At 65.4% G+C, this 56,760-nt stretch carries 48 protein-coding genes and 1 pseudogene (2 of these 49 only partly in view); 26 read left to right on the top strand and 23 right to left on the bottom strand.

Going from position 1 to position 56,760, the window contains the following annotated elements; genetic code table 11:
* Nucleotides 1–222: the end of a caspase family protein gene (locus U5A65_RS24285; RefSeq protein ID WP_321947833.1), read on the top strand. Its footprint begins 1,299 nt before the window's first position; only the last 222 of its 1,521 coding nucleotides appear in the window; its start codon lies off the left edge, out of view; it ends in the stop codon at nucleotides 220–222.
* 205 nt (nucleotides 223–427) lie between these two features.
* Here U5A65_RS24285 and U5A65_RS24280 read toward each other — a convergent pair whose 3' ends face one another.
* The 5 genes from U5A65_RS24280 to U5A65_RS24265 all read right to left on the bottom strand — a co-directional run bounded on the left by U5A65_RS24280 (nucleotide 428) and on the right by U5A65_RS24265 (nucleotide 2,987).
* Nucleotides 428–811 (bottom strand): hypothetical protein, encoded by a 384-nt coding sequence (locus tag U5A65_RS24280; RefSeq protein ID WP_321947831.1) that lies wholly within the window; start codon nucleotides 809–811, stop codon nucleotides 428–430.
* A gap of 111 nt (nucleotides 812–922) precedes the next feature.
* The gene (locus tag U5A65_RS40980) at nucleotides 923–1,174 is read right to left on the bottom strand and encodes a type II toxin-antitoxin system ParD family antitoxin (protein ID WP_415765571.1); all 252 of its coding nucleotides are present in this window, start codon (nucleotides 1,172–1,174) and stop codon (nucleotides 923–925) included.
* 269 nt (nucleotides 1,175–1,443) lie between these two features.
* Nucleotides 1,444–1,842: a hypothetical protein gene (locus tag U5A65_RS24275; RefSeq protein WP_321947829.1), complete on the bottom strand. Its 399-nt coding sequence runs from the start codon at nucleotides 1,840–1,842 to the stop codon at nucleotides 1,444–1,446.
* Nucleotides 1,843–1,985: 143 nt separating this feature from the next.
* Entirely contained in the window at nucleotides 1,986–2,447 is a 462-nt protein-coding gene (locus tag U5A65_RS24270; protein WP_321947828.1) for a hypothetical protein, read from the bottom strand.
* Nucleotides 2,448–2,516: 69 nt separating this feature from the next.
* The gene (locus tag U5A65_RS24265) at nucleotides 2,517–2,987 is read right to left on the bottom strand and encodes a hypothetical protein (RefSeq protein WP_321947826.1); all 471 of its coding nucleotides are present in this window, start codon (nucleotides 2,985–2,987) and stop codon (nucleotides 2,517–2,519) included.
* 197 nt (nucleotides 2,988–3,184) lie between these two features.
* On the opposite strand from U5A65_RS24265, the gene U5A65_RS40975 reads away from it, so the two are divergent.
* The 4 genes from U5A65_RS40975 to U5A65_RS24250 all read left to right on the top strand — a co-directional run bounded on the left by U5A65_RS40975 (nucleotide 3,185) and on the right by U5A65_RS24250 (nucleotide 7,717).
* Complete coding sequence (locus U5A65_RS40975) at nucleotides 3,185–3,637, top strand: helix-turn-helix domain-containing protein (protein WP_415765502.1); 453 nt, start codon at nucleotides 3,185–3,187, stop codon at nucleotides 3,635–3,637.
* Nucleotides 3,638–4,057: 420 nt separating this feature from the next.
* Complete coding sequence (locus tag U5A65_RS24260; protein ID WP_321947824.1) at nucleotides 4,058–5,266, top strand: ABC-three component system protein; 1,209 nt, start codon at nucleotides 4,058–4,060, stop codon at nucleotides 5,264–5,266.
* Entirely contained in the window at nucleotides 5,256–5,741 is a 486-nt protein-coding gene (locus U5A65_RS24255) for a three component ABC system middle component (RefSeq protein ID WP_321947822.1), read from the top strand. Before U5A65_RS24260 ends, U5A65_RS24255 begins: the two co-directional genes overlap by 11 nt.
* Nucleotides 5,742–5,743: 2 nt before the next feature.
* Nucleotides 5,744–7,717 carry a DUF3732 domain-containing protein gene (locus tag U5A65_RS24250; RefSeq protein ID WP_321947820.1) on the top strand — a complete coding sequence of 658 codons (1,974 nt, stop codon included), beginning with the start codon at nucleotides 5,744–5,746 and terminating at the stop codon, nucleotides 7,715–7,717.
* A gap of 49 nt (nucleotides 7,718–7,766) precedes the next feature.
* Here the strand turns inward: U5A65_RS24250 and U5A65_RS24245 are convergent, their stop codons facing one another.
* A complete protein-coding gene (locus U5A65_RS24245; protein WP_321947818.1) occupies nucleotides 7,767–8,051 on the bottom strand; it encodes a hypothetical protein in 285 nt (94 codons plus the stop codon).
* Between the two features lie 247 nt (nucleotides 8,052–8,298).
* Here U5A65_RS24245 and U5A65_RS24240 point away from each other — a divergent pair.
* From U5A65_RS24240 to U5A65_RS24230, 3 genes and pseudogenes are all read left to right on the top strand, one after another.
* Nucleotides 8,299–9,207: pseudogene (locus U5A65_RS24240) on the top strand (GNAT family N-acetyltransferase); the annotation flags it as partial.
* A gap of 89 nt (nucleotides 9,208–9,296) precedes the next feature.
* Complete coding sequence (locus tag U5A65_RS24235) at nucleotides 9,297–9,614, top strand: GIY-YIG nuclease family protein (RefSeq protein WP_321936484.1); 318 nt, start codon at nucleotides 9,297–9,299, stop codon at nucleotides 9,612–9,614.
* Between the two features lie 163 nt (nucleotides 9,615–9,777).
* Complete coding sequence (locus U5A65_RS24230; protein WP_321947816.1) at nucleotides 9,778–12,642, top strand: EAL domain-containing protein; 2,865 nt, start codon at nucleotides 9,778–9,780, stop codon at nucleotides 12,640–12,642.
* 72 nt (nucleotides 12,643–12,714) lie between these two features.
* Here U5A65_RS24230 and ppa read toward each other — a convergent pair whose 3' ends face one another.
* Entirely contained in the window at nucleotides 12,715–13,242 is a 528-nt protein-coding gene (gene ppa, locus U5A65_RS24225) for an inorganic diphosphatase (protein ID WP_116611852.1), read from the bottom strand.
* A gap of 307 nt (nucleotides 13,243–13,549) precedes the next feature.
* Here ppa and U5A65_RS24220 point away from each other — a divergent pair, with 307 nt between their 5' ends.
* From U5A65_RS24220 to U5A65_RS24210, 3 genes are all read left to right on the top strand, one after another.
* Nucleotides 13,550–14,989, top strand: coding sequence for an aldehyde dehydrogenase family protein (locus U5A65_RS24220; RefSeq protein WP_321912694.1), 1,440 nt, complete (start codon nucleotides 13,550–13,552; stop codon nucleotides 14,987–14,989).
* Between the two features lie 42 nt (nucleotides 14,990–15,031).
* Entirely contained in the window at nucleotides 15,032–15,790 is a 759-nt protein-coding gene (locus tag U5A65_RS24215) for an SDR family oxidoreductase (protein ID WP_321912696.1), read from the top strand.
* Between the two features lie 198 nt (nucleotides 15,791–15,988).
* The gene (locus tag U5A65_RS24210) at nucleotides 15,989–17,308 is read left to right on the top strand and encodes an MFS transporter (RefSeq protein WP_321912698.1); all 1,320 of its coding nucleotides are present in this window, start codon (nucleotides 15,989–15,991) and stop codon (nucleotides 17,306–17,308) included.
* A gap of 87 nt (nucleotides 17,309–17,395) precedes the next feature.
* Here U5A65_RS24210 and U5A65_RS24205 read toward each other — a convergent pair whose 3' ends face one another.
* The 3 genes from U5A65_RS24205 to hemC are packed head-to-tail and all read right to left on the bottom strand — an operon-like array spanning nucleotide 17,396 to nucleotide 21,819.
* Nucleotides 17,396–18,595, bottom strand: a complete 1,200-nt coding sequence (locus tag U5A65_RS24205) for a heme biosynthesis protein HemY (protein WP_321912700.1) — start codon at nucleotides 18,593–18,595, stop codon at nucleotides 17,396–17,398.
* Between the two features lie 3 nt (nucleotides 18,596–18,598).
* Nucleotides 18,599–20,770, bottom strand: coding sequence for a fused uroporphyrinogen-III synthase HemD/membrane protein HemX (hemDX, locus tag U5A65_RS24200; protein ID WP_321947815.1), 2,172 nt, complete (start codon nucleotides 20,768–20,770; stop codon nucleotides 18,599–18,601).
* A complete protein-coding gene (hemC, locus tag U5A65_RS24195) occupies nucleotides 20,767–21,819 on the bottom strand; it encodes a hydroxymethylbilane synthase (RefSeq protein WP_321947813.1) in 1,053 nt (350 codons plus the stop codon). The genes hemDX and hemC overlap by 4 nt, the downstream gene beginning before the upstream one ends.
* 545 nt (nucleotides 21,820–22,364) lie before the next feature.
* Between hemC and ppc the strand changes: the two genes are divergently transcribed.
* Complete coding sequence (gene ppc / locus U5A65_RS24190; protein WP_321947811.1) at nucleotides 22,365–25,466, top strand: phosphoenolpyruvate carboxylase; 3,102 nt, start codon at nucleotides 22,365–22,367, stop codon at nucleotides 25,464–25,466.
* Between the two features lie 91 nt (nucleotides 25,467–25,557).
* Here the strand turns inward: ppc and U5A65_RS24185 are convergent, their stop codons facing one another.
* A complete protein-coding gene (locus U5A65_RS24185) occupies nucleotides 25,558–26,322 on the bottom strand; it encodes a class I SAM-dependent methyltransferase (protein WP_321936479.1) in 765 nt (254 codons plus the stop codon).
* Nucleotides 26,323–26,522: 200 nt separating this feature from the next.
* Between U5A65_RS24185 and U5A65_RS24180 the strand changes: the two genes are divergently transcribed.
* From U5A65_RS24180 to U5A65_RS24170, 3 genes are all read left to right on the top strand, one after another.
* Nucleotides 26,523–27,347, top strand: a complete 825-nt coding sequence (locus U5A65_RS24180; protein WP_321912710.1) for a helix-turn-helix transcriptional regulator — start codon at nucleotides 26,523–26,525, stop codon at nucleotides 27,345–27,347.
* A gap of 128 nt (nucleotides 27,348–27,475) precedes the next feature.
* Nucleotides 27,476–28,882: an argininosuccinate lyase gene (argH, locus tag U5A65_RS24175; RefSeq protein WP_321947809.1), complete on the top strand. Its 1,407-nt coding sequence runs from the start codon at nucleotides 27,476–27,478 to the stop codon at nucleotides 28,880–28,882.
* Nucleotides 28,883–29,138: 256 nt separating this feature from the next.
* On the top strand, nucleotides 29,139–30,068 hold the full coding sequence (locus U5A65_RS24170) for a bestrophin family protein (RefSeq protein ID WP_321912713.1): 930 nt from the start codon (nucleotides 29,139–29,141) through the stop codon (nucleotides 30,066–30,068).
* A 12-nt stretch (nucleotides 30,069–30,080) separates the two neighbouring features.
* Here U5A65_RS24170 and U5A65_RS24165 read toward each other — a convergent pair whose 3' ends face one another.
* The 5 genes from U5A65_RS24165 to apbC all read right to left on the bottom strand — a co-directional run bounded on the left by U5A65_RS24165 (nucleotide 30,081) and on the right by apbC (nucleotide 35,720).
* Nucleotides 30,081–30,806, bottom strand: a complete 726-nt coding sequence (locus U5A65_RS24165) for a lysozyme inhibitor LprI family protein (protein WP_321936477.1) — start codon at nucleotides 30,804–30,806, stop codon at nucleotides 30,081–30,083.
* A gap of 18 nt (nucleotides 30,807–30,824) precedes the next feature.
* A complete protein-coding gene (locus U5A65_RS24160) occupies nucleotides 30,825–33,104 on the bottom strand; it encodes an arginine/lysine/ornithine decarboxylase (RefSeq protein WP_321947807.1) in 2,280 nt (759 codons plus the stop codon).
* 81 nt (nucleotides 33,105–33,185) lie between these two features.
* Nucleotides 33,186–33,755 carry a dCTP deaminase gene (gene dcd / locus U5A65_RS24155; protein ID WP_028207739.1) on the bottom strand — a complete coding sequence of 190 codons (570 nt, stop codon included), beginning with the start codon at nucleotides 33,753–33,755 and terminating at the stop codon, nucleotides 33,186–33,188.
* A 172-nt stretch (nucleotides 33,756–33,927) separates the two neighbouring features.
* On the bottom strand, nucleotides 33,928–34,482 hold the full coding sequence (locus tag U5A65_RS24150; RefSeq protein ID WP_321912719.1) for a superoxide dismutase family protein: 555 nt from the start codon (nucleotides 34,480–34,482) through the stop codon (nucleotides 33,928–33,930).
* A gap of 149 nt (nucleotides 34,483–34,631) precedes the next feature.
* The gene (apbC, locus tag U5A65_RS24145; RefSeq protein WP_321947805.1) at nucleotides 34,632–35,720 is read right to left on the bottom strand and encodes an iron-sulfur cluster carrier protein ApbC; all 1,089 of its coding nucleotides are present in this window, start codon (nucleotides 35,718–35,720) and stop codon (nucleotides 34,632–34,634) included.
* A gap of 319 nt (nucleotides 35,721–36,039) precedes the next feature.
* Here apbC and U5A65_RS24140 point away from each other — a divergent pair, with 319 nt between their 5' ends.
* The gene (locus U5A65_RS24140; protein ID WP_321912722.1) at nucleotides 36,040–36,693 is read left to right on the top strand and encodes an OmpA family protein; all 654 of its coding nucleotides are present in this window, start codon (nucleotides 36,040–36,042) and stop codon (nucleotides 36,691–36,693) included.
* 453 nt (nucleotides 36,694–37,146) lie between these two features.
* A complete protein-coding gene (metG, locus tag U5A65_RS24135; protein WP_321936476.1) occupies nucleotides 37,147–39,300 on the top strand; it encodes a methionine--tRNA ligase in 2,154 nt (717 codons plus the stop codon).
* Nucleotides 39,301–39,398: 98 nt separating this feature from the next.
* Here the strand turns inward: metG and U5A65_RS24130 are convergent, their stop codons facing one another.
* Together U5A65_RS24130 and U5A65_RS24125 are read right to left on the bottom strand one after the other, a co-directional pair.
* Nucleotides 39,399–43,856: a translocation/assembly module TamB domain-containing protein gene (locus U5A65_RS24130; RefSeq protein WP_321947804.1), complete on the bottom strand. Its 4,458-nt coding sequence runs from the start codon at nucleotides 43,854–43,856 to the stop codon at nucleotides 39,399–39,401.
* 61 nt (nucleotides 43,857–43,917) lie between these two features.
* Entirely contained in the window at nucleotides 43,918–45,675 is a 1,758-nt protein-coding gene (locus U5A65_RS24125; protein ID WP_415765569.1) for an autotransporter assembly complex protein TamA, read from the bottom strand.
* A 363-nt stretch (nucleotides 45,676–46,038) separates the two neighbouring features.
* Here U5A65_RS24125 and U5A65_RS24120 point away from each other — a divergent pair, with 363 nt between their 5' ends.
* From U5A65_RS24120 to panD, 4 genes are all read left to right on the top strand, one after another.
* On the top strand, nucleotides 46,039–46,224 hold the full coding sequence (locus U5A65_RS24120; protein WP_069265440.1) for a DUF3460 family protein: 186 nt from the start codon (nucleotides 46,039–46,041) through the stop codon (nucleotides 46,222–46,224).
* Nucleotides 46,224–47,138: a ScpA family protein gene (locus U5A65_RS24115; protein ID WP_321912729.1), complete on the top strand. Its 915-nt coding sequence runs from the start codon at nucleotides 46,224–46,226 to the stop codon at nucleotides 47,136–47,138. Before U5A65_RS24120 ends, U5A65_RS24115 begins: the two co-directional genes overlap by 1 nt.
* 312 nt (nucleotides 47,139–47,450) lie before the next feature.
* Nucleotides 47,451–48,293: a pantoate--beta-alanine ligase gene (gene panC, locus U5A65_RS24110; RefSeq protein WP_321912730.1), complete on the top strand. Its 843-nt coding sequence runs from the start codon at nucleotides 47,451–47,453 to the stop codon at nucleotides 48,291–48,293.
* Between the two features lie 103 nt (nucleotides 48,294–48,396).
* Entirely contained in the window at nucleotides 48,397–48,783 is a 387-nt protein-coding gene (gene panD / locus U5A65_RS24105; RefSeq protein ID WP_028207747.1) for an aspartate 1-decarboxylase, read from the top strand.
* 66 nt (nucleotides 48,784–48,849) lie between these two features.
* Here the strand turns inward: panD and U5A65_RS24100 are convergent, their stop codons facing one another.
* Nucleotides 48,850–49,488, bottom strand: a complete 639-nt coding sequence (locus tag U5A65_RS24100; protein ID WP_321936474.1) for a ParA family protein — start codon at nucleotides 49,486–49,488, stop codon at nucleotides 48,850–48,852.
* Nucleotides 49,489–49,708: 220 nt separating this feature from the next.
* On the opposite strand from U5A65_RS24100, the gene U5A65_RS24095 reads away from it, so the two are divergent.
* Entirely contained in the window at nucleotides 49,709–50,128 is a 420-nt protein-coding gene (locus U5A65_RS24095) for a PaaI family thioesterase (RefSeq protein WP_321912735.1), read from the top strand.
* A gap of 44 nt (nucleotides 50,129–50,172) precedes the next feature.
* Here the strand turns inward: U5A65_RS24095 and U5A65_RS24090 are convergent, their stop codons facing one another.
* On the bottom strand, nucleotides 50,173–51,696 hold the full coding sequence (locus U5A65_RS24090; protein WP_321947802.1) for a cobyric acid synthase: 1,524 nt from the start codon (nucleotides 51,694–51,696) through the stop codon (nucleotides 50,173–50,175).
* A gap of 161 nt (nucleotides 51,697–51,857) precedes the next feature.
* On the opposite strand from U5A65_RS24090, the gene cobU reads away from it, so the two are divergent.
* The 4 genes from cobU to U5A65_RS24070 are packed head-to-tail and all read left to right on the top strand — an operon-like array spanning nucleotide 51,858 to nucleotide 55,273.
* Nucleotides 51,858–52,412 carry a bifunctional adenosylcobinamide kinase/adenosylcobinamide-phosphate guanylyltransferase gene (gene cobU, locus U5A65_RS24085; RefSeq protein WP_321947800.1) on the top strand — a complete coding sequence of 185 codons (555 nt, stop codon included), beginning with the start codon at nucleotides 51,858–51,860 and terminating at the stop codon, nucleotides 52,410–52,412.
* Complete coding sequence (cbiB, locus tag U5A65_RS24080; protein WP_321947985.1) at nucleotides 52,412–53,347, top strand: adenosylcobinamide-phosphate synthase CbiB; 936 nt, start codon at nucleotides 52,412–52,414, stop codon at nucleotides 53,345–53,347. Before cobU ends, cbiB begins: the two co-directional genes overlap by 1 nt.
* Nucleotides 53,340–54,365 (top strand): threonine-phosphate decarboxylase CobD, encoded by a 1,026-nt coding sequence (gene cobD, locus U5A65_RS24075; protein WP_321947798.1) that lies wholly within the window; start codon nucleotides 53,340–53,342, stop codon nucleotides 54,363–54,365. Before cbiB ends, cobD begins: the two co-directional genes overlap by 8 nt.
* The gene (locus U5A65_RS24070) at nucleotides 54,365–55,273 is read left to right on the top strand and encodes a cobalamin-binding protein (protein ID WP_321947796.1); all 909 of its coding nucleotides are present in this window, start codon (nucleotides 54,365–54,367) and stop codon (nucleotides 55,271–55,273) included. The genes cobD and U5A65_RS24070 overlap by 1 nt, the downstream gene beginning before the upstream one ends.
* A 21-nt stretch (nucleotides 55,274–55,294) precedes the next feature.
* On the opposite strand, the gene cobC is transcribed toward U5A65_RS24070, so the two are convergent.
* The 3 genes in view from cobC to cobT are tightly spaced (at most 10 nt apart) and all read right to left on the bottom strand, a layout consistent with a single transcriptional unit that may run on beyond the window.
* On the bottom strand, nucleotides 55,295–55,882 hold the full coding sequence (cobC, locus tag U5A65_RS24065) for an alpha-ribazole phosphatase (protein WP_321947795.1): 588 nt from the start codon (nucleotides 55,880–55,882) through the stop codon (nucleotides 55,295–55,297).
* A complete protein-coding gene (locus U5A65_RS24060) occupies nucleotides 55,867–56,643 on the bottom strand; it encodes an adenosylcobinamide-GDP ribazoletransferase (RefSeq protein ID WP_321947983.1) in 777 nt (258 codons plus the stop codon). The genes cobC and U5A65_RS24060 overlap by 16 nt, the downstream gene beginning before the upstream one ends.
* Before the next feature lie 10 nt (nucleotides 56,644–56,653).
* Nucleotides 56,654–56,760: the 3' portion of a nicotinate-nucleotide--dimethylbenzimidazole phosphoribosyltransferase gene (gene cobT, locus U5A65_RS24055; RefSeq protein WP_415765567.1), read on the bottom strand. 955 nt of this gene lie beyond the right edge of the window; 107 of the gene's 1,062 nt are visible here — the last part of the coding sequence; its start codon lies beyond the right edge, outside the window; the stop codon is at nucleotides 56,654–56,656.

Raw genomic sequence — 56,760 nt, 5'->3', positions numbered from 1 at the left:
AGAATGGAGGACGTCAGTATGGAGGCTATATATCGCACCTACGAAGAAAATCATAGTTCAATCATCACACGTATCACTATCTGGACCACGCCGGTTTTAGGCCCCTTGTATGGCTTTGTTCTCTACCGCCTTTGTCGAACAGCCTTCAAGCTTGTCAGGGCGGTTACGGCGAAGCTTGTTGCACGTGGTGCCAGCAAACGCAAGGGCACAGATATGAGATAGACGCTCGCGTAGCTTCTCAGGCCTGAATCCGCGCAGCCAGCACGCATCACACCGGCGAGCACTAACTGAAACTTAAGCTCCTATAACGGATGTGCGGGGCCGCATATGCTCGCATTCTTCTTGGGCCAGCGTCGCGCCCTGCTCGAGGCGACCGGCCAACTCTGTACGACTCGTTAGTCATTCCCGGTCTCTGTCTCATCGCTCGTTACCAGTCAAGCAAAACTCGCAAACGCTCTATCAGCCAATCCGTTTCCAGCCCTTCCGTCCAACTCTTGGCTTCAATTGCCCGCCTCATCCTTGCCAGCGTGACGTCGTGCGAATGCTGAGGGAACTTGGTTGCATCTTGCAAGACTTTGGGTATCAGTTGCCGTGCCAAATCCTCACACATGTCCCATCTCTCAAACCTTTCCGCCGCAGTCAAGCCGACAACAAACTTGCCGCCAATCATCCTGCCAGCAAGCTTTGGCTGGAAGCCTGATAGAGAGGCGGGTGTCGGATGCCAGGGAAAATCGGCTGGTACACTGCTTAGGCGTTCTTCCCGATGCTGAGCGTCCTCGCCTTCTTTCAGGACTACGTCGCTACTGGTCATACATTTCATTTTGGTACAAGTCCTCGAGGCTGGCGCTACATCAATATTGCATTCTCTCGGCAGGCAGTTTCGTCGAAGCAATTCGCGGAACTCGTGACGCGCAGGTAACATTCACCGCGAAGAACAAACCACAGTGGTAGCCTGCTTGCGCCGCAAAAATGCTTTGCCGTCGAAAGGTGAAGCCGGTCCGGATAGTTCCCCGGCTCTTAACGCCTTCGAGAGTCGAACTTCAGCCGCCTCGCTGTCGGCAAGTCGTAGCGCGACACGAAAGCGCTTCCCGCGCCGCACCGCTTGCACCGGCGATTTGTCTCCGAGCGAACCCCTGCGACCAATCAAAAGAAGATATTTTGCTATCGGCGACATCGAGGACGGCAACCGGCGTAAGAACTTGCGTAGCCGATGACGGTCCAACGAATTGTCCGCAAGTACCGCAGGAAAATAGCGCCTTTTGCCAACATGCACTGAAAACAACTCGCCGTGCCGCACAAGGCACGACAAGCGCCCGCGCGAGATACCTGTCCGCTGACAAAACCGCTCCGGCAGTACAAGTTCCTTGCGATGCACGAGTCGACGTCGCCGCAGGCGTACTTGCACGTCAGAATGTCGCCAAGCGCCGCGGCCAGAGGAGGATGTCATTGCGGAACCATCGTCGTGAGAATCTTCCGCACAATCTCGACCACATCCTCATCGGGCGAGTACGTCACGGGCTCGGTATAACAAATCGGAGGTATTCCCACCACGCTCGCGCTGGCCCTGCCATTGTGAGCATAGCCGTCAAGCCGGAGCAGCGGCGTCACCTTGAACTCGATTTCGCGGCCGATAAAAACTGTAAAGCAACGTTGGCTCAGGTGCGGCGTCGCATACTTCTCTGAGCACATCTCCAGCAGACGAAGCGCTTCCTCCGGTGCTTCGAACGGAAGACGGTCGTCGGGTGTAACGCTGCCCTCGATGTCGAGCAGACGAGTCAGCTCTCCAAGGTCGCCAAAGTAGTCACCCGCAAAAATCGAGATTTTCAGCACTTTTTCCCTCACGTTGCGTGCATTTTGGCGACTTTACGTTGAGCTCTGCCAGCGTCGACTGCACTTATCCGGTAGTAGTCCACATGTTTCGAAGCAGGCGACAAGTATGGATTCACCCCATAATGGGTTCAGGCCACCCTATCGCTAGCCGCGCTCTAGTGAGTCACCGGCGAAGAGAGCAAAGACACAGTCTTTTGATGGATGCGGACTGCAAGCTTGCATGCATCCTTCATGCTTACTCCGGGCATCGTGGGGTTAGTATCGGCCGCCCATCTTGCAAGCAATGAGACCGACGTAGAGTCCTCTGATTTCGAATCGAGCGCGTCAAGCGCAACGCGCATGAGCTCGTCGCTCGGGTGTTCCTTCTCTTCGACCACAAACCCGCGCGTTTCGGCGACCTCGCAAAGGGAAAAATAAATCGCTTCGAAGGCGCAGCGATACCGGGTTAAGTTGGAAACTCTGTCGTTGTGTGCATCGCGAAGGAATACTGAACTGATAGCAAGACGCGGACGTTCAAGCTCGATGCGCGGACGAGGCCCGCGTATCAAGCGACCGATGAGCCAGCCGACCAATGCACATGCTGCAGGGAACCCCAACAAAAACGCGGCTTGTTCCAAGAATGACACCTCTGACATCGAGCCAACCCATCAACGATGTTCAAATGCGGCATCACCTGCCGCACGGTCTTAGGGAGCCGCGGACGGCGAAGCCGGCTCGCGGGCCTGGCAGTGCCGTGCGACCATCCTTTCAAAGCGCTTAATTAAGCGCTCACCCTCGCGTTTGGTGAGTGCGTCAAAGTAGACGCTCCCACGCGTGATGGCGGCCAGCTCCTGGTCCGTCAGGTCGCTAATAGAAACGAGCGCGCCTTCCGCTACAGCATGGGCTTCGATACTGTGAAGCCAAGTCCGGCGTATCAGGTCGTGCTCTACACGCAGCAGGCTTTGTATTCGGGCTTCTGGAGTCACCGATGCAAGGTAGAAAAAGACTTTGCGACCAAGCCACCGGAGCAACGCAAGACGCCACTCAACTTCCCCTGGCATCTCTTGCGGCGGCAGCTCATACAATCGGTCACCTATTTCCAACGTGGCCGACGCTCCAGCACGTGCCATCACTGCACGTGTTGTTGCTGGAACGTATCGCAACTGAAGTGCGTCCATGTCGATTTTCCAATCACTTCTTAGCGTGAACGCCGGGCGAGGAAGTGGCATGCGCCGCCAGCAGCGTCGAGATAACCGCAAGTGTAGACGCTTGCGTTGTATATGTAAACGACGACAACTCAAATGTAGACAACTCTGATGCCGTAGACATCTGCGTTGTCTACGGGAGAATTTAGTTTTCTTTTTAGATAACGCAGATGTCGCTGCAAGAGCGATTCATCAAAAATTTGAAGCGCCACCGGGAGGCGCGCGGCTGTTCTCAGGAAGAGCTCGGCAATCGCTTAGGCTCAGACAGGACGGCCATTAGCCGATACGAGCGCACATCTTCGCGAATGACGATTGAGCGCGCTGATGCTCTGGCTCGTGCCTTAGACGTCGACGTTCGAGTCCTCCTTGACACGCCAGAGGACCAACCCATCGCTGACAGACCGCCCGGCGACCCCGTTTCTAGCAGACTGGTGGGGCAGAACGTGCGCGACCGCCGTACTGCGCAACATATAAGCCAGAAGGAGTTTGGAGACCGCGTAGGGATGGACCGGAACCATGTTTCCCGCATCGAAGCGTCGACTAGTTCCGCGGCCGCCCTGCAGTTGGCGACACTGGAGAAGCTTGCAGTGGCGTTTGGCATCAAGCCGACAGACCTACTCTAAGTCCGGCGAGTTCAAACTCGTGAGCCATCGAGCGACTACGTCGCATCGCCAACGAAGCAATTTGTGGTCATATAGTTCCGCGCGTGGCGGCAGGAGCCACGGGCGATGTCTTGCTCGCAATCGAACCGTCCATACGCTTTCGCCTATGAGTTGCGCAAGCTCAAGTGGGTCGAGATATTCATGTGGCGCGTTGTTCGTCGGGGATGTCATTGCACCTATAGCGAACGCCCGTAGCTCAACCATGAGCTAAAATTTTCACGGCAAGTAGTAGCGAGAGGACTCTCGGATGCAACAGCCAATGAACTGCCCTCTCCGGCGCGGTTTGCCTAAAATTTGGTCAATGCTCCATAATTGACGACAAGAGAACCTCCCCAGCGCGCACTTCGCTCCTACAGCCCGCGCTGACAATCCGGGGATGACGTGACGAAAAAATCTAACGCTGGCTCAACCAGCGCTCCAGGCCAGTTTTACGGTTATGGCATACAGGAAGCGCGGTTCCTTCACCACCTGCTTCGCTCGCAACCAGGCGACACGGTTGCCTTGGAATGCATTGACGACGTCTCAGGAACCCTGAACGGCGAAAAGTATGCGGAACAGGTCAAAAGTGGGCTCGCTCACAACCCCATAAGCGACCGCTCGATTGATTTGTGGAAAACCTTCGCGAACTGGCTCAATGGACGCCGGTCCGGGAAAATCCCCGCGGGAACCAAATTTATCCTCTACGTGGCGCAGCCGTACAGGGGCAAGATTGCTCAACGACTTGGCGACTGCGAGAGCAAACAAGACGCGAAAGCAGCAATCGCGGAGATACGGAAAGAATTTTGGGGTGACGCGCCTGAGTTTGCAAAGCGCGCCTCGATACCCGAGAAGCTCGCCAAGCAAGTAAATGTCGTGCTTCGGGCGAGCGAGCGAGCGCTTGTTGACATCATCCAGGCCTTCTCGCTGGAGCGCGGTATCGGCGCTCCCTACGACGAAATTGCCGCAGAAGTCGCCGCTGCCCCGGTTGGTGCTGAAAACGTCGAGCAAATCCTGCATCAGCTCGCCGGATGGATTCATATCACCATCTTCGACCTTATTCAAAAGGGTCTACCAGCGGTAGTCAGTCGAGACGAGTTTCATACTGAGTATGTCGCCGTGGTTCGGAAATTTGACCGCAGCGACACGATACTGCCCACCTTTGCGACTCCGCCGAAGGCGCAAGACCTAGAGGCGGAACTCCTTCTCGACCAGATGTATCTGCGGCAACTGAGTCTTATCGGGGCAGAACAAGACACTATCTACGATGCGATGAACACGTTCTTGATGGCTGCGGTTGACCGGACCGAATGGGCCAAGCGTGGATATGTCCATCGCAGTAGCTTCACGGAGTATGAAGCGGCTCTCAAGCGCATCTGGAATTCAAAGAAGACGGCTGTCAGGGTCGAGATGCGCGGCAAGCCTCCGGAGGACTTCGGTACGGTCCTCCTTTCGTCGTGCCTTGAAGCTAACGTCTTGCTGCAAGGTAAAACCGTTTCGAGCCACTTCACCCCAGGCAGCTTCCACAAGCTAGCGAACACGCTTGACGTCGGATGGCATCCGGATTTCGCGAAGATTCTCAAGGTTTCAGGGGACATCGTCGATGCTGCTTGACGAGATTGATGCTATCCAGAATCCTGGGTTAGGCGCCGCGCTTATCTGGCGGGCCGTATGCGGCTATTATGGCTCGAGCGGCAAAACGGACGGGTGCCCGGCCGTTCTGGCGTTTCTCGTACTACCCGTTGTCTTCAATGAGGACCTTCGCGAGGTCGTCACATCCACCTTCAAGTCGTCGGGTATCCGCAAATTCGAAAGCAAGTTTGATAAGCAAATTGACCTCCTCTTTTCCATTCAGGAGCGCGCGGAGGCAATGCGCGACCTTTCACGGCGGTCGCTCGCATTGGGTTTGTCTACGGGCCTGCTGACACTTTCGACTGAATCCGCCCTGCTCTGGCCGCGCAGCACGACGTTCACTCGTGCACTGTCACCCGATGTGTTCACGTTGACTTCCGCCGCAGAGAAACTGGGAATTTGGGCCCAGCAGACTTCCCTACGTGAACTTTGCTATTCGCTTCGACTGGAGCTGTAACCGTGCAACTGCAAATACTTGAAGTCATTCTCTGGCCAAAGAATGTCAGATTCGAACCAAGACGCGTGCCTTTTGGACCCGGCGTAGTCAACGTCATCAGCGGTGCATCCAAGCGCGGCAAGTCTTCCGTGATTCCCATCATTGACTATTGTTTGGGCTCACGCCTCTGCGGTATCCCTGCCGGCACAATCCGCGAATCGTGCGCGTGGTTCGGCATCCTGGTGCGAACAAGCGAAGGAGAAAAGCTGCTGGCACGCCGGGAGCCTGGCAACCAACAAAGCACCGATGAAATGATGGTGCTGCAAGACTTTGGCGCGAATGTCCCTTTGGACGAGCCGAAGAAGAACACGACCCGTCAATCGGTCAAGCGTATGCTTGACCGCCTGGCAGGGTTGTCGAATCTCGGCTTCGACGCTGAAGAAACAGGTAAAGGCTTCCAAGGCCGCCCCAGCTTCCGCGACACGTTGGCATTCTGCTTTCAGCCTCAGAACATTGTCGCCAATCCAGATGTTCTGTACTTCCGGGCGGACACGATTGAGCACCGCGAGAAGGTCAGGACCATATTTCCATATGTGCTCGGTGCGACGACCGGCAAACGGCTTGCGCTCAAATGGGAATTGGAAAACCTCCAAAAAGAACTACGTCGTAAGCAACGTGAACAAGCAGCGTACGCCAAAGTGTCCGAAACATGGCTTGCCAATCTGCAGGTTTGGGTTACCGAGGCTCGCGAACTTGGTTTGATTGCAGGTGAATTGCCGGACGCGATGGAACAGACCTTGATTGGCGCACTGGAGCGTGTGGTGTCAGCAGGCGAGACCGGCGACGGCTTTTCACTCGCCGGGACCCAAGCGTCCGCATCGGAATACGCCGCGCTGCAGAATGAAGAGTCGACCGTCACTCGAGAACTCTCCGTTGCTCGTCATCGACTGAATCAGATAACTGCCGTCCGAGACACCGTAACTGACTATAAAGGCAGCCTTTCGGACCAAGCTAGTCGACTCGGTATTTCACGCTGGCTTAGGACACTACCGAACGACGGCACTCGCTGTCCGGTATGCGATAGCGCGATGGACGCGTCGCACAACGAACTCGACCAGCTGTGCGATGCGCTATCGGTCATCGAAGACGAAACCCACGCCGTCTCGAAGGCCCCACCTGTGCTCGACCGTGACCTGGTTGACGTCACCGAAAAGCTTCAGTTACTGGAAGACCAGCTAAAGGCAGTCCGTGTCCGGCGACGCGCTATCGAAGAACGCTCGAAAACTATTCGTGACCGTGAACTGGCCACAGCGCGCGTAGCTCGGTTTTTGGGCAGGGTTGAAGAAGCGCTGAAGCTGTTTTCTGCTCGAACGGAGCCGAACGGACTTGATGACGAAATTGAAAAACTGAATGCGCGCATCAGCGAGATTCACAGCTCGCTCTCCGAAGCGGAGTATGCCCGGCGACTCGAAACTGCCGTCAAGCGCGTATCCAGAAACCTGACGAAGATGGCCGCGAAGTTAGATGTTGAACGCAAGGATGCGCCTGCCAGACTTGACATCAAAGAACTGACCGTCGGCGTTACTGACTACGCTGGACGCGAAGACTTCCTATGGCAACTCGGCAGCGGCGCGAACTGGCTTTCGTACCACGTCGCCGCAGTACTGGCGCTTCAGGCCTTCTTTCTAAATCAAGACCACTCCCCAGTCCCCGCGTTGGTCATCTTCGACCAGCCGAGTCAGGTGTACTTTCCGCGCCGGCTCGCCCGACGTGAGCTCGACAAGGACGAAATTCTTGACGAAGACGTCCAGTCAATCCGCGGTTTTTTCGATGCAATGGGTAAGCTCGCTGTTCACTTTAAGGGGCGGCTGCAGATTATCGTGCTAGACCATGCTGGCTCGGACGTATGGGGGAAGCTGGATGGAGTTGAGCTCGCTGAAGAGTGGCGCGGCGAAAACTATCTCGTTCCGCCGGCATGGTTTGATTTGCCAGAGTAACGCAACGGGCCACGCAACTAGCGCGGCACAATTATGGCCAATGACACGGTCATCGGGATTTCCCGCCGCAGACCAGCTTTGACGACAGCATCTCCTTAATTTCCGCGATGTGCTTCTGCCCGTCAGCGCGGGGCGTGATAATCACGGAATCAGGTATCGCGACTCCGAGCTGCTTCGCGATGTTGGAAACATAGGGCCGTGTCCGCCCAGGAAGCGCTTGGCGGGCTTTGATGACTCGTTCGAGGCTGCAGGTATCGACGAGGTACGCGAACGTACGGCGGTCCCTCTGACTAGCCAAGATGACGTCGAGGCTGTCCGCAGTGATTGCTTCCATGGCGGGCTCCGTTGAGAGGGTTGGGCACAAAGGGGAATCTAGTCGAGAAAATGAAAAAAACAATATATTTTTCAACAACTTACCGTCGACATTCCGCGCCCCTCCCCCGGACCCCCACCCCGGTTTCGGGCATGCTTGCCCTCAACCTAAAGTCTCTCGGCTCCCTGCGGTCGCCTTCGAAAACATGAATAACCCCGTTCACGTAAACCCTACCTGGACACAAAACGCTCCATTCTGGGTTAGCACATATGTGTTCGACTGGGCCTGGGCCGACGCCTACAAGCGCAACGGCCTCGAGTACTACCCAAAGCTCCTGTGCGCCGTGCCGTTCACGCCGGTGCAGGGCACACGCCTGCTCGCCGCCGACGCGACCGCGCGCCGCCACCTGGCCGCCACGCTGCTCGCGTTCGCCGAGCAGGCCGACGTCTCGTCGCTGCACGTGCTCTTCCCGACCACCGAAGACGCCGAGGCGCTGACCGACCTCGGCATGATGCAGCGTGAAGGCGTGCAGTTTCACTGGCTCAACGACGGCTATCGCGACTTCGAGGACTTCCTCTCGACGCTCGAGCAGAAGAAGCGCAAGAACATTCGCGCGGAACGCCGCAAGGTGCGCGAAGCGGGCGTAACGATGCGGCGCGTGCGCGGCGAGGACATCAGCGACGCCGAGTGGCGCTTTTTTAGCCGCTGCTACCGGCAGACGTATCGCGAGCATTTTTCGTCGCCGTATCTGAATCTCGACTTCTTCCGCACGATCGGCGAGACGATGCCGGAGAATCTGCTGCTCGTGATCGCCGAGCGCGAAGGCAAGCCGATCGCGAGTTCGCTCGTGGTCTGGCAGCGCGGCGAGAATGGCCAGGGCGGCACGCTCTATGGCCGCTACTGGGGCGCGCTCGAACACGTGCCGTGCCTGCACTTCGAGACCGCGTACTATCAGCCGCTCGAATTCTGCATCGAGGAAAAGCTCGACGTGTTCGAAGGCGGCGCGCAAGGCGAGCACAAGATGGCGCGCGGTTTCCTGCCCACCGCCACGCGCTCGGCGCACTGGCTCGCCCACCCTGCGTTCTCGGACGCCGTTGCGCGCTTTCTCGAAAACGAGACCAACCATATTCACGCCTATATGCACGAGCTCAATGAGCGCAATCCTTTTCGTGCTTGATGCGCCTGATGCGCCTGATGCGTGCGAAAAGCTCGCGCGCAGCGTGTCCTGAAACGCCCTCGCCTAATACGATCATCGCTTCCAGAACTATGCCGTGGTTCCTCTACATGCTCGAATGCGCCGACGGCAGCGTCTACACGGGCATTGCCATCGACGTCGCAGCCCGCTTCTCGCAGCACGCAAGCGGCACGGGCGCGCGCTACACGCGCTCGCGCAAGCCGGTGCAGGTGCTCGCGCAGTTCGAGTTCGCCGACCGTGCGCGCGCATCGAGCGCCGAATACTGGGTCAAACGCCTCACCCCGCGCGAAAAGCGCGCGCTCGCGGCCGGCGCGCGCACGCTCGAATCGGTCCTGCCGCCGCCACCCCCGCCTCCGGATACGTCCCCGGACACCGAAGCATCAGAATGAGCAAACCGAGCAAACGTCTTGCCAAACGGGCGTTTGCTCTTTTCATCGAACACCCCGCGTAAAGCCTAAAGCCGCCCGCAGCCTCCGCCGTTATTGCGCACAAGACGCCGGTCTTAGCCCCCGGCGTGCGCGCTCATTTCACCTCGGACGGGGCCGGTGAGGCATGCAGAGACCTATTAAGGCGGAGACGAGCCGGCTTGCCCCCGGTTGGCACGGATTGCGGCGCACGACCGCGGTCCTGCTGCCGCTATGGCTGCTCGCGGCCGTCATGGCGGTGATCGCCGCGGCCAGTCTCTCGATCATGTCGATCCTGCTTGCCTATGTGGCAGGAGAAAGCAGCTGGTCGAAGGGACAGAAGGACGCCGTTCACGCCCTGGAGCGCTATGCGCGCACCGGCGACGAAACGGACTACCGCACGTTCCTCTCCGGCATTGCCGTGCCGCTCGGCGACCGGGCGGCCAAGCTGGAGATGAACCGCGCGCAACCGGACACCGCGGCAATCCGGCGCGGCTTCGAGCTGGGCCGGATCGCGCCCGACGATATGGACGGCATGACCTGGGGCTACCGCACGCTCAAGAACACGCCGTGGATGCGCCCGGCGGTGGCGTTCTGGGATATCGGCGACCACTTTATCTTGCGTCTCGCCGATACAGGCGAGCGCCTGCACGCACTCGTGCAGTCGGGCCGGCTGCACGCGCCGGAGTCCGCCAACCTCGTGCGCGAACTGCGCGAGATCGACAGCCAGCTCGCGCCCATCGAAAGCGGCTTCTCCCGCTCGCTCGAGGACGCGGCACGCGCCACGCGCTCGCTCCTGACACTCGCGCTCGCCGCCTCCGCCATCGGGCTGCTCGGCGTGTTCTCGCAATTCATCCGCCGTGCGCTCGCGCGCAGCGACCGCCTCGAAGCCGAGGTTCGCAAGAACGAGGAGCGCCTCACACTAGGCTTTGAAGGCATCAACGCCGGGCTCTGGGACTGGGAGGTCGGCAGCCGCCAATGCTACTTCTCGAACTGGCTGTATGAGCAGCTCGGCTATGACGTGGGCACGCGCTTCGAAAGCGATACCGGCCTCACTCAGCTCGTCCATCCCGACGACCTCACGCTCGTGCGCCACGCGTTGCGCCAACACCTCGCGCGCGCAACGCCATTCGATGTGGAATTTCGTCTGCGCACCCTCGCGGGCACTTACTGCTGGTGCCGCGCACGCGGCCAGGCGGTGCGCGACGCGCGCGGGCGCGCCGTGCGCATGGTCGGCTGCCTGTTCGATATCACCGAACTCAGGACGGCCGAAGCGAAGGCCTATACCGAACGCGAACTGGCGGAGGTCACGCTGGCCTCGATCGGCGAAGCGGTGATCCGCACCGACGAGAACGCGCGCGTGACCTACTGCAACGCCGTGGCCGAACGCATGCTCGGCCGCGCGGCCGCCGATATGCTCTCGCAGCCGTTCGACGCGATCTGCGATCTGCGCAACGACGCGCACGAACCACAACGATTCGATATCCTGATCAATTCACAAGTGACGGCTGCGACGGACGACACAGGCGGCGTGACGCTTCACGTGACGCGTCCGAACGGCTCGCGCCTCGCGGTCGATTACTCGGTGTCGAAGCTGCGCGACGTGCAGCGCCGGGTGATCGGCACGGTGATCGTGCTCTACGACGTGAGCGCACTGCGCGAACACGCGGCCCGCCTCGCCTACCAGGCGACCCACGACGAGCTCACCGACATCTACAACCGCCGCGAATTCGAGCGGCGGCTCGCCGCGCTGCTCGACGACGGTGGCAATGCACAGCCGGGGCAGTCAGGACAGCCAGGACACGGCCACGCGGTCATGTTTCTCGACCTCGACCAATTCAAGGTCGTCAACGACACGTGCGGCCACTCGACCGGCGACGAACTGATCCGCCAGGTCTGCCGCGTGCTCAAAAGCGAGCTGCGCGGCGAAGACATCATTGCGCGCCTGGGCGGCGACGAATTCGGCGTCGTGCTGCCGCACTGCACGGCCGCGCACGCGTCGCTGCTCGCGGAGAACCTGCGCGCGGGCATTGCCGCGATCCGCTTCACGGGCGCTGGGCGCATCGTGCAGACGAGCGTGAGCATCGGACTGGTCAGCGAGGCGGCAGGCCTCGTTTCCGTAAAGGAAGTGATGAAGGCCGCGGACGTGGCGTGCTACATGGCGAAGAAGAAAGGCCGCAACCGCGTGCACCGCTTTCGCTATGACGACGAAGAACTCTCGCAAACCCACGCCCAGATGGCATGGGTCTCCGACATCAAGGCCGCGCTCGAAAACGGCCAGTTCTGCCTGTTCGGCCAGAAGATTCTCTCGCTCGCGCAGGCATCGTCGGCCGACGACACGCACGTCGAACTGCTGCTGCGCATGCAGACCGCCTCGGGCGCACTCGTGGAGCCGTCGGCCTTTATCGGCGCTGCGGAGCGCTTCGACCTCATGCCGGCTATCGACCGCTGGGTGATCGCGAGCGCGTTCGCGATGATCGCCGAAGGCACGCACGATTACGGCACCTGGTCGATCAACCTCTCGGGCGCCTCGCTCGGCGACGAGCAGCTCGCCGACTATATCGAGGCGCAGCAGCGCGTCTGGTCCATCCCGTTCGAGCGCGTGTGCTTCGAGATCACCGAAACCGCCGCGATCACGAACATGGACGATGCGATCAAGCTCATCGAGCGCCTGCGCGCGCAGGGCTGCCGTTTCGCGCTCGACGACTTCGGCGCGGGCATGTCGTCGTTCAACTACCTCAAACATCTGCACGTCGACTATCTGAAGATCGACGGCAGCTTTATCCGCGGCATCATCGACAGTCCGCTGGACCAGGCCATCGTGCGTTCGATCAACCAGGTCGCGCACGCAGCGGGGAAGCTTACGATCGCCGAGTGCGTGGAGGACGCCGCCATCGTGGACTGGATGATCGCGATGGGCGTGGACTACGCGCAGGGCTACGGCGTGGGCAGGCCCGCACGGCTCGATATCCTGCGCGGGCCGGAACTGCGCGACGTCGCCGAGGTGGGCTAGTCGAGCGCCCATGAAAAAACCGCACGGCCTGTCGGCGCGTGCGGTCTTTCGATCAACCCAAAAGCGTGCGAATTACTTCTTGAAGTTCGCCACGCCGTCGGTGATTTCCTTGTGGGCGGCTTCGATGCCGACCCAGCCTTCGACCTTGACCCACTTGCCCTTTTCGAGCGACTTGTAGTTCTCGAAGAAGTGCTTGATCTGGTCCTTCAGGTACTCGGGCACGTCGTCGAGCGACTTGAGGTTGGCCGTCATCGGGCAGACCTTGTCGTGCGGGACCGCGATCAGCTTCGCGTCGACGCCCGATTCATCGGTCATCTGCAGCATGCCGAGCGCGCGCGAGCGCACGACGGAGCCTGCCAGCAGCGGGAACGGCGTGATCACGAGCACGTCGACCGGGTCGCCGTCGCCCGAGAGCGTCTGCGGAATGAAGCCGTAGTTCACGGGATAGCGCATGCCCGTGCCGACGAAACGGTCGACGACGAGCAGGCCCAGGTCCTTGTCGGCTTCGTATTTCACCGGATCGCTTTGCGCGGGAATCTCGATGATCACGTTGAAGTCTTGCGGCAGATCCTTGCCGGCGGGGACATTTGCAAAGCTCATGAGCGCTCTCTGTTGAGAAGGGAAAAAGCGACGGTTCGCGCGCAAAACCCGCGCGAACGGACGTTGGAAGATGGACGCCATTATAGCCAATCGGCCAGGGCGGGCCAGGGCAGCCGGCGCTTCGGCCCAGGGCTTTCCCGCACGCGGATGTAGTGCCTGCTGAATTCCCGCGCGTAGCGCCCGCGATTGGCGCGATAATGAAAGCGCCGGTGCGGCCCGCCATCGGGCCATCCGAGGCACGCTCCGGCGACGTTTCCCGTTTTGCGTTTCCCCTCCCTCGTTTCACCCCCATTTACGAGGCGCATGCATGGAAGAAGCGAAGCACTTCATCGGCGGCGAATGGCAAGCGAGCGCCAGCGGCGAAACGCTCGCCGCGATCGATCCCTCCACCGGCCAGCCGTTCGCGCAGCTCGCGCGCGGCAATGCCACCGACATCAACGACGCCGTCACGGCCGCACGCAAAGCCTTCGAGGGCGCATGGGGCGCATTGAGCGCCACCGAGCGCGGGCGGCTGCTGTTCGCGCTTTCGGGCCTTGTCCTCCAGCACAAGGAGGAACTCGCGCAGCTCGAAGCGCGCGACACGGGCAAGCCGCTCAAGCAGGCGCGCGCCGACGCCGCCGCGCTCGCGCGCTATTTCGAGTTCTACGCCGGCGCCGCCGACAAGCTGCACGGCGAAACCCTGCCCTACCAGACCGGCTATACGGTCCTCACGGTGCGCGAGCCGCACGGCGTGACGGGCCACATCGTGCCCTGGAACTACCCGATGCAGATCTTCGGCCGCAGCGTGGGCGCGGCGCTCGCCACCGGCAACGCGTGCGTGGTGAAGCCCGCCGAGGACGCCTGCGTGTCGCTCTTGCGCGTGGCCGAACTGGCGCGCGAAGCGGGCCTGCCCGCCGGGGCGCTCAACATCGTCACGGGCCTGGGGCATGAGGCGGGCGCGGCGCTCTCCTCGCACCCCGGCATCGACCACATCTCGTTCACCGGCTCGCCGCAAACGGGCAAGCTCGTCGCGCAGATGGCCGCCGAGCACCACGTGCCCGTCACGCTCGAGCTGGGCGGCAAGTCGCCGCAAATCGTCTTCGCCGATGCCGATCTCGACGCGGCGCTCCCCGTGCTCGTGGCCGCGATCGTGCAGAACGCGGGGCAGACCTGTTCCGCGGGCAGCCGCGTGCTGATCGAGCGTAGTGCGTACGAGCCGCTCATCGACCGGCTCGCTGCGTCGTTCGGCAAACTGCGCGTGGGCCCCGCCAGCGCCGACCTCGACTGCGGCCCGCTCATCAACGAGAAGCAGCGCCAGCGCGTGCGCGGCTTTCTCGACGAAGCCACCGCTTGCCGCATCGCCACGGCGGCGAGCGGCAGGCTCGAAGCGGATGCACCGAGCGGCGGCTTCTACGAAGTCCCGACCCTGCTGCGCGACGTGCCGCCGCACAGCCGTCTCGCACAGGAAGAAGTGTTCGGGCCGGTGCTCGCGGCCATGCCTTTCGAGAGCGAGGAGGAAGCGCTCGCGCTCGCCAACGGCACGCTTTATGGCCTCGTCGCCGGCATCTGGACGCGCGACGGCGCGCGCCAGATGCGTCTTGCCCGGCGCGTGCGCGCGGGCCAGGTGTTCGTCAACAACTACGGCGCGGGCGGCGGCGTCGAATTGCCGTTCGGCGGCACCCGGCATTCGGGACATGGGCGCGAAAAAGGCTTCGAGGCGCTCTATGGCTTCACGGTGCTGAAAACAATCGCGATCCGGCACGGCTGAACCCTTACGCAGTCAAGCAAGCACCATACAAACGGAGACACCATGCGACTCAAAGGCAAGACGGCTGTCGTGACAGGCGCCGGTTCGGGCTTCGGCGAAGGGATAGCCAAGACCTATGCGCGCGAAGGCGCGAACGTCGTCATCAACGATCTGAACGGCGATGCAGCAGAGCGCGTGGCGAGCGAGATCGCGCTCGCGGGCGGACGGGCCATCGCGGTGCAAGGCGACATTACGCGCGAAGCCGACTGGCACGCGCTGCGCGAAGCCGCCATCGAAGACTTCGGCAGCGTGCAGATCGTCGTCAACAACGCGGGCACCACGCATCGCAACAAGCCCGTGCTCGAAGTGAGCGAAGCGGAGTTCGACCGCGTCTACGCCGTCAACGTGAAGGGGCTCTACTGGAGCGTGCGCGCGTTCGTGCCGCATTTTCGCGAGCGCGGCGGCGGCGCGTTCGTCAACATCGCATCGACCGCGGGCATCCGGCCGCGGCCGGGCCTCGTCTGGTACAACGGCAGCAAGGGCGCGATGATCGTCGCCAGCAAGGCGCTTGCCGCCGAACTGGGCCCTGACCAGATTCGCGTGAACTGCGTGAATCCCGTGATCGGCGACACGGGCCTCACGGCGGAATTCATGGGCGTGCCCGACACGCCCGAGAACCGCCAGCGCTTTATCGCGACCATCCCGCTCGGACGGTTTTCCACGCCGCAGGACGTGGCCAACGCGTGCCTCTATCTCGCCTCGGACGAAGCGGCGTTCATCACCGGCACCTGCATCGAAGTCGATGGCGGCCGCTGCGTCTAGTGCGCGCCAAGTCGTTGACTAATCGGTGTTTTCCCCGAGCGTTACGCGCCGTCGCGCCACGGCGGCGCGTATAGAATGGTCGTGCTTTCGCGTCGAATACCCGCCATAACACGGCGGCAATACAACAAACACGCCAACGAGCAAGATCTTGCTCTGCATGGGACCGGAGCGCCATCTCCGGTCGACAAAGGAGACACCATGGCCAGTCCAGCGAATCACCTGCCGCAAGCGGGAGCGGGCGCACCGCCCTCCGCCTTCGAGGAAGCCACGTATCGCAAAGTCGCGTGGCGGCTCATTCCGCTTCTCATGCTGTGTTATGTGGTCGCGTATCTGGACCGCGTGAACGTGGGCTTCGCCAAGCTGCAGATGAGTTCGGCGCTCAATCTCTCCGATGCGGTTTATGGCTTCGGCGCGGGCATTTTCTTCGTCGGTTACTTTCTGTTCGAAGTGCCAAGCAATGTGATCCTGCATCGCGTGGGCGCGCGCGTATGGATCGCGCGCATCATGGTCACGTGGGGCCTCGTCTCGATCCTGACGATGTTCGTCACCACGCCCACCATGTTCTACGTGATGCGCTTTCTGCTCGGCCTGTGCGAGGCGGGCTTCTTCCCCGGCATCATCCTCTACCTCACCTACTGGTATCCGGCGCATCGGCGCGGGCGCATGACCACGTGGTTCATGACGGCCATTGCGCTTTCGGGCGTGATTGGCGGGCCGGTGTCGGGCTGGATTCTCAAGTCCTTCGACGGTGCGAATGGCTGGCAGGGCTGGCAGTGGCTCTTCCTGCTCGAAGGGCTGCCTTCGGTGATCGTCGGCGTGCTGGTGTTCTTCGTGCTCGATGACCGCATCGGCAAAGCCAAGTGGCTCACCGAAGAAGAGCGCGCGCTGCTCGAACGCAACATCGCCGCCGAAGATGCCACCAAGGAAGACCCGCCGCTCATGAGCGTACTCACGAGCCCGCGCGTACTGGTCATGAGCCTCACCTACTTCTCGTTCGTGATGGGCCTTTACGGCGTGAGCTTCTGGCTGCCCACCATCATCAAGGCGACGGGCGTGAAAGACGCGCTCACGATCGGCCTGCTTTCGGCGATTCCGTTCGCGGCGGCCGTGGTCGGCATGGTGCTCTTCGCGAAGAGCGCCGACCGCACGCGTGAGCGCCGCTGGCACATCGCGATTCCCGCTGTCATCGGCGCGATCGGCCTCGTGCTCTCGGTCACCTGGGCGCACGACACCACGCTCGCCATGACGGCGCTCACCATCGCGACCATCGGCATTCTGACCACGCTGCCGCTGTTCTGGAGCCTGCCCACGGCCTGGCTCTCGGGCACAGCGGCGGCGGCCGGCATCGCGCTCATCAACTCGATCGGCAATCTCGCGGGCTTCCTGAGCCCGTATGCGGTGGGCTGGCTCAAGGAGGCCACGAAGGCCAACGATTCGGGCATGTACATGCTCGCAGCGTTCATGATCCTGGGCGGTTTGCTCGCACTTTCCGCACCGGCGAAACTCGTGAATCGCTGAAGCATTCCGAGGCTCTCCAAAAACAAACGGCCGCCTGTTTTGCAGGCGGCCGTTTTTGTTGCGACTGTAGATTCGCGGCGAGCTTCTTTACACCACGTTCATCGACAGCGCGCTTTCCCGATAGTGCGACGCAGCCTTGTCGCCGTCGCCGAGCTGCTCGTGCAGGCGCGCGAGCGCGCGATGCGAGCGGATCTTGAGCGGCTCGTTCTGCGTGGCGTCGGCGGACTTGAGCGCGGCTTCGAGGAACGACTGCGCCTTGCCCCACAGCTGCTGCTTCAGGCACAGGCGGCCCAGCGCGAACAGCAGGTCACCGTCCTCCGGGCGCTCCTTGCGCCACGCCTCGGCCTTCTGGATGAGCGGCAGCGCGTCGCTGCCAGCCGTGTCCGGATAGCGGCGCAAAAGGCGCGCGTCCCAGTTCTGCGCGAGCGCTTCCTCGACGATCTTGCGCGCGTCGGCCTGGCGATCGAGCGCGATCAGCAGTTCGGCGGCGCAGTCGGCCAGACGCGGCGAGTGACGCTCGACGTTCGAAAGCGACTGCCACAGTTCGAGCAGCGCGTCGGCGTTGTGGCGACGATCGCGCAGCAGGTTTTCCGCCGCGAGCTGGCGCAGACGCACGGCCACGGCCGGGTGCAGCGCCTCGCGCTTTTCCAGCGTCTTCACGAGCTTGAGCACTTCGCTCCAGTTCTTCAGCTGCTGCTGGGCGCGCAGTGCGATCTGCTGAGCGTGAATGCGGCGGCCGCCCTGCGTGCGCATTTCGGTGAGCGCGGCGAGCGCGCCATCGGCGTCGCGGCCGTCGGCGCGCATGTCGGCGGTCGCCATGAGGCGCGCTTCCTGCAGGTCGGGGTCGTCGACCTGGGTGAGCCATTCGTCGCGGCGCGCGTATTCATGCAGACGATGCGCGGCCGTCGCGGCGATCAGGCCCGCGGCGCTCGTGTTCTTGATGTCAGCGAGCGAATCGCGCGCGGCCTTCTCGGCGCGCGAGAAGCGGCCCGCGTAGAGATTGCCCACGGCGTCGCGCAGCGCCGAGTTCGCCTTCTCGGTGCGCATGCGTGCACGGTAGGCAGCCACGCGGCGCGGCATCGTCACGATGTTGCGCGCGAAACGCAGGATCGCGTACAGCAGCAGGAAGGCCACCACGATGCCGACCACGAACAGGTTGAGCGAGACGTCTACCCGATACGGCGGATAGACGAGCAGCACCTGCCCGGTGTCGAAGCGCCCGACGGTTGCGAGCGCGACGGCAATCGCGAAGAGAAGCGCGAGCCAGAGGAGTCCACGGATCGCCATGTCTTACCCCCGGCTCCGGTATTGCTGGATCGCCTTCAGGCTCGTGTCGAGCGTGGGCAGCGCGACGGCGGCCGAGCCGTCGTTCACTTGCTTGAGCAGATCGCGCACGGTTTGCGTGTCTTTCGAGGCGCCGTCGAAGTAGCGCGCAAGCGTGGCGTCGGCGGCCGCGAGGTCGGACTTGAGCGTGTCCTGGTTGCGCGAGAGCAGCGAGAGGCGCGCCGAGAGCAAACGCAGCTTCAGGTTCTCGCGCACGAAGTAGCCTTGATCGGGCGACACGAGCATGGCGTCCGCGTTGTCGATGCGGCGCACCTGCACGAGGCTCGCGATCTGCTTGCCCACGCCGTCGACGAACGTGTCGATCCACACCTTCCATTTCGCCTGATTGGTCGCCGCGGCAACCTTTGCGACATCGGCGGGCTGCGCAGCTTCGGGCTTCGTATGCGCGACGATCGCTTCGCCCGAGAGCGGCAGCGAGTCGATCTGGCCGAGCGCGGTGTCGAGCTTGATGGCGAGGCCTGTGAGGTCCGTGGACGGCGCGGCCTTGAGCTTGTCGATGTCCTGCGCGATGGCCTTGCGCACGGCGATGGCTTGCGCGTTCTCCGAAGCGGCGAGGCGCGTGTCCGCGCTTTGCAGCGCGAAGAGCGCGAGCTGCGTGTTGCCCGTGAGCTGGAGCTGTTCGCTCGCACTCGAGAGCATCTGGCCGACTTCGGCGAGCGTCCAGTCGTCGCGGCTCTTCGAAAGATCGGCGTATTGCTGCGCGAGCGCCTGCTGCGAAGTCTGTGCGTCGGCGATCTTGCCTTCGAGCTGGGCGATCTGCTTGTCGAGCTGCTGCGCACCCGAGACGGCCTCGTCGGTGCGTGCGCGCAGCGCGGCGATCTGCTGCTCGCCTGCCTGCTGGCGCTGCGCGAGTTGCGTGTCGAGCCGGTCGAGCTTGCGGTTGAGCGCGTAGCCGCCCGCTCCTGCGCCTGCCGCGATCAGCACCACGACGAGCCATAGCAGCGCCGAGCCCGCGCCGCGGCGTGCCGCGCCCGGCGGCTGGGTCAGCGGCGCGGAAGACCCCGTGCCCGACGACGCATACGACGGCCGCGCCGACGCGCTGGCCGAAGCCGACGCGCCGGAGGAAACCGCCGCGCCCGTGGCGACGGCACCCTGGTTTGCTGTGCTGCTTGAGTTGTTCGAATCTGTCATGCGTGGGTTGGCCGGCGTCTGGGCCGGAGTGTTCTGAACCGGTTGAACAACGGAAGAAGCGAGGCCTAGCAGCGTCTCGACGATGCGTTCGTCGCCCGCGCCGGACACCGTAATCCTATCAAAACCCATTGAGCGCGCCGTCTCGGCGATCCGCGGGTGAGGCGCGACGAGCGGCGCATGACGCAGTTCGACGATCTCGCCCGCCGTGAGGTGCTCGCGCGCGAGTTCGTCGAGGTTGCGCACGCCCTCGGAACTCGTGACGAGCCACGCGTGCGGCGCGCCTTCGAGCAGCGCGTGCACCTGTGTCCACGTGGCGATGGGCGGCTCGGGCACGACACGGCGGTAAGCCGCTACGGTCTCCACCTCGGCGCCCGCTTCGCGCAGACGCTCGGCGAGCCACTCGCGGCCGCCGTCGCCGCGCACGATCAGCACGCGCTTGCCGGCAAAGGCGTCCGCGCCGAAGGTCTTCTCGAGCGCCGCGTAAAGCGACTCCGAATCGAAGCGCGCAGGCTCTTCTTCCCCCGCGCCCGCAGGGCTCACGACGCGATGCTCGGGCTCGGCCACGCCGTGACGCTCGAGCGCGGCCACGCTCGCCGGGCCGACCACGGCAACGGGCAGCGCGGGCGGCCAGATCGAGGACACCGAGGCATAGCATGCGAACGCGCGATCGACTGCGTTCGGCGAAACGAACACGACGAGCGCATAGCGTTCGAGCGCACCGAGCGCGGCGCGCAACGGCGCTTCGTCGGTCACGGGCGCAATGGAGATGAGCGGGAAGTCGAGCGTGCGCATGCCGCGCTGCGCGAGCCGCCCGGCGAGCCCATCCGACTGACCGGCCGGCCGGGTAATGACGACGGTGAACGGCGTGCTGCCGCTACCCGCGCTTGCCGACGACGCGCGCTTCGCGCCGGTGGAGGCGTCGCCCGGGCCGCCCCACTCGTCGGGCTGGCCGGCGTTGCCGCGCGGTTGCCAGGGGCCGGCCATCATCGGGAGGCCGGGCCTTCGCCCGTGCCGGTTGGGTTGTTCATGGCAGCGCCCGTTTGAGGCGCCGTATTCGGGCCGTCGGCGGCCTGGGCCGCATCCGCGAGCGCACGCACGATCTCGAGCGCGCCTTGCGCGATGAGGTCGTCGGCAACGCTGCGGCCGAGCGCGACGGCCTCGTCGACCGTGGACGCCGCGGTGGCCTCCTGCGCGGCGAGCACACGGCTCGCGTCGGGCGTGGCGATCGTGCCGCGCAGCGCGAGCATGCCGTCGTGCCACTGCGCGTAGGCCGCGAGCGGCACCGTGCAGCTGCCGCCCAGTGCGCGCGAAACCATGCGCTCGGCCTCGACGGCCTTCGCGGTGGCGTCGTCGTGCAGCGGCGCGAGCCATGCGGCGATATCGGCGCGGTCGGCGCGGATTTCGATGCCGAGCGCGCCCTGGCCCGCCGCCGGCAAGCTGTCCTCGGGCTCGATCAGCGCACGGATGCGCGCGCCGAGGCCAAGACGCTTCAAGCCCGCAGCCGCGAGAATGATGGCCGCGTAGTCGCCGCGATCGAGCTTGGCGAGGCGCGTGTCGAGATTGCCGCGCAACGGCTTCACGTCGAGATGCGGATAGCGCGCACGGATCATCGACTCGCGGCGCAGGCTGGACGTCCCCACCACGCTGCCCGCGGGCAACGCGGCGAGCGAATCGTAATCGTTGGAGACGAACGCGTCGCGCGGGTCCTCGCGCTCCATGATGGCCGCGAGCGTGAAGCCTTCGGGCAACTCCATCGGCACGTCCTTGAGCGAGTGCACCGCGAGATCGGCGCGGCCCTCGGCCAGCGCCTGCTCCAGTTCCTTCACGAAAAGACCCTTGCCGCCCACCTTCGAAAGCGTGCGGTCGAGAATTTGATCGCCGCGTGTCGTCATTCCAACAATTTTCACGTCGCAGGCTGGATATAATTTGTGCAGCGCAGCTTGCACATGCTCTGCCTGCCACATCGCGAGGCGGCTCTCCCGCGAAGCGATCACCAGGGTGCGGGGCATGGGCGCGGATAACGTCTCGGAGTTCATGGCAAGTACATCGAATGACGGGATGAAAAGCAGGATCGGATAACAGGCAATGTTAGCACGCGCCCTTTTTACCGCCTCCCCGCAGGGACAGGCTGGGAAGGCGCGGGCGGCGGCAAGGAAGAGACTCTGGCGTTGCACGCGGCGCCTACTGTATTCATCGTAGGCAATTTGGTACGCAATGCGCCGCGAGCCGGCCACTGGCGATACGTCATGGACACGGCGGCCCGAAGAGGCTGCGTGACTGGCGCGCGCAGGGTGCGCGTGTGGCGCATGCGCAGCCCGCATGGCTGCGGCCATCGCCGCGGTGGCGCTTCGGCTTGCGTACGCGCTCGCAGCGGCGCACTCTCCAGCAACGCCTGCACCCGGCGCACCGCCTTTGGCGGCCCGCACCGCCTCTGCACTATCCGCACGGCTCACGCAGGGTGGCACCTTCCACCCTCTCCAGGTTGCACCCGCAGTACACGGCCCGGCACGTGCCGCGGCCATGCAGTTGGTAGTTCTCCGACTAACCTGCCCATATCCTGGCAAGCCTCAAGGAAAACATCGTGAAGTCTTCAGGCTCGGCGCGCGCAGAGCGCCGCAACACCGCATCGCAGAACGCAACTTCGAAGGCCGCACCGGCCACGCCGTCCACGAAACCGGCGAAAACGACGAAGACTACGAAGACCACGAAATCCGTCACGACCAAACCGGCGACCCAGACCAAAGAGGCCGCCGAGGCCGTCAAGGCAGCAAAGGCGGTGAAGACGCCGAAGGCCGCTCAAGCCACGAAGGCCCCGAAGGCGGCGAAAGCCCCGAAAGCGGGCGCCGGCGTCTCGCGCAACGGCCGCGCGCGCGACGACAAGGACCAGCCGCTCTTCGAAGACATCCGCTTCCTGGGCCGCCTGCTCGGCGACGTGCTGCGCGAGCAGGAAGGCGACGCCGTGTTCGACGTGGTGGAGACCATTCGTCAGACCTCGGTGCGCTTTCGCCGCGAGGACGACAACGCCGACGCGCTCGCGCTGGAAAAGCAGCTGCGCGCGCTCTCGCCCGAGCAGACCGTGAGCGTCGTGCGCGCGTTCAGCTACTTCTCGCATCTCGCGAACATCGCTGAAGATCGCCACCGCAATCGCCGCCGCCGCATTCACGACCTCGCGGGCTCGGCTCCGCAGGCAGGCACCATCGCCCATTCGCTCGAACGTCTCGCGCAAGCGGGCTCCGCCGCGACGCCGGTGCTCCAGCAGTTCTTCAACGACGCGCTGATCGTGCCCGTGCTCACCGCGCACCCCACCGAAGTGCAGCGCAAGAGCACGCTCGACTCGCAGCACGACATCGCACGCCTGCTCACCGAGCGCGACCAGCCGCTTACGCACCGCGAACTCGAACACAACGAGCAACTGCTGCGCGCACGCGTGACCTCGCTCTGGCAAACGCGCATGCTGCGCGACTCGCGCCTGACCGTTGGCGACGAAATCGAGAACGCGCTTTCGTATTACCACACGACCTTCCTCACCGAGATCCCCGCGCTCTACAGCGAGATCGAAACGCAGTTGAAGGAGCACGGCCTTTCGGCGCGCCTGCCCGCGTTCTTCCAGATGGGCAGCTGGATTGGCGGCGACCGCGACGGCAACCCGAACGTCACCGCCGCCACGCTCGAAGAAGCGAGCGAGCGCCAGGCGCAGGTGATCCTCCAGCATTACCTCGACGAGGTGCACCGTCTGGGCGCCGAGCTTTCGGTGTCGAACCTGCTCGCGGGAGCAAGCGATGAACTGAAGGCGCTGGCCGAAGCCTCGCCCGACCAGTCGCCGCACCGCGTGGACGAGCCGTATCGCCGCGCGCTGATCGGCGTGTACACGCGCCTCGCCGCCAGCGCACGCGTGCGCCTGGGCGAAGGCGTGGTGGCCGTGCGCAGCGCGGGCCGCAACGCCGCGCCGGTGCGCGCGAAGCCCTATGCCGATGCGGATGAGTTCTCGCGCGACCTGCATATCCTGATGGATTCGCTTGCCGAGCATCATGGCGCGTCGCTCGCGACCACGCGTCTCGCGCCGCTCATGCGCGCCGTCGACGTGTTCGGCTTCCATCTCGCCTCGATCGATCTGCGCCAAAGCTCGGACATTCACGAAGCCGTGATTACGGAGCTGCTCGCGCGCGCCGGCGTCGAAGCCGACTACGCGGCGCTTTCGGAAGAAGACAAGCAGATCGTGCTGCTCGCGCAGCTCGCCGACCCGCGCACGCTGCGCTCGCCGTACCTCGATTATTCGGACCTCGTGAAGAGCGAGCTGGGCGTGCTGGAAATGGCGCGCGTGACGCGCGAGAAGTTCGGCGCGCGCGCGGTGCGCAACTACATCATCTCGCACACCGAAACGGTTTCCGACCTGCTCGAAGTCCTGTTGCTGCAAAAGGAAACCGGCCTCGTGAGCGGGCGCCTCGGCCACGCGGAAGACCCCGCGAAGGCCGCGCTGATGGTGATCCCGCTCTTCGAGACGATTCCCGACTTGCGCCACGCGCCGGGCATCATGCGCGACCTGCTCGCGCTGCCGGGCATCGACGGCATTGTCGAGCACCAGGGCAACGAGCAGGAAATCATGCTCGGCTACTCGGACAGCAACAAGGACGGCGGCTTCCTCACGTCGAACTGGGAGCTGTATCGCGCGGAGCTGGCGCTCGTCGCGCTGTACAAGCAGCGCGGCATCACGCTGCGTCTGTTCCACGGCCGCGGCGGCACGGTAGGCCGCGGCGGCGGCCCGACCTACAACGCGATCCTCTCGCAGCCGCCGGGCACGGTGGAAGGCCAGATCCGCCTCACGGAACAGGGCGAAGTCATCGCGAGCAAGTTCGGCAATCCGGAGATCGGGCGCCGCAACCTCGAAACGGTCATTGCCGCGACGCTTGAAGCGACGCTGCTGCCAATGGGCGGCGCGGGTAGCGCGCCCGATCAACTGCCCGCCTTCGAAGAGACGATGCAGCAGCTCTCCGACGCCGCAATGGCCGCGTACCGTTCGCTCGTGTACGAGACGCCCGGCTTCACCGACTACTTCTTTGCCTCGACGCCGATCACGGAAATCGCGGAACTCAACATCGGCAGCCGTCCGGCCTCGCGCAAGCTGCAGGACCCGAAGAACCGCAAGATCGACGATCTGCGCGCGATTCCGTGGGGCTTCTCGTGGGGCCAGTGCCGCTTGCTGCTCACGGGCTGGTACGGTTTCGGCAGCGCGGTGTCTTCATACCTCGACGATGCGGGCAGCGACGCCGAGCGCGCACGCCGCCTTGCGATGTTCAAGAAGATGTACAAGACCTGGCCGTTCTTCGCGAACCTGCTCTCGAACATGGACATGACGCTCGCGAAGACCGACCTCGCGGTGGCGTCGCGCTACGCGCAGCTCGTGGCCGACAAGAAGCTGCGCAAGCTCGTGTTCGAGCGCATCGTGGCCGAATGGGAGCGCACGACGAAGGTGCTCGGCGAGATCACGGGGGCGGCCGAACGGCTCGCCGACAACCCGCTGCTCGCACGCTCGATCAAGAACCGCTTCCCGTACCTCGATCCGTTGAATCACTTGCAGGTGGAGCTGATCAAGCGTTATCGCGCCGGCGACCCGAGCCCGCGCGTGCAGCGCGGGATTCATCTGACGATCAACGGGATTGCGGCGGGGCTGCGCAATACGGGTTAAGCGACGGGTCAAGCGTTCGCGCCGTGCTCATGGACAAACGGCGTCGTGCCTTCGCGGGCACGACGCCGTTTTTTGTTGCCGCAACGGGTGGTCAGTCCCGCCGCGTCGCCTCGATCATCAGCGCGTCGAGCTTGAACGAGAAATCGCTCTGCACATCGAAGTATTGGCGCACTTCATCGGGCGCGCGCTCCCACATCGAGCGGATCGCCGTCACGCGCTCGGGCGGCGTGCGCATACGCGCGACCCACGAATCGAAGTCGAGTGCGATGCGCCAGCGCTCGCTCACCTTCGCCTCGAAGCCGGCGGCATCCAGCATCGCAATCCACTCGTCGGCGCGATAGTCGCGAATGTGCGAAGCGTCGCGCAACAGTTCGATCGCCTGAATATGCGTGTCGTAAAGCGGATCGTCGATGCCCGCGATGTCGATGAACTTCAGCCGGCCGCCCGGTTTGAGCACGCGGTACACCTCGGCCAGCGCGCGCGGCACGTCGCGCCAGTGATGCGCGCTCATGCGGCTCACGGCCCAGTTGAAGCTCGCGTCGGCGAACGGCAGCGTTTCCGCCGCGCCCTGCTGCGTGCGCACCGTCGTCAAGCCGCGCTCCTTCGCGGCGGCTTGAACCGTGGCGAGCATCTGCGGGGCGATGTCGTAGGCCACGACTTCACGCACGTGCGGTGCCACGGCAAAGCTCGCGTGGCCCGCGCCGCAGCCCATGTCCAGCACCGTCGCATTGCCGCAGGTGGCCGCGAAGGTCGCGGCGAGGTTCTCCAGATCCGCGCCGCTCGCGTGGACCTGGCTCGTGAGGTAGGCGGCGGCGGTCGAGCCGAATGCGTCGGCGACCTGATCGTGATGCTTCATCGCATGCTCCTTTTGCGGGTTCTTATGCGGTGCTTTATGTAGGGCGCGAAGCGTCGAGCGCTGCGCGTAGCGGGTGCTGCAATCTCCGGGCGGTCTGACGTGGCGGCCCGTCGCCGCGTCAGACGCTACAATAGAGCCCGTTCTGTACCAGTACAAGTTAAGCGATTATTCTGGTATCGCCGCCACCTGCCCCACACCCAATGAGCCTCGACACGCCCGCCGCCGCCAGCGGCTCCGCCAAGACCCTCGACGCGACGCCCGCCCGCGCGCTCGGCGAATTCATCCGCGCCCATCGCGAGCGCCTCTCGCCCGCGGAGGTCGGCCTGCCGCCGGGCCCGCGCCGCCGCACGCCGGGCCTGCGCCGCGAAGAAGTCGCGCAGTTGTGCGGCGTGAGCCCGACCTGGTACACGTGGATCGAGCAGGGTCGCCCCGTTTCGGCGTCGGCGGACGCGCTCGCGCGCATCGCCGTCGCGCTGCGGCTCTCGCGCGCCGAGCGCGCCTATCTGTTCGAGCTGGCTGCGCAGCGCGACCCCGCCGAGCCCGACCCGGCCACCGCCGCGGACGCCCCCGCCACGCTTTTGCAGACGGTGAAGCTCGTCGACGCCCCCGCCTACGTGCTCGACCGCCAGTGGACCGCGCTCGCGTGGAACGCCCATGCGGCGGACCTCTTCACGGGCTGGCTCGACGGCGAGCACGACCGCAACCTGCTGCGCTTCACCTTCACCGAGCCGCTCGGGCGCGAGCTGATCGTGGACTGGGAAACGCGCGCGCGCCGCCTCGCCGCCGAGTTCCGCGCCGATTCGATCCGCCATCTGAACGATGCGCCCACGCGCGCGCTGATCGATTCGCTGATCGCCGCGAGCGACGAGTTCACGCGCTTCTGGGCCTCGCAGGACGTGTTCGAGCGCGAGGGCGGCCGGCGCGAGTTCAACCATCCGCGCCATGGCCGCATTGCCTACGACCAGATCACCTTCAAGCCCGCTCACCGCGAGGATCTCAAGCTCGTGGTGCTGGTGCGGCTTTGAGCGCGGCCTGGCGACGGCCCGGCAAGCGCCCGATGTTAAAATTGTGGTCTTTCATGCCGTGCGAGACGTAACGCGCCGCGCGGCCCGCGCTTTTTCACGCTCATCACGCTCGTTCACGCCCCATCACCATGACGTCCCAACTGCACAAAAAAGGCGAAGCCTGGTCGGCTCGCTTCTCCGAACCCATGTCGGAGCTGGTCAAGCGCTACACGTCGTCGGTCTTCTTCGACAAGCGTCTCGCGCTGGTCGACATCGAGGGCTCGCTCGCGCACGCGTCGATGCTGGCCGCGCAGAAGATCATCTCCGCCGACGACCTCGCCGCCATCCAGGGCGGCATGGCTAAGATCAAGGGCGAGATCGAGCGCGGCGAATTCGAGTGGCTGCTCGACCTCGAAGACGTGCACCTGAACATCGAAGCGCGCCTGACCGCCCTGATCGGCGATGCAGGCAAGCGCCTGCACACGGGCCGCTCGCGCAACGACCAGGTCGCGACCGATATCCGCCTGTGGCTGCGCGGCGAGATCGACCGCATCGGCGGCCTGCTCGGCGACCTGCGCGGCGCGCTGCTCGATCTCGCTGAACAGCACTCGGGCACGATCATGCCCGGCTTCACGCACCTGCAGGTGGCGCAGCCGGTCACGTTCGGCCATCACCTGCTCGCCTACGTGGAAATGTTCACGCGCGACGCCGAGCGCATGGTCGACTGCCGCAAGCGCGTGAACCGTCTGCCGCTGGGCGCGGCGGCGCTCGCGGGCACGAGCTACCCGATCGACCGCTTCGCCGTGGCGAAGACGCTGGGCTTCGACGGCATCTGCGCGAACTCGCTCGACGCCGTCTCCGACCGCGACTTCGCGATCGAATTCACGGCAGCCGCCGCGCTCGTGATGACGCACGTCTCGCGCTTCTCGGAAGAACTGGTGCTGTGGATGAGCCCGCGTGTGGGCTTCATCGACCTGGCCGACCGCTTCTGCACGGGCTCGTCGATCATGCCGCAGAAGAAGAACCCGGACGTGCCGGAACTCGCGCGCGGCAAGACCGGCCGCGTGAACGGCCACCTCATGGCGCTCCTCACGCTCATGAAGGGCCAGCCGCTCGCGTACAACAAGGACAACCAGGAAGACAAGGAGCCCCTGTTCGACACCGTCGATACGGTGGCGGACACGCTGCGCATTTTCGCGGAGATGGTGGCGGGTATCACGGTCAAGGAGCAGGCCATGCGCGCGGCAGCGCTGCAAGGCTTCTCCACGGCCACGGATCTGGCCGACTACCTCGTCAAGAAGGGCCTGCCATTCCGCGACGCGCACGAAGCGGTGGCGCACGCCGTTCGTATCTGCGTGGACCGCAACTGCGATCTCGCCGACCTCACGCTCGACGAGATGCGCCGCGAACTGCCGGCCGTCTCGCACCTGCTGGCCGAAGACGTGTTCGAAGTGCTGACGCTCGAAGGCTCGGTCTCGGCGCGCAACCATGCGGGCGGCACCGCGCCCGAGCAGGTGCGTGCGGCCATCGCAGCGGCGCGCGCGGCACTCAAGTAAGCGAAGCCTGGCGGGCGCAATGCGCCCGCACTCGCAGGCCAACCGGGCGCGCGACGGACCCTGTCGCGCGCCCGGTTTGTTTTTGCGGCGGCGCATCGCATGACGAGGCGGATGACAGCGCGCATGACAACGCGCTGTACCCGCAGCAAAATGCCGGAAGTGTGCGCCCGGCAGTCGCACGCCATGGCCTACGATCCCGCGCCATACTGACGTATTGCTCCGTCAGGTTTTGTCTTCGCTTCCACTCCCTGCTTCCATGATCGTCCGCCCTCACCTCCACTGGTTCCGCATGCTGCTCGCGTGGCGCGGCTCCGTGTTGCCGCAGCTACTGCCGCGCCTGTTCATCGTGCTGGTCCTCTCGATCATCGCGGTGGCCGCGCACGATCACATCCTCAAGCTCACGGTGAACCTGAGCACGGTGCCGTTTTCGCTGATCGGCATCGCGCTTGCGGTGTTTCTCGGCTTTCGCAACAGCGCGAGCTACGACCGCTACTGGGAAGGCCGCAAGCTGTGGGGGCAAATGCTCAACGAAACGCGCTCGCTGGTGCGCGAGGCGCTCACGCTGCCTCGCAACGGCGACGAAGCCGCCACGCGCGAACGAGCGCGTGAATTGGCCGGAATGCTTGCCGCGCTGCCGCATGCGCTGCGCCATCAATTGCGCAACACCGACCCGCGCGCCGATCTCGAAGCACGCTTGCCGCTTGCACTGTTCGAGCGCGTGATGGCCTCGCGCTACCGGCCGGCCACGCTCATGCTGTGCGCCTCGGAATGGGTCCGGCGCGAGACGCGCGAAGGGCGCCTCGACGGCTACGCGGTGCTCGCGTTCGAGCACAATCTCAATGGAATTTCAGACGTGATCGGCGGTTGCGAGCGCATCGTCTCCACGCCGCTGCCGTTCGCCTATACGGTGATGATTCATCGCACCGTGTACTTCTTCTGCGCGATGCTGCCGTTCGGCCTCGTCGACAGCATTGGCGGTTTGACGCCGATCTTCGCCGTGTTCGTGGCCTACGCGTTCATGGCCCACGAGGCGATCGCCTCGCAGCTCGAAGACCCGTTCGGCACCGAGGACAACGACCTCGCACTCAACATGATGTCGTCCGGCATCGAGGTCGCGTTGCACGACCTGATGGGCGAGCCCACGTCGCTGCCGGCGCGTGCGCCGGAGCAGTTCATCATCGACTGAACAGCCGCGGCCTCAGTGGTTGTTCACCGTCTCGGCCAGACGCTTCAAGGTCGCAAGACGCCCGCCTAGCAGATCGAGCCGCGCATGCTCGTCGATGAGCGGCGTGGTCGCGTCGCGATACGCGCGCCAATCGCTTTGTGCGCGCGCGAGCGTCGGCCGCGCGTGCTTCGGCATGCGCGCATACAGCTGACGGTAGTAGCGATTGAGGTCGTAGCTCACGTGCTCGCAGCGCGCGTCGGCGCTGCAGGCGCGCGCCTGCGGCGTGTCGCCGCTGTATGTGGCCGCCTGGTTGCGCAGCGCGAGCGCGCGCTCGCGCACCGGTTGCAGGCGCATGTCCGCCTCGTAGAGCGGGTAGGTGCTGCCGCTCGTGGTCGCGAACGCAGCGCCGAGCATGGTGTCCTCGGCGTCGCGCCAGGCCACCCACTTCTGCTGGCTCAGCTGCCAGCGCTTTTGCTGCGCGGGCGGCAACTTCGCGAGCAGTTGCGTGAGGGCGGTGCCGGCGGCCGTGCGCCACGCGCTGCGCGCGTCGTCCATGCACTGGATCTGCCCGGCCGTCGACGACCGGTCCGCGCGCGCGAGGCACGTGCGCATGGCCGTGTCGATCGGATCGGCCGCCGCGACCTCGGCGTGCGCCGCCGGCGCCACGGCGAACAGCACCGTGGCCACCGAAACCAGCGACAGCGCCGAGCCCGTCGCAGCAAAGAAACGCGTTAGCCGCGCCGATGAACCACCTAACATTGCCCTGCCCTCGCGCGTTCAGTCGCGCACGCAATCCACGAAATACTCGATACGGCCGTTGATGGTCTCGCCCACGAGCCCGTGGATGTCGGTGTGGAAGCCCGGGAAGCGCTCGTTGAACTCGCGCGCGAACTTCAGGTAATTCACGATCGTCTTGTTGAAGCGCTCGCCCGGAATCAGCAGCGGAATGCCCGGCGGATACGGCGTGAGCAGGATCGACGTGACGCGGCCTTCGAGTTCGTCCACGGGCACGCGGTCGATCTCGCGGTGCGCGAGCTTCGCAAAGGCGTCCGAAGGCTTCATCGCGGGCTCCATGCTCGAGAGGTACATCTCGGTCGTGAGGCGCGCGATGTCGTTGGCACGGTAGACGCTGTGGATCTGCTGGCACAGGTCGCGCAGGCCCACGCGCTCGTACATCGGATGCTGCGAGACGAACTCGGGCAACACGCGCCACAGCGGCTGGTTGTTGTCGTAGTCGTCCTTGAACTGCTGGAGTTCGGTGACCATCGAATTCCAGCGGCCCTTCGTAATGCCGATCGTGAACATGATGAAGAACGAGTAGAGACCCGTCTTCTCCACGATGATGCCGTGCTCGGCCAGATACTTCGTGACGATCGCGGCCGGAATGCCCGTGTCGCCGAATTCACCGTCCACGTCCAGACCCGGCGTGACGATGGTCGCCTTGATCGGGTCGAGCATGTTGAAGTTTTCGGCGAGCGCGCCGAAGCCGTGCCAGTGGTCGTTCGGGCGCAGCATCCAGTCTTCGCGCGAGCCGATGCCTTCCTCGGCCAGCTCGTCCGGACCCCAGACCTGGAAGAACCAGTCGTCGCCGTATTCGGCGTCGACCTTGCGCATGGCGCGGCGGAAGTCGAGCGCTTCGGCGATCGACTCTTCCACCAGTGCCGGGCCGCCCGGCGCTTCCATCATCGCCGCGGCCACGTCGCACGACGCGATGATCGCGTACTGCGGGCTCGTGGACGTATGCATGAGATACGCCTCGTTGAAGCGATGGCGATCGAACGCGCTGTCTTCCGAGTCCTGCACCACGATCTGCGAAGCCTGCGAGATGCCGGCGAGCAGCTTGTGCGTGGAGTGCGTGGCGAACACGAGCGCCTTGGTGCGCGGACGGCCCGCGCCGATCGCGTGCATGTCCTGGTAGAACTCGTGGAATTCGGCGTGCGGCAGCCAGGCTTCGTCGAAGTGCAGCGTGTCGAGCATGTCGCCGAGCAGATCCTTGATCATCTCGACGTTGTAGATCACGCCGTCGTATGTGCTCTGCGTGATCGTCAGAATGCGCGGCTTCAGATTCGGGTTCTTCGCGAGCGCTTCACGGGCGAACGGGTTCGCTTCGATCTTCTTGCGGATGTTTTCCGGCTTGAACTCGTCGCGCGGAATCGGGCCGATGATGCCGAAGTTGTTGCGCGTGGGCGTGAGGAACACCGGAATCGCGCCCGTCATCGTGATCGCGTGCAGGATCGACTTGTGGCAGTTGCGGTCCACGAGCACGATGTCGCCCGGCGCGACCGTGGCGTGCCAGACGATCTTGTTCGAGGTGGACGTGCCGTTGGTCACGAAGAACACGTGGTCGGCGCTGAAAATGCGCGCCGCGTTGCGCTCCGAGGCCGCGACCGGGCCCGTGTGATCGAGCAGCTGGCCGAGTTCCTCGACCGCATTGCAGACGTCGGCGCGCAGCATGTTCTCGCCGAAGAACTGGTGGAACATCTGGCCGAGCGGGTTCTTCAGGAACGCGACGCCCCCCGAGTGACCCGGGCAGTGCCACGAGTACGAACCTTCGTCGGCGTACTTCACGAGTTCCTTGAAGAACGGCGGCGAGAGCGCGTCGAGATACACCTTCGCTTCGCGAATCACGTGGCGCGCGACGAACTCCGGCGTGTCCTCGAACATGTGAATGAAGCCGTGCAGCTCACGCAGGATGTCGTTGGGCAAGTGGCGCGAGGTGCGCGTTTCGCCGTACAGGAAGATGGGGATGTCGGCGTTGCGCTTGCGCACCGCCTCCATGAACGCGCGCAGTGCGACGATCGCGGGCGCGTGCTCCGGCGCTTCGCCATCCGAGCCTTCCACGTAGGGCAGCAGCTCGTCGTCGTCGATCGAGAGAATGAAGCAGGCCGCGCGGCTCGACTGCTGCGCGAACGACGTGAGGTCGCCGTAGCTCGTCAGCCCGAGGACTTCCGCGCCCTCTTTCTCGATGGCTTCGGCCAGTGCCCGGATGCCGGAACCCGAGATGTTCTCGGAGCGAAAGTCTTCGTCGATGATGACGACGGGAAAACGAAACTTCATGGGCGATTCTCCAAAAGAAACGACCGCTGCATATGACGCGCAGCGGTCCCCGTATGTCGTTGTGTCCGGTGGTTGTGTGCGTCAGGTCTTCGGCAGGGTGACGCCGTGCTGGCCTTGATACTTGCCGCCGCGATCCGCGTACGAGACCTCGCAGATCTCATCGCTTTCGAAGAACAGCACTTGAGCCACACCCTCGTTCGCGTAGATTTTCGCAGGCAAAGGTGTCGTATTTGAGAATTCGAGCGTCACGTAGCCTTCCCACTCGGGCTCGAACGGCGTGACGTTCACGATGATCCCGCAGCGCGCATAGGTGGACTTGCCCAGACACACGGTCAGGACGTTGCGCGGAATGCGGAAATACTCGACCGTGCGCGCGAGTGCGAACGAATTGGGCGGAATGATGCAGACGTCGCCCTTGAAGTCCACGAACGACTTTTCGTCGAAGTTTTTCGGATCGACGATGGTCGAGTTGATGTTCGTGAAGATCTTGAATTCGTCGGCGCAACGGATGTCGTAGCCGTAGCTCGAAGTGCCGTAGCTCACGATCTTGCGGCCGTCTTCCGACATCCGGACCTGATCGCGCACGAACGGCTCGATCATCTTCTGCTCTTCGGCCATGCGCCGGATCCACTTGTCGGACTTGATTGCCATGTTCGCTACTTAACGAGAAATCGGGTCGGGAATACATGCGGACGGACCCACCGGGCGGGCGCCGCGTGCGAAAGGCGCCTATTTTACGCGATGTGGATCGGCATGCCTGGAACTACGTTTCGCGCGGCCGCAAATGTCGCATTCAGCCACGCCCAGCCACAGTCGGCCGCGCTTACTCGGCGCGAATCAGCCCGCAGGCGAGCGCCGGGCCCGTGCCGCGCTGCGGGTAGGCATAGGGGTCGATGGCGTCCCGATGCACGATCACCGCGCGTTGCAGCACGGAGCGCACGCCGTCGAGCGAGACGTCGGGTGCGACGATAAAGCCCGTCGCCACGCCATTCGAATCCGCGTGGATGTTGCCGAGGTCCCCTTCCACGCGCGCGCCGGCCTTCAGGTGCTCCGCGGCCGGCGCGAACACAGCGCCGGCGCTCGAGGCGTCGGTGGCGTTGCAGTCGCCGCGCTCGTGCACCTGCAATGCGTGATCGCTGTCGGGCGGCAGGCCCGCGAGGTTGTAGCTCACCTGCACGCCGTCCGAGTGCTCGACGAACGAAACCGTGCCGCGCACCTGGCTGCCGACGGTGGGCAGCAGCTGCGCGTTCGCGCGCTTGTCCTGCTGGCCCATGAAGCTCGTGCAGCCCGCAAGCAGCGCGCTGCTGCACAGCGCGACGAGCGCGATCCTCCAGACGACGTGCGCATTCCCCGCTTGCCTGTCGTGTCCTTTATCCATGCGATCCTCTTGCCGGGCGGCGGCAGCCCCGTTGCTGCCGCCATACCGGACCCGATGAAGCCCACATGATACCGCGCACGCGGCGCGCCGCGCGCCTATCTGTCCCCATGCGCGGGGCGCCGCACAAGCGCCGCGGCGCACACCGGGCCTCAGGTGTTCTGCACGACGATGGTCGGGAACTTCGAGGTCATGTCGCGGGCGCGCTCGGCAATCTGGATCGCCACGCGGCGCGCAATGGCGCGATAGATTTCCGCCACCGGCCCGTGCGGCGCGGCCACGACGGTCGGGTTGCCCGAATCGGCCTGCTCGCGAATGGCGATGTCGAGCGGCAGGCTGCCGAGCACTTCCACGCCGTACTCCTTCGCCATGCGCTCGCCGCCGCCCGCGCCGAAGACATGCTCGGCGTGGCCGCAGTTCGAGCAGATGTGCACGGCCATGTTCTCGACGATGCCGAGAATCGGAATGCCCACTTTTTCGAACATCTTGAGGCCCTTCTTCGCGTCGAGCAGCGCGATGTCCTGCGGCGTCGTGACGATCACGGCGCCCGTGACGGGCACGCGCTGCGAGAGCGTGAGCTGGATGTCGCCGGTGCCCGGCGGCATGTCGACCACGAGATAGTCGAGTTCGCGCCAGTTCGTCTGACGCAGCAATTGCTCGAGCGCCGAAGTCGCCATCGGGCCGCGCCAGACCATCGGGTTGTCCTGCTCGACGAGAAAGCCGATCGAGTTGGCCTGCACGCCGTGGCCTTCGAGCGGATTCATCGACTGGCCGTCGGGCGACTCGGGGCGGCCTTCGATGCCGAGCATCATCGGCAGCGAGGGGCCGTAGATGTCCGCGTCGAGCACGCCCACAGACGCCCCTTCGGCCGCGAGCGCCAGCGCCAGATTCACGGCGGTCGTGCTCTTGCCCACGCCGCCCTTGCCCGAGGCGACGGCGACAATATTCTTCACATTGGGCAGCAGCTTCACGCCGCGTTGCACCGTATGCGCGGTAATCTCGCTCCTGACCGCGACGCGGCTCGCCTGCACGCCCGGCACCGCGGCGAGCGCCGCCTCGACTTGCTTGCGCACGCCTTCGAACTGGCTCTTCGCCGGATAGCCGAGCACGACCTCGACGCCGACCGTATCGCCTTCGACGGTGACGTTGCGCACGCCCTTGGCCACCGTGTAGGGATGGCCCGTGTTCGGATCCGTCAAGGCCGCGAGCGCGGCGTCGACCAAAGCCCGATCTATGCTCATTGAAACTCCGTGGGGAGAATGCCGGTCTGCGTTTTCGCCTGTCCGAGTGAGGACTGATCGCCTACGCGCCGGAAATCGAAAGAAATTGTTAAGCTGCATTGCGCAAAATTGCCCGAAAGGGCACGCTTCGCGGCAGCATCGATTTCGTATGCCGGCCAGGTGCTTTCGAAGCTGCAAATCCAGCGGCTTTTCGCCTGGCGGCGCTAACCTCAAGGCGTCATTGTAGTAGCTGCCGCCGCGCGCCGTTCGAAGACCCTGTTCGCATGCGGGGCCGCGAACGCCGCCGGCAGCGTCCGTTCCACTCAAGAAAGGAAAGCAAATGAACACAAGAATCCTGACTCGCCTGTCCGTCTTCGCCATTGCCGGCGCGCTCGTCGCCGGCTGCGCGACGCAACAGGGCACCAACACGGCTATCGGCACCGGTGTCGGCGCAGGCACGGGCGCGGCCATCGGCGCGATCTTCGGCGGCGGCAAGGGCGCGGCGATCGGCGCAGGCGCGGGCGCGCTGGTCGGCGGCGTCACCGGTTACAACTGGCAAAACATCAAGAACAAGCTGTCGGGCTCGACCAAGGGCACGGGCACGCAGATCACCGAGCAGCCGGACGGCTCGCTCAAGCTCAACATTCCGAGCAACGTGACCTTCGACACCAGCAGCTTCGCGATCAAGCCGTCGTTCGCACCGGTGCTCGACGAGGTCGCGCAGACGCTCCAGCAGAACCCGGAAGTCGTGGCGCAAGTCGTGGGTCATACGGATAGCACCGGCCAGCCCGCGTACAACCAGACGCTGTCGGCCAACCGCGCGCAGAGCGTAGTGAACTACCTCGCCTCGCGCGGCATCCAGATGCAGCGCATGTCGGCCGAGGGCCGCGGCGACACCCAGCCGATCGCCGACAACAGCACGGAAGCCGGCCGCGCCGCGAACCGCCGCGTGGAAATCTACCTGCGCGCAACGGCGCAGCACCAGGGCGGCTAAGCCGGCCGACGCAGTTGCCGGGAACGGCGTTGCCGGCAACTGTGCAGAAAAAACAGCGACACATCAACGGGACGGCATCGCTGCCGTCCCGTTTGCATTTTGCGCGGATCGAAGCCGCGCGGTGAAGCCCTTGCTGGACGCCGGCTTCCAAGCGCTGGCAGAGAAACGAAAAAAATTTTCGAACTCTCGGGAAATCGTGCTGTCTGTCTATACGGTACGTGTGCGGCAGTGCCGCCGCGTCACCATTCTCCTCTTGTCGTTGTTGCTCCGGGGCCATTCTTGCCCCGGTTTTTTTTGGCCTTGATTTGTGCAACGCAACATAACCGTTGCTCGCGCGGCGCGCGTTCGCACGAGGCATGGCACATACGAGCGCGCACCTGCTGGCCGAACGGTGCTGCGTCCGCCCTGCTAAAATCGCCCTTTCCCCCCGCAACATCGGACTTCCCCTCACTTATGTCAGCACCCGCCACCGACCTCGCAGCAGCCGGCGCGCATGCCAATCAAAGCGGCCGCCGCCAGATTCTCGTTACGTCTGCTCTGCCCTACGCCAACGGCCAGATCCATATCGGCCACCTGGTCGAGTACATCCAGACGGACATCTGGGTTCGCGCGCTGCGAATGCATGGCCACGAGGTCTACTACGTCGGTGCCGACGACACGCACGGCACGCCCGTCATGCTGCGCGCAGAGAAGGAAGGCCTCACGCCGCAGCAGTTGATCGCGCGCGTCTGGCAAGAGCACAAGCGCGACTTCGACAGCTTCGGCGTGTCGTTCGACAACTACTACTCCACGGACTCCGAAGAGAACCGCGTGCTCTCCGAGTCGGTGTACCTGGCGCTCAAGGAAGCGGGTTTCATCGAGACGCGCGACATCGAGCAGGCCTACGATCCGGTCAAGAACATGTTCCTGCCGGACCGCTTCATCAAGGGCGAGTGCCCGAAGTGCGGCGCGAAGGATCAGTACGGCGACAGCTGCGAAGTGTGCGGCTCCACCTACGCGCCTACCGACCTGAAGAATCCGTACTCGGTGGTCTCGGGCGCAACGCCCATCCGCAAGACCTCGACGCACTACTTCTTCCGCCTCTCGGACCCGCGCTGCGAAGACTTCCTGCGCGGCTGGGTGAGCGGACTCGCTCAGCCGGAAGCGACCAACAAGATGCGCGAGTGGCTTGGCGACTCGGGCGAATCGAAGCTCGCCGACTGGGACATCTCGCGCGACGCGCCCTACTTCGGCTTTGAGATTCCGGGCGCGCCCGGCAAGTACTTCTACGTGTGGCTCGACGCGCCGGTGGGCTATTACGCGAGCTTCAAGAACCTGTGCGAGCAGCGCGGCATCGACTTCGAAGCCTGGGTGAAGGCCGGTTCGAAAACAGAGCAGTACCACTTCATCGGCAAGGACATCCTGTATTTCCACACGCTGTTCTGGCCGGCCATGCTCCAGTTCTCGGGCCACCGCACGCCGACCAACGTGTTCGCGCACGGCTTCCTGACCGTGGACGGCGCGAAGATGTCGAAGTCGCGCGGCACGTTCATCACGGCGGAAAGCTATGTGACCACGGGCCTGAACCCCGAGTGGCTGCGCTACTACTTCGCCGCGAAGCTCAACAGCACGATGGAAGACCTCGACCTGAACCTCGAAGACTTCCAGGCGCGCGTGAACAGCGACCTCGTCGGCAAGTACATCAACATCGCGAGCCGCGCGGCGGGCTTCCTGATCAAGCGCTTCGAAGGCCGCGTGCAGGATAGCGCGATGAATCATCCGCTGCTCGAGCAACTGCGCGCGGCGATTCCGCAAATCGCTGCGCACTACGAAGCACGCGAATACAGCCGCGCGCTGCGCCAGACGATGGAACTCGCCGACGCCGTGAACGGTTACGTCGACACGGCCAAGCCGTGGGAGCAGGCCAAGGATCCGGCCAACGCGGTGGCGCTGCACGAAAGCTGCAGCGTGAGCCTCGAAGCGTTCCGCCTGCTTTCGCTCGCGCTCAAGCCGGTGCTGCCGCAACTCGCTCAAGGCGTGGAGCAGTTCCTCGGCATCGAGCCGCTCACGTGGGCCGATGCAGGCAAGGCGCTGTCGTCGCAACAGCCGATCAACGCGTACAAGCACCTGATGACGCGCGTCGATCCGAAGCAGATCGAAGCGCTGCTCGCCGCCAACCGCGATTCGCTGCAGGCAACCGATGCGCCCGCCGCAGCGGCTGCGGACGCCAGCAAGAAGTCGAAGGCTGCCAAGGAAGCAAAGAAGCCTGCCGCCGATGCAACGCCCGAAGTCATCTCCATCGACGACTTCGCGAAGATCGACCTGCGCGTGGCGCTGATCGTCGACTGCAATATCGTCGAAGGTTCGGACAAGCTGCTGCAACTCACGCTCGACGTGGGCGAAGAAAAGACGCGCAACGTGTTCTCGGGCATCCGTTCCGCGTACAAGCCGGAAGACCTCAAGGGCAAGCTCACCGTGATGGTCGCGAACCTCGCGCCGCGCAAGATGAAGTTCGGCATGTCCGAAGGCATGGTGCTCGCGGCCTCCGCGGCCGACGAGAAGGCCGAACCGGGGCTGTATATTCTCGAACCGCATTCGGGTGCCAAGCCGGGCATGCGCGTGCGTTAAGGCGAATCAAGCGCAAACGCCACGGCGTTGCGCTACACGCGAAAAAAAGCACACCTCTCAGGTGTGCTTTTTTTTTTTGCTGTTGATTGGTAATCTCGCTACCAGCGAATTCGATCGAAACGCCGCGTATAAAGAATATCGGCGCCATTGAATGTCCCGCCATACACCACCAGCGACCAGTAGCGCGAGAGGTTGATCGTGGCCTTCACCGCGTTCGAAGCCGACTGCAGGCCCTGTTCATAGCCGATCACGAGCCGCTGGTTGATGACCTTCGCGATCATCACGACTTCGGGGTCGGTCAGGCCCACCTCGCTGCGCCCGATAGAAAACTCGTCGAGGCCGATACTTTGCGCGATGCGTTTGCCCTGGGCGCTGCCAAGCAACGCGAGCGCCGTCGTCATGGCGTTCTGCTGGCCCAGGTTGTTGCCCTGGTCGGTGCCGTGCCCGAACAGCAGCCAGGAGAGCTTTTCGTTGTCGGGCACGTTCGGCTCGGAAACGAGCTTGACCACCGGCGCCTGAACCGTGCCCGTGACCTGCACGCCCGCCTCGACCTGCTGGTTGCGGCGCATGGCCAGAATGTTAATGCCCGGATTGCCGACTGGCCCGTTGAACGTGAAAAAGCCGTTCTCGATATTGAGCTTGGTGCCGAACGCGGTGTACGAGGAGCCTTCGGTCACGCGCACGTTGCCGACCGCGCGCAGCGGCACGTCCGGCGCGCTGTTGACCGAGATCAGGCCTGCCAGCCCCAGATCGGCGCCCTGGCCGCGGAAGCGGAAGTCGTGGCCAAGGTCGATCTCGACGTTCGCGCGCGGCGCAAAGCGCGGCGCGGGCTTGGTCGACGCCGTTTCTTCGATGGGCGGCCTGCCGCCTACCGTCGTGCCGTCGGGGCGCACGATCACGACGTCGTCGCCGAGCGACGGTGCGGGCAACTCGGGCATGTCGAATAGCGCGTGATCGACGGTGAACTTGCCGTCGATCTGCATGCCGCCGAGATGGCCGCCGTTGGCGATGCTCGCGCTGCCGGAGAGCGACATCTTGCGGTCGGGCGAAGCAAAGAGTTCGAGCTTGTCCGCGACGATGCTCGCCGTCAGATCAGGTTCGGCGTTGTCCAGACGCACGCGGCCCGTTGCGCGCAGCGTGCCGCTCGTCGCGCCGTGGAACTCCACCTGCTGGAAGTCGACGAGGTTCTGCGAAAGCACGATGCGGATCACACCGTCCTTCAACTCCACGCCCTGATCGACCACGGTGGCCGACAGCCCGTCGCCGACCAGCGAGCCCGTGAGATTCGGCTTCGCGACCGTACCGCCGAGCGCGAGTTGCAACGCGAGGTGGCCGTCGAGCAGATAGGTCGGGCCTAACATGCCGCCCGTGTTCCTGAGCGAGGGCACGTTCGCGTTGATGGTGCCGCCAATCGGCGCTTCGTCCGTGACGGTGAGAATGCCGTCGCGCGGCGCGAGCGTCGTGTAGGCGTCGATGTCGAGCGTGCCCACGCGGCTCGCCAGCGCATGCGCCGTGAGCGTGAGGCGGTTGCCGCCGCTGAAGGCGGCGCGCACGTTGAGGTCGCCCACGCCGAGCGAGGCAAAGCCGCGGCCGACTTCGGTCGTGATGTCGCCCGAGCGGCGCTTGATCTGCACATAGCCCGTGGCCGTCTGGCCGAGCGAGAAGTCCCAGTCGCCGTCGAAAATCAGGTCGGTCCTGAGCGTGGACGGCACGCCCGTGAACTGCTGCCGGATCTGCATGATGCGCGCAAGCGACACGCCGGTGAGCGTACCCGCCGAGCGAATGCGGCCATGGTCGAGGTCGAAGCCTTTCAGGTCGAGCGTCGCGCCTTCGCCCACGAGCCGTGTCGCGCCAAGCGTGACCTTGCCGGGGCCCGCGCTCACCGTCAGCGGCGATTGCAGCTTCACACCCGGCACGCCGCGGTTCTCGAGCTGCGTGAGCGTGCCGTTCCAGCGCGAGCCCTCGCGCGTGTCCTGAAGGCCGCCGTTTGCCGCCACCACGAAGTCGATCGGCTGGCCCTGCACCTTGCCCTTCGCGCTCGCGGTAAGCGTGTGTTTCGCGCGCGTACCGTCGAGGCGCGCGGTGAGCGTCGTGATATCGACGCCGGCCACGGCAATCTCGCTCGCGTCGGTGCTGAAGGCGAGCGCGCCGTTCGCGCCGTCGCGCGCGAGCGCATGGCCCTCGGCATGGCCGACACGGTTGTCGCCGAACACCACGTGGTCGGCCTTGTAGTCAAGCGAGACGTCAGGATGCGCGAAGGTGCCGGTCACGTCGCCGTTCGCCGCGAGCTGGCCCGCTATGCCGAAGCCGAGCCGGTCGAGCTGCGGCGCATCCACGCGAAAGCGCAGGCGGTCGCCGCGCGCGCCGAAGCTGCCTTGCAGATCGACGGTATTGCCCGCAATAGAGAGGTTCGCGCGGCTTGGCAGAATGCGCGAGCCCGCCAGCTGAATGAGGCCCTCGCCCGTGAGCGGCAGGTCGTCGTAGACGCTCGGGCCGAGCTTGAACTCGGCCCTCGTCGTGAAAGCAGGCGCGAGCGTGCCGCTCGCGTTGAGTGTGCCGTTCACGCGCGCCTCGATCGGCCGGCCGGCGGGTCGCGTGGCGGGTCTGGGTCGCGCCTCGGGCGGGGCCGCCCCGCCCGGCTGGGTCTCTTTCGCGTTCTCCACGCGCTTTTGCTCGGCGGCCTGCTCGCCGGACTGCGCAGGATTGAGCGAGGGGTTCAGCGCCGGGTTGAGCGCGAGATTGCGTTGCGGGTTGAGCGCGTCGGCGGCGGGCTGGGTCGCGGGATGAGCCCCAGGCGTGGGCCGCGCCCGCGCGGCCGGGGCGGGTGACTTCGCGGCCGTGCGCGCCGGTGTTTGCGGCGTGAGCGACAACGGATCGAAATTGGTCAGCACCGCCTTGAGTTGATACGTGGAGCTGGCGTCGTGCTTGAGCGCGCCCGAAAGGTCGATGCGCCCCGCACCCGAAGTCAGCCGCACGTCGTTGAGCGACAGGCGCGCGGGGTCCTGCGTGACCTTGCCCTGCACGCGCAGCGCCGCCTTCGGATCGGCGAGATCGAGCGTGACGCTCTGCACGTCGCCGTTCAGCCGCACGCCAATCGGCCCCGCGAATTGCGTGGCTCGCACGCTCGACTCGATTGCGTTGAGGTCGAGCCCGGCCACCTTCAGATCGAAGCGTCCGTCGCGCCCGCTGATCGTGCCGCCGCCGGTGATCGTCGCGTTCTTCACGAGGCGCACGGCGAGCTTCGGTATGCGCTGCGTCTTTGCATCGAGCACGACATCGGCGTGCGCGTCGATGAGCGGCAACAGCTTTTCGTCGATGGCGCCCGGCTTCGCGTTGACGATCGAGACCGCCCCCGCCACCGTGAAGCCAGCCGCATCGGACTCCACGGCGTGGTGCTTCGCTCGGCCTTTTGGCGCCAATGCCAACGCCGGAACGGATGCCGGCGTCACCGCCGAGGCCGACGCTGCGCCCGATGCCGCCGCCGCGAGCGCCGCCGGCACGCCCGCCGCGCCACCCGGCACCGGCTGCAACTGCGCACGCACCGCGAGGTCGGCGAACGGCGCGCCCGGCGCGAACGCCTGCGGATTGACGTGATCGAATGCGAGCGTTGCGCGTTGCAGCGGCACGGAAGCGAACGGCGTTGCCTCCACATGTGCGCGGCCCGTGAGCTTCATGCCGCTCGCCTCGACGTCGGCCGTGAGCGCTTCGAGCGAGCCGGCGAGATTGGCGCTGACCTGCACGTCCTCGCCGTTCACCTTGCCGGCGTAGCCCAGGTCGCCCGTGAGCGCGAACGGCCGCACGCCATCGAGCTTCGCCCGCGCGTTCACCGCGCCAAAAGGCGTGTCGAGGCGCTCGATGGCGGCCTCGTGATGGCGGCCGTCACTGCGTCCGTGGAACTGGAACCGCGAGAACTCGTTGGTGGAGGTGCCTTCGTGGATCGTGAACTTGTCCACCTGCAAATCGCGGATCTCGAGCCCGAGCGGCAGTTGCAGATTCTCAGGCAGCTTCACGGGCGAAGAAGGCTCGTGCGACGGCACGATGCGCATCTCGATGTCGCCAGCATGCAGATAGTCCACCACGAAGCGCCAGGGCTTCTGGCCGAAGCCATGCAGCTCCCATTGGCCGCCAATGCGGTCGACCTTGAGCGTGGTGCCGTCCGTGCCGCGCCAGCTCACGTTGGAAAAGCGCACACCGCTCGCGAGCGTGCCGCCTTCGAGCGTGCCCGCCAGCTTGCCGTCGAGCAGCTTGACGGCCGCGCGCCACGCGTAGGCCGTGCCGCGCTCGGTGGTCAGCACGCCATAGAGCAAGCCGGCGACCAGCCCGACCAGCAGCACCGGCACGACGATCGCCCAGGCGAGCGCCTTCCAGAGCCGCGGCCCGCGGCGCGGCGGCGGCGCACCGGCGTCCCCGCCCGCGCCCGCGCCACGCCCGCCGTCGCCACCGTCGCCACTGGGCTGAGCGCGCGCATCATCATCCGGGCTGCGCCCCGCCTCCTCCGGCGGCACCGCGAATGTGGCGGGCAGCCACGCCGAAGCCGCGAAACGACGCGCGCTCATGCGGCCACCTCGCCGTGCGGCGCAGGGGTCGTGGCGAAACGGAGCAGCGAGCGCGTCATCATCAGAAGGCGATCCCGAGTGTCAGGTAAGGCCGCACGCTGTGAGTGCGAAAACCATAAGCGAGATCGAGATTGACCGGCCCGACGGGACTGCGCCAGCGCGCGCCGATACCCGCGCCCGGGTCGAAATCCTTTTCGCCCCAGGTGTCGGTGGCCGTGCCGACGTCGAAGAACGCCGCGCCGCCCCAGTCGTGGCTGAACCAGTGCTGGTACTCCGCCGACCCGGTGACGAGATACTTGGTTGGCAGGATCGAGCCCGACTGGTCGTTGCCGATGCTCTGGAACGAGTAGCCGCGCACCGAGTTCGAGCCGCCCGCACGGAACAGCAGCGACGCGGGGATGCCGCTCGACGGGCCGCTCGTGAACACGCCGCCCAGTTCCGCGCGGAACACCATGATGTCGCTGTGGCCGATCGGCAGGTATTGCTGGCCGCGCATGTAGGCGCGCAGGAAGCTTTGTTCGGCGCCCACGTTCTTGAGCGCGAGGCCCGCCTCCATGCGGATGATGTTGCCCGAGCGCGGAAAGAGCGGGTCGTCGACGTTGCGGCGCGTCCAGCCCCAGGTCGGCACGAGCGCATAGGCCCGCGACGACGGCCCCACGTTCTGCGTGAGGCGATCGTCGTAGAACATCAGCGCGTAGGCGTAGTCGATGTTCTGCGACGTGCGCGTGCGCTGCACCCCGACCCGCGCGCTATAGATGTTCGTGTCCGAGACATCGGTGGTCGTGTAGGAAGCGACGAGGCTGTTGGTCCAGGCGCGCGGGCCCGGCGGCATCGAAAGCTGGACCTGGCCGAACTTCTGGATCTGGTCGAGCCGCCCCTGCACCTGGAACGGCCACGCCGCCCCGAACGTATTCAGGTACGTATAGGAGCCCTGGACGTGCGCGCCGGTGTCAGTCGAATAACCTACGCCACCGCGAAAGTTGTTGTACGGGAACTCGCTCACCTTTACGTGCACGGTCGTATCGACCGGTTTTTGCGTGTTGGCGTCGACGTCGATCGCCACGCTCGCGTAGTAAGGCGTGTTCTGCACCTGGCGCTGCAGTTCGGCCACGCGGTTCAGGTCGTAGATTTCGCCTGGCGAGAGCGGATTCACGTTGTCGATGATGTAGCCCGGATACCGCTGCGGGCCCGAAACGTCGAGCTTGCCCAGCGTGAAGGTCGGCCCGCTGTCGAAGGTTACGGAAAGTTGCGCGTCATGCCGCAGCGGATCGACGCGCGCCTCCGAAAAGACGATCTTGGCGCCGAGGTAGCGGCGCGCCTGCAGCGCCTTGAGCGAGGCGTTCTTGGCATCGTCCCAGCCTGACTGCGTAAAGGCGTCGCCGTCGTGCAGCGAGAACGCGAAACGCGCCGTGTTCTCCTGTGCCGGGTCTTCCGTGAGCACGGGACCGCGAAAGACGAGCTTCACCGACGAAATCGTCGTGCGCGGCCCCGGGTCGACGCTCACCCGCACGTGCCGCCTGCCGTCGATCGTGCGCACGTCGGTACGCACGACCGGCGTGAAATAGCCCGCGGTCGAGGCAAGGTCGCGCACCTGCTGCGGCGTCGCGGTCACGAGGAACTCGAACTGGTCCTCGTTCACGTCGGCGCGCGTGGCAAAGCGCGCAATGTCGAGGTGCGTCTCGAGGAGCTTGCGCAGATCGCGCGGAGTGGCCTGGATGTCGACGTCGTAGTAGGTGCGCGGGCGCATCCACGGCAGGAGGGTAGTCAGGATGTCGGCCCGGGCGGGCGGCGCGACGGCAGAGAACACGGCGAGGCACATGAACAGGCATGCGGCGAGCCGTGGCCGCGCCGCCCGCGAGGGGCGCCGCCGTGCGCACAATGCATCGATCACCCATCCCGCCAAACGCCACCTCCGGCCGTCGTAGAACTGGTTGGCGCCGGTTGCGCCGCTCGCGCGCAGGGCACGGGGGGCGGCAACGGGGCGCAAACGCGTTATTTCACCACATCGGCGCGTAAAAACCCCAGGAGGAGGCGCAAAGGCGCGGCAAGACCACCGCAAAGGTAGCGGAGCACGAAAGTCGGTGCGGATGTTCCGCGGCGTTGGCTTGCGGTAAAATTGCCGCCGACAGAATTAGCGGCGCGGCGCAATCAGGCGCCCCGCCTTACTGGACGGACGCAAGCCATGTATCAGTCGGACATCACGCAGTTCATCAACCAGCTCAAGCAGCAAAAGCCGCAGCTCGAAGAACAGCAACGCAAGGGCCGCGCGCTCCTGTGGGACAAGCAGCCGATCGACCTCGACGAGCGCGAGCGCCAGCAGGCTTCGCGCGTGAAGCAAACGTCCTACGTCTACTACCAGAACTTCTGATGGCCGAGGCCGACGGGGCCGGCGCGCCGCCAGCAGGCGAGCACGCGGCCAGTCACGCGGGCCACGCGCCCGGGCAAACGCCCGGTGAAGCGCTGACCACGCCCGCGACCGACTCGACGCCCGACACGGTCGACGGCGTTGCGTTCGCACGCCTTTACGGCGAGCCGCTCTTCAAGCTCCCGCAGGACCTCTACATCCCGCCGGACGCGCTCGAAGTTTTCCTCGAAACCTTCGAAGGCCCGCTCGACCTGCTGCTGTACCTGATCCGCAAGCAGAACTTCAACGTCCTCGATATTCCGATGGCGGAGGTCACGACCCAGTACCTCGGCTACGTCGAGCAACTGCGCAAGACCAACCTCGAACTCGCGGCCGAATATCTGCTGATGGCGGCCATGCTCATCGAGATCAAGTCGCGCATGCTGCTGCCGGTCAAGAAGGCCGACACCGGCGAGGAAGCCGAGGACCCGCGCGCCGAACTCGTGCGCCGCCTGCTCGAATACGAGCAGATGAAGCTCGCCGCCCAGCGCCTCGACCAGTTGCCGCAGCTCGGCCGCGACTTCCTGCGCGCCGAGGTGTATATCGAGCAGAGCATCACGCCGCGCTTTCCCGACGTGGACAGCAACGACCTGCGCGCCGCGTGGGCCGACGTCATCAAGCGCGCAAAGCTCGTCCAGCATCACAAGATCTCGCGCGAGGAGCTCTCGGTGCGCGAGCACATGAGCATCATCCTGCGCAAACTCCAGGGCGAGCGATTCATGGAGTTCTCCGAGCTTTTCGACACCACGCGCGGCGTGCCCGTCGTGGTCGTGAACTTCATCGCCATGCTGGAGCTTTCGCGCGAGTCGCTCATCGAGATCACCCAGCCCGAGCCGTTCGCGCCGATTTACGTGCGGCTCGCGTATTTGCCCGCCTGATCTATCCCCGATGTTTTCTGGGCGCGCGCCGGGACAATAAACAGGATCGCATCACGCGGGGCAGCCGCCCGGACCGCACAGCGGAACGCCAGGACAAACCCCCTATCCGAGGCGGGTGCGCGGCATTCACAAATCCACTACAATCGCCCGCGCCTGCCCGGTCTCGTCCCATATACGGGGCACACGTCATACTTGCCGCGCCACCTGCGCGGACCGGGCGCGCGACGTCCGCTCGCGGCCCTTCGTCCGGGTCTCTGGCTTGCGGCCGTGCCACCCAAGTCTTGCCCCGTGCGAGGCATAAAGCATCCGATCATGAAAGTCATTAGCTCGATTCAGGAATTGCGCGACCAGTTGCGCGGCCAAAACCGCACTGCATTCGTGCCGACCATGGGCAACCTGCACGAAGGCCATCTCTCGCTGATGCGCCTCGCGCGCCAGCACGGCGACCCGGTCGTGGCGAGCATCTTCGTCAACCGGCTGCAGTTCGGCCCGAACGAGGACTTCGACAAGTACCCGCGCACGCTCCAGGACGACATCGAGAAGCTGCAGAAGGAAAACGTCTACGTGCTGTTCGCGCCCACCGAGCGCGACATGTATCCGCAGCCGCAGGAATATCGCGTGCGCCCGCCGCACGACCTCGGCGATATTCTGGAAGGCGAATTCCGCCCCGGATTCTTCGAGGGCGTGTGCACGGTCGTCATGAAGCTGATGTCGTGCGTGCAGCCGCGCGTGGCCGTGTTCGGCAAGAAGGACTACCAGCAGCTCATGATCGTGCGCGCGATGTGCAACCAGTTCGCGCTGCCGACCGAAGTGGTCGCCGCCGAAACGGTGCGCGACGCCGACGGCCTCGCGCTCAGCTCGCGCAATCGCTACCTGACCGAGGCCGAGCGCGCCGAGGCGCCGCAACTGGCGGGCGTGTTGCGCGCGATCCGCGAGTCGGTGCTGTCGGGCCGCCGCGACTTCCAGCAGCTCGAACTCGACGCCATGGCCACGCTCGCCGCCCGTGGCTGGAAGCCCGACTACATCGCGATCCGCAAGCGCGCGAACCTGCTGCCGCCCGCGCCGGGCGTAGCCGGCGACGCGGAGTCGCCGCTCGTCGTGCTGGCCGCGGCGAAGCTGGGTGCCACGCGCCTCATCGACAACCTCGAAATCTGACGACGCGCGCGGGACGGCCGCGCCGCCGCCGCGCTCATCCGATTCCGCCAGATTCCGCTTACCCGCGGCGGGCCGCGCGCCCGCTCGCCTGAGGAGACCCTCCATGCAACGCCATATGCTGAAGTCGAAGATCCACCGCGTCGCGGTCACGCACTGCGAACTGCACTACGAAGGCTCGTGCGCCATCGACGAAAACCTGCTCGAAGCGGCGAACATCGTCGAAAACGAGCGCATCGACATCTGGAACATCAACAACGGCGAGCGCTTCACGACCTACGCGATCAAGGGCGAACGCGGCAGCGGCATGATCTCGCTGAACGGCTCGGCCGCGCGCCGCGCGCAACTGGGCGACCTCGTGATCATCGCGGCCTTCGCGAACGTGGAAGAGGAAGAGCTGAAGGCCGGCTGGAAGCCGGACCTCGTGTTCGTGGACGAGAACAACCGCATCAAGGGCAGCCGCGACCACGTGCCCACGCAAAGCTGGAGCTGACACGCGAGTACGGCCGGCGCGGCGCACGCGGCCCGCGCCGCCGCCGTTGCGCACTGGGTTGCCCGCTCATTTGCCCGCTGGTTTGCCGTCCACCCAGCCGATAATCGACTGCCACTGGTCGAGGTCCTTCTCGACCCGGCTCTTCGCGACGTCCCAGAGCGTGAGGCCGTGCGCGGCGAGCTGCACATAGTTCTGCGTGTCGCGCAGATAGCCGAGCACCGGCAACTCCAACCCCTCGACAAAGCGCTGCAGCTGCTCGGCCGAGCGCGTGCGCGCATCGACCCGCATGCCCACCACGCCCACCTGGATCGCGCCCTTGCGCACGGCTTTTTCCTTGGCGAGGCGATTCAGGAAGTCCTGGGTGGCGAGAATGTCGAACATCGAAGGCTGCAGCGGCACGATCACCTTGTCGGCCAGCTCGATGATCGCCTGGAGCCGGTTGCCGTGCAGGCCAGCGGGCGTGTCGATAACTGCGTGCTCGAGGCCCTTGGGCGGCTTCGCCGGGTTGTCCAGATCGACCTGCCAGCTTTCGATGGCCGGCAGCGTCGCGGGCCGCAGATCGAGCCAGGCGTGCGAAGACTGCTGCCGGTCGAGGTCCGCGAGCGCGACCCACTCGCCTTGTGCGGCGAAATAGCCGGCCAGATTGGTGGACAGCGTGCTCTTCCCCACGCCGCCCTTGGGATTCGCCACCACGATTACCGTCATGAATGCTCCCGTCAGGATGGCTGGCGCCTCGCCAGCCGGATTGCCGTGATTTTTGCCTGATGCCTTGTTCGATACCTGGCGAGGCGACTTGCGAACGAGCGAGCGCCCCGAATCAACCGTCCGATAATATCGGCAAATTGCGCGCTGCCGAAGTCCCCCACGTGCGCGCACCCGCATTGTTCACCGCATTGTTCATATCAAATACGGAGACTGACCGACCATGAGTACGCTACGCCACGACGTCACGATCGAAACCCTGCTCGAACGGCAACGCGGCCGCCTGCCCGATCTGCTGGGCTTTCGCCCGATCGCCCTCGAGCAAGGCCTGCTGCGCGCCGAACTCGACGTGCGCAGCGACCTGCTCGCCCCGAATGGCTTCCTGCACGCCGCCACGGTGATCGGGCTCGCCGATACGGCCTGCGGCTACGCCTGCCTCGCCCACCTGCCGCCCAACGCGAAGAACTTCACGACCATCGAGATCAAGAGCAACCATCTCGGCACCGCGCGCGAAGGCACGATCTCAGCTGTCGCGACGGGCGTGCACCTCGGGCGCAGCACGCAGGTCTGGGACGCCACGGTGAAGGGCCCGGACGGCAAGACCATCGCGCTGTTCCGCTGTACGCAGATGGTGCTTTACTGAGCCGGTCGGCCGCGCTTTTAGCCGCACTGCTTTTAGCCGCGCTTTCAGCCGATCACGCCGAACACCTTCTCCAGATCGAGGCTCGCCGCGAGCGTATCCGCCAGCCGCTCCAGCGACGCCTCGCGCAGCGCCGGGTAGTCCACCGTGCGCGCCTGCGCAAGCCCCGCCCAGCGCACGAGCGCCGCACACGCCTCGGGCGTGTCGAAGAGACCGTGCACGTAGGTGGCGAGAATCTGGCCGTCCGCCGAACGCGCGCCGTCCGGGCGCGTCGCCCCCTCGTCGCCCACGGCAAGCCTCAGCGCCGGGAAATCGAGCGCCGGCCCGTGCGTCTCGCCCATATGAATTTCGTAGCCCGCCACGCGGGCAAGCGCCGCGTGCGCGCCTTCCAGCGCGAGCGCGCCTGTCACGTTCTTCAGCGTCTTCTCGCGCGTGAGCACGGTCTCGTAGTCGAGCCAGCCGAAGCCCTCAACCGCGCCTGGCTCGCCCTCCACGCCATGCGGATCGGCAATCGCGCGCCCGAGCATCTGCATGCCGCCGCAAATGCCGATGACGCGCCCGCCATACCGCAGATGCCGCGCAAGCGCCGTCTCCCAGCCCTGGGCGCGCAGCCACGCGAGGTCGTCGCGCACGTTCTTCGATCCCGGCAGGATCACGAGATCGGCGGCGGGAGGCGCTTCGCCCGTGCGCACATACGTGAAATCGACCTGCGGGTGGGCGCGCAGCGCGTCGAAGTCGGTGTGGTTGCTGATGTGCGGCAGCGCCGGCACGACGACGCGCAGCGTCTCGCCCTCGGCCTGCGCGCCGCTGTGGGCCGCGCCCGGCAACATGTCCTCGGCGTCGAGCGTGAGGCCGTGCAGATACGGCACGACGCCCAGCACCGGCTTGCCCGTCTGCCGCTCGAGCCAGGCGAGGCCCGGTTCCAGCAGTGTGAGGTCGCCGCGAAAACGGTTGATGACAAAACCTTTGACGCGCGCGCGCTCGCTCTCCGAAAGACAGGCCAGCGTGCCGATCAGATGCGCGAACACGCCGCCACGGTCGATGTCGGCCACGAGCACGACCGGGCAATCGACCGCCTCGGCAAAACCCATGTTCGCGATGTCGTTGGCGCGCAGGTTGACTTCGGCGGGACTGCCCGCGCCTTCCACGAACACCGTGTCGTAGCGCGCGCGCAGACGCCCATAGGATTCGAGCACGGCCTCGCGCGCGAGCGGCTTGTAGTCCTGGTACGCGCGCGCGTTGAGATTCATGCGCGCCTTGCCGTGGATGATGACCTGCGAGCCGAGATCGCTATTCGGCTTGAGCAGCACCGGATTCAGGTCGGTGTGCGCCTCGATGCCGGCGGCGACAGCCTGCAGCGCCTGGGCGCGGCCGATCTCGCCGCCATCCACGGTCACGGCGCTGTTGAGCGCCATGTTCTGCGGCTTGAACGGCGCAACGCGCGCGCCCGCGCGGCGCGCGAGGCGGCACAAGCCGGCGACGAGCGTGCTCTTGCCGGCGTCGGAGGTCGTGCCCTGGATCATCAACGTGCCGGTGGGTACACGAGGCACGGCGGGTAGCGTGGCGGTCATGAAGCGAATACGTGGGCCTGGGTTGGTCCTTCGGTGGGCCTGAAAGACACGGGAAAGCGAACGCGCATTATCCCATCGCCCCGCCGCGCCCTGCAGAACCCCAGTGCGACGTTGGCCGAACGGATGACGGTGCGTCCAACTTCAGCCGTTACAATCACGCGATGAATTCGCGCGATCTCACCTTCATCGTCGGCGGCGCACGCTCGGGCAAGAGCGCGCACGCCGAACGCCTCGCCGCCGCAAGCGGCCTGCCGGTCACCTATATCGCCACCGCGCGCGTGACGGACGACATCGAATTCACCGAGCGCATCGCCCACCATCGCGCACGCCGGCCCGCGCACTGGGCGCTCGCCGAAGCGCCGCTCGATCTCGCGCTCGCGCTCGACGCAGCGGCGGCGCCCGGCCAATGCGTGCTGATCGACTGCCTCACGCTGTGGCTCGCGAACCTGCTGTGCCCCGCCGACTCCGACTCGCCCGTGCCCGACTGGCGCGAGCGCCTCGACGCCTTCGCTGCTGCCTGCGAGCGCGCGCAAGGCACGGTGCTCGTGGTGAGCAACGAGATCGGCATGGGCGTCGTGCCAATGGGGGCGGCCACGCGCCTTTACGTGGACGAACTCGGCCGCCTCAATCAGCGCATCGCGGCGCTCGCCGACCGCGCCACGCTCGTCGTCGCGGGCCTGCCTCTCGCGCTCAAAGCGCCGCGCGAGACCTCATGATGCTCACGCTACCCGTTACCGCCGCGCTCGCCGTGGCCGGCGTCGCTGTGGACCGCTGGCTCGGCGAGCCGCGCCGCGCACATCCGCTCGTCGCCTTCGGCCGCTACGCGAACCGCATCGAAGCGCGCCTGAACACCGGCCGCCGCGGCCGTCCGCTCGGCCTGCTCGCATGGCTCGCCGCCGTCGCGCCGCCCGTCATCGTCGCCGCGCTGCTGTGCGCGCTGCTGCCCTGGCCGCTCGCCTGGGCGTTGCATGTCGCGCTGCTCTGGTTCGCGCTCGGCGCACGTAGTCTTACCGAACACATCGCGCCGATCGGCGCCGCTTTGGCGCGGCGCGACCTCGCCGCCGCGCGCGAGCTGACGGGCCGCATCGTCTCGCGCGACACAGCGGGCGCGGACGCCACAGCGCTTTCGCGCGCCGCCGTCGAATCGGCGCTCGAAAACGGCAACGACGCGATCTTCGGCGCGCTGTTCTGGTTCGCGATCGCGGGCGGCCCCGGTGCGCTCGCGTTCCGTCTCGCCAACACACTGGACGCCATGTGGGGTTACCGCACGCCGCGCTTCCTGCGCTTTGGGTGGGCGGCCGCGCGTATCGACGACGTGCTCAACTGGATTCCCGCGCGCCTCACCGCCGCGAGCTACGCGCTGCTCGGCGACACACGCCAGGCGCTGCACTGCTGGCGCGAGCAGGCGCGTCGCTGGGAGAGCCCGAACGCGGGCCCGGTGATGGCCGCGGGCGCGGGCAGCCTGAACGTACTGCTGGGCGGCGCGGCCGTGTATCACGGCACGCTGGAGGAGCGCCCGGCGCTCGGCGCGGGCTCGCCGCCGCGCGCGCAGCACGTGGATGCGGCGCTGCGGCTCGTCGAGCGCACCACCATCCTGTGGCTCGCGGCGCTGCTCGCACTGGCCTTCGTGAGCGTGGCGACCCATGTCTGAGCATCCCGCCGCTCTCGTCGCACACGGCGGCAATCTGCACGAAGCCGCCGAGCGTTACGGCATCGCGTGGGACGCCTGGATCGATCTCTCCACCGGCATCAACCCGCATGGCTATCCGGTGCCGCCCGTGCCGCCAACAGCATGGCGGCGTCTGCCCGACGACGGCGACGGCTTCGCCGCGTGCGCCGCGCGCTATTACGGCGCGCCAGACGCTCACCATGTGCTGCCCGTGGCGGGCAGCCAGGCCGCAATCCGCGCGCTGCCCGCGTTGCTGCCGCTTGCGCGTGTAGCGATCGCGCCGCTCACCTACGGCGAATACGCGCCGGCGTTCGCGCGCGCGGGGCATGAAAACGTGCCGCTCGACGTCGTGCACGACACGCTGCCCGATAGCGTCACGCATGTCGTCATCGTGAACCCCAACAATCCGACGACCACGCATCTCACCGCCGCGCGCCTGCTGCATTGGCATACGCAACTCGCGTCGCGCGGCGGCACGCTGGTGATCGACGAAGCGTTTGCCGATGCGTTCGGGCACGAGCAATCCGAAACGCTTGCGCACGCAACCAATCGCGATGGACTCGTCGTGCTGCGCTCGCCGGGCAAATTCTTCGGGCTCGCCGGCGTGCGCTGCGGTTTCGCACTCGGCGCACCCGCGCTGCTGGCCGCGCTACGGGCGCATCTGGGCGCATGGACCGTGAGCGGACCCGCACGCCACGCCGTCACCCATGCGTTCGAAGACAGTGCGTGGCAAAACGCAATGCGCGTGTGGCTCGCCGCCGAGAGCGCACGCCTCGTTGCGCTGTTGCGCGCTCACGGCTTCGCGCCGCACGCCACGCCGCTTTTCGCGTGGATCACAGACTCGCGCGCGGCAGCGCTGCAAGACGCGCTCGCGCGACGCGCGGTGTGGACGCGCCGTTTTGACGCGCCGGCCAGCTTGCGCTTTGGCCTGCCCGCCTCCGAAGACGAGTGGCAACGCTTCGAAGGTGCGCTCGAACAGGCCGTACGGGCGATCGGCTGATGCGCGCGGCGATCCTCGCGTTATCGATTGCCGTCGCAGCGCTCGGACCCTGCACCGCAAATGCAACCGTCACCGCCATCGACGACACAGGCAACACCGTCACCCTTGCGGCTCCCGCGCAACGCGTGGTGAGCCTCGCGCCTCACGTGACCGAGCTGCTCTATGCCGCGGGAGGCGGCGCGAAACTGGTCGGCGCCGTGGCTTACAGCGATTACCCGCCTGAAGCACAAAAGGTGCCGCGCGTAGGCGACAATCGAGCGCTCGACCTCGAACGCATCGCCGCGCTCAAGCCGGATCTCATCGTGGTCTGGCGTCACGGCAACGCGCAGCAACAGCTCGATCGTCTGCGCGATCTGCACATCCCGCTCTTTATCAGCGAGCCGCATAAGCTCGACGATGTCGCGACCTCGCTCACGCGCCTTGGCGTGTTGCTCGGCACCGAATCCACGGCTCAGGCTGCGGCAAGCACCTACCGGCGCGATATCGCGCAGCTACGCGCACGCTATGCGCAGCGCGCGAGCGTGAGTGTGTTCTACGAAGTCTGGGATCAGCCGCTGATGACCATCAACGGTTCGCACATGATCAGCGACGTGATCGCGCTGTGCGGCGGCCGCAACGTGTTCGCGACGCTCGATCCACTCGTGCCGACAGTTTCCACGGAAGCCGTGCTCGCCGCCAATCCGGAGGCAATCGTCACCGCTTCGCAAGGCGCGACTTCGCCCGACCGCCCGCTGCCGGGCCTCGAGCGCTGGCGCGCCTGGCCCGCGCTTGCCGCCGTTGCACGCGGCAATCTCTTCGCCGTCGACGGCGATCTGCTCACACGCCCCGCGCCGCGCATCGCCCAGGGCGCGGCGCAACTGTGCAAGGATCTCGACCTCGCCCGCTCGCGCAACGCCACGGCGCATTGATTCGATCTCCGAAGCGATTTGCTACGCGTTCCAGTGCGAAAGCAGCCACTGCGCGCTAGAAGCGTCGTAGCGCAGGCAGACGATGGCGCCCATCTCCAGCGGCCAGCGCACGCAGCGCGCAAGCGGCGTGCCGAGCGCGCGCGCCGTGACCGCGCGTATCACGCCCGCATGCGTCACGGCCCAGACGGTGGACTTCTCGTGCGCCTCGAGCGCGCCGAACCACTCGCTCACGCGCGCATCGAACTGCGCAACGCTCTCCCCGCCGTGTTCGCGCGCGTGCTCGAAATTCGCGGCCCATGCGTCGATTTGCGCGCGTTCGATTGCGTCCCAGCGCTGCATCTCCCACGCGCCGAAATCCATTTCAGCCAGGCGTGCTTCGGCTTGCGGCGTGTGGCCGCGCACGCCGGCAAGTACGGCCGCCACGCTCGCGCAGCGCGTGAGCGGGCTCGTTTCAATCCGTTGCGGTTCGCGCACGCCGAGCGCAGCAAGCCGCTCGGCCAGCAGCGCCGCCTGCTGCGTTGCGTCGCCCGCGAGCGCCACGTCGCTCGCGCCGTAGCACACGCCCGCGTCCACAGCCACGGCCGGATGGCGGATCAGAACGAGATCCATGCGAGCCCCACAAGGTAGATGGCGATCTCGAACACCTGCTGCGCGAAGCCGAGACAATCGCCCGTATAGCCGCCAATGCGGCGCACGAAGTAGCGCGCGAGCGCGTAGCGCAGCACGGCGAGCACGACGAGCGTCGCCACGCCCGCGCGCCAGTCAGGCGCACCGGACCACACCGGCCAGAACAGCCACGGCAAGCCGAACACACACGCGCACAGCCACGCGGACACACTCATGCGCTGCGCAACGGGCTTGGCCTTGCCCTCGGGGCGCACGTACTCGAGCGAGACGAGATAGCTGATCGCGCACGCACGGCTCGCCGCATGTCCGGCGATCATCAGCATCGCGGCGCGCGCGGGGGGCAGCGCGGCAAGCGTCTGCCACTTCAGCGCCAGCGCCACCACAAGCCCAATCGCACCGAACGCGCCGATGCGTGAATCGTGCATGATGCGCAGCACGTCCTCACGGGTGTACGCGCCGCCGAATGCGTCAAGGCAGTCGGCAAGGCCGTCCTCGTGGAAGGCGCCCGTCGCGAGCAGCGTGAGCGCCATCGACAGCAGCACGGCCACGCTCGCGGGAAACACGCGCAAGGCGGCGAGATAGACGAGCGCCCCGAGCGCGCCGATCAACGCGCCGACGAGCGGAAAGTAGCGCGCCGCCGCATTGAGCCACGCAGGCTCGAAGCCAACCCAGCGCGGCACCGGCACGCGCGTGAAATAGCCCAACGCCGTGAAGAAATAGCGCAGTTCCGCAAGCGGGTTCATCGCGCGGCGCTCAGGCGTGTCGGTCACTGCGATCGTCGACGCCGGCCGACTCGAAGCTCGCCATTTCGTTCAGGAACGCCACCGCCGCGCGCAGCAGCGGCACGGCGAGCGCCGCGC

Origin of the sequence: Paraburkholderia sp. J10-1, from assembly GCF_905220165.1 — a bacterium.
GTDB lineage: Bacteria > Pseudomonadota > Gammaproteobacteria > Burkholderiales > Burkholderiaceae > Paraburkholderia.
This window is presented reverse-complemented; position numbering and strand designations above follow the sequence as displayed.

What these genes read in the sequence shown, in the direction of transcription:
- U5A65_RS24095 (WP_321912735.1), top strand. Translation starts at nt 49,709, where the DNA reads ATGAGTACGCTACGCCACGACGTCACGATCGAAACCCTGCTCGAACGG.
- U5A65_RS24130 (WP_321947804.1), bottom strand. Translation starts at nt 43,856, where the DNA reads ATGAGCGCGCGTCGTTTCGCGGCTTCGGCGTGGCTGCCCGCCACATTC.
- panD (WP_028207747.1), top strand. Translation starts at nt 48,397, where the DNA reads ATGCAACGCCATATGCTGAAGTCGAAGATCCACCGCGTCGCGGTCACG.
- argH (WP_321947809.1), top strand. Translation starts at nt 27,476, where the DNA reads ATGACGTCCCAACTGCACAAAAAAGGCGAAGCCTGGTCGGCTCGCTTC.
- hemDX (WP_321947815.1), bottom strand. Translation starts at nt 20,770, where the DNA reads ATGATGGCCGGCCCCTGGCAACCGCGCGGCAACGCCGGCCAGCCCGAC.
- U5A65_RS24165 (WP_321936477.1), bottom strand. Translation starts at nt 30,806, where the DNA reads ATGTTAGGTGGTTCATCGGCGCGGCTAACGCGTTTCTTTGCTGCGACG.
- U5A65_RS24205 (WP_321912700.1), bottom strand. Translation starts at nt 18,595, where the DNA reads ATGGCGATCCGTGGACTCCTCTGGCTCGCGCTTCTCTTCGCGATTGCC.
- cobU (WP_321947800.1), top strand. Translation starts at nt 51,858, where the DNA reads ATGAATTCGCGCGATCTCACCTTCATCGTCGGCGGCGCACGCTCGGGC.
- cobD (WP_321947798.1), top strand. Translation starts at nt 53,340, where the DNA reads ATGTCTGAGCATCCCGCCGCTCTCGTCGCACACGGCGGCAATCTGCAC.
- U5A65_RS24090 (WP_321947802.1), bottom strand. Translation starts at nt 51,696, where the DNA reads ATGACCGCCACGCTACCCGCCGTGCCTCGTGTACCCACCGGCACGTTG.
- U5A65_RS24265 (WP_321947826.1), bottom strand. Translation starts at nt 2,987, where the DNA reads ATGGACGCACTTCAGTTGCGATACGTTCCAGCAACAACACGTGCAGTG.
- U5A65_RS24185 (WP_321936479.1), bottom strand. Translation starts at nt 26,322, where the DNA reads ATGAAGCATCACGATCAGGTCGCCGACGCATTCGGCTCGACCGCCGCC.
- U5A65_RS24170 (WP_321912713.1), top strand. Translation starts at nt 29,139, where the DNA reads ATGATCGTCCGCCCTCACCTCCACTGGTTCCGCATGCTGCTCGCGTGG.
- U5A65_RS24160 (WP_321947807.1), bottom strand. Translation starts at nt 33,104, where the DNA reads ATGAAGTTTCGTTTTCCCGTCGTCATCATCGACGAAGACTTTCGCTCC.
- U5A65_RS24215 (WP_321912696.1), top strand. Translation starts at nt 15,032, where the DNA reads ATGCGACTCAAAGGCAAGACGGCTGTCGTGACAGGCGCCGGTTCGGGC.
- hemC (WP_321947813.1), bottom strand. Translation starts at nt 21,819, where the DNA reads ATGAACTCCGAGACGTTATCCGCGCCCATGCCCCGCACCCTGGTGATC.
- U5A65_RS24280 (WP_321947831.1), bottom strand. Translation starts at nt 811, where the DNA reads ATGACCAGTAGCGACGTAGTCCTGAAAGAAGGCGAGGACGCTCAGCAT.
- cbiB (WP_321947985.1), top strand. Translation starts at nt 52,412, where the DNA reads ATGCTCACGCTACCCGTTACCGCCGCGCTCGCCGTGGCCGGCGTCGCT.
- U5A65_RS24180 (WP_321912710.1), top strand. Translation starts at nt 26,523, where the DNA reads ATGAGCCTCGACACGCCCGCCGCCGCCAGCGGCTCCGCCAAGACCCTC.
- U5A65_RS24070 (WP_321947796.1), top strand. Translation starts at nt 54,365, where the DNA reads ATGCGCGCGGCGATCCTCGCGTTATCGATTGCCGTCGCAGCGCTCGGA.
- dcd (WP_028207739.1), bottom strand. Translation starts at nt 33,755, where the DNA reads ATGGCAATCAAGTCCGACAAGTGGATCCGGCGCATGGCCGAAGAGCAG.
- U5A65_RS24100 (WP_321936474.1), bottom strand. Translation starts at nt 49,488, where the DNA reads ATGACGGTAATCGTGGTGGCGAATCCCAAGGGCGGCGTGGGGAAGAGC.
- apbC (WP_321947805.1), bottom strand. Translation starts at nt 35,720, where the DNA reads ATGAGCATAGATCGGGCTTTGGTCGACGCCGCGCTCGCGGCCTTGACG.
- U5A65_RS24140 (WP_321912722.1), top strand. Translation starts at nt 36,040, where the DNA reads ATGAACACAAGAATCCTGACTCGCCTGTCCGTCTTCGCCATTGCCGGC.
- U5A65_RS24235 (WP_321936484.1), top strand. Translation starts at nt 9,297, where the DNA reads ATGCCGTGGTTCCTCTACATGCTCGAATGCGCCGACGGCAGCGTCTAC.
- U5A65_RS24150 (WP_321912719.1), bottom strand. Translation starts at nt 34,482, where the DNA reads ATGGATAAAGGACACGACAGGCAAGCGGGGAATGCGCACGTCGTCTGG.
- U5A65_RS24120 (WP_069265440.1), top strand. Translation starts at nt 46,039, where the DNA reads ATGTATCAGTCGGACATCACGCAGTTCATCAACCAGCTCAAGCAGCAA.
- U5A65_RS24060 (WP_321947983.1), bottom strand. Translation starts at nt 56,643, where the DNA reads ATGAACCCGCTTGCGGAACTGCGCTATTTCTTCACGGCGTTGGGCTAT.
- ppa (WP_116611852.1), bottom strand. Translation starts at nt 13,242, where the DNA reads ATGAGCTTTGCAAATGTCCCCGCCGGCAAGGATCTGCCGCAAGACTTC.
- U5A65_RS24115 (WP_321912729.1), top strand. Translation starts at nt 46,224, where the DNA reads ATGGCCGAGGCCGACGGGGCCGGCGCGCCGCCAGCAGGCGAGCACGCG.
- U5A65_RS24210 (WP_321912698.1), top strand. Translation starts at nt 15,989, where the DNA reads ATGGCCAGTCCAGCGAATCACCTGCCGCAAGCGGGAGCGGGCGCACCG.
- U5A65_RS24230 (WP_321947816.1), top strand. Translation starts at nt 9,778, where the DNA reads ATGCAGAGACCTATTAAGGCGGAGACGAGCCGGCTTGCCCCCGGTTGG.
- U5A65_RS40980 (WP_415765571.1), bottom strand. Translation starts at nt 1,174, where the DNA reads ATGTCGCCGATAGCAAAATATCTTCTTTTGATTGGTCGCAGGGGTTCG.
- U5A65_RS24220 (WP_321912694.1), top strand. Translation starts at nt 13,550, where the DNA reads ATGGAAGAAGCGAAGCACTTCATCGGCGGCGAATGGCAAGCGAGCGCC.
- U5A65_RS40975 (WP_415765502.1), top strand. Translation starts at nt 3,185, where the DNA reads ATGTCGCTGCAAGAGCGATTCATCAAAAATTTGAAGCGCCACCGGGAG.
- panC (WP_321912730.1), top strand. Translation starts at nt 47,451, where the DNA reads ATGAAAGTCATTAGCTCGATTCAGGAATTGCGCGACCAGTTGCGCGGC.
- cobC (WP_321947795.1), bottom strand. Translation starts at nt 55,882, where the DNA reads ATGGATCTCGTTCTGATCCGCCATCCGGCCGTGGCTGTGGACGCGGGC.
- metG (WP_321936476.1), top strand. Translation starts at nt 37,147, where the DNA reads ATGTCAGCACCCGCCACCGACCTCGCAGCAGCCGGCGCGCATGCCAAT.
- U5A65_RS24245 (WP_321947818.1), bottom strand. Translation starts at nt 8,051, where the DNA reads ATGGAAGCAATCACTGCGGACAGCCTCGACGTCATCTTGGCTAGTCAG.
- U5A65_RS24125 (WP_415765569.1), bottom strand. Translation starts at nt 45,675, where the DNA reads ATGTGCCTCGCCGTGTTCTCTGCCGTCGCGCCGCCCGCCCGGGCCGAC.
- U5A65_RS24255 (WP_321947822.1), top strand. Translation starts at nt 5,256, where the DNA reads ATGCTGCTTGACGAGATTGATGCTATCCAGAATCCTGGGTTAGGCGCC.